We start from the raw sequence: 57671 nt of genomic DNA on the forward strand, positions 1-57671 counted from the left end.
CATCTTTGTCAGTTGGTTGATCTGAAGATGGATCAGACTCATCTTTATTTGGAATACCGTCGCTATCGTGGTCTTCGTCACCGTCACTTACGCCATTACCATCAGTATCAGGGTTGTTTGGATCAGTACCAATAAGTTTTTCGTCTTCGTTACTTACGCCGTCACCATCGATGTCATTGTCATCTTTATCTGTGATGCCATCGCCATCAGTATCCTTCGGAGTTGAGATATCAGGTTTACCGTCACCGTCTTTATCAGTAGGTGTATCAGATTTATGATCAGATTCATCTTTGTTCGGAACACCATCACTATCGTGGTCTTCGTCACCATCACTTACACCGTTACCGTCAGTATCAGGGTTGTTTGGATCAGTACCAATAAGTTTTTCATCTTCGTTACTTACACCATCACCATCGATGTCAGTGTCATCTTTGTCAGCAATTCCATCTCCATCAGTATCTTTGTCTGAATCAGAATCAGAGCTAGAATTTGAAGTACTGTTAGAGTCAGAGCTGCTATCAGTGTTGCTATCTGAAGTTGAGCCTGAATTACTGTCACTATCAGAAGAACTGTTGTCATCTGAAGTTGAGTTACTATCAGAGCTGCTGTCTGTAGCTGTATCAGAACCATTGTTAGTGTTAGAGTCAGTACTGCTGTCATTTGCTGAATTAGAATCTTTATCAGATTGACTGTCAGAACTACTATCAGTGTTAGAACCAGAATCGTTATTAGAATCAGAGTTCATGTCAGAGCCACTGTTTGAGTTAGAGTCTGAGTCAGAGCTACTGTCATTAGCTGAATTAGAATCTTTATCAGATTGACTGTCAGAGCTGCTGTCTGTGTTAGAACCTGAATTATTAGCGTCTGAATCAGAACTACTATCAGTGTTAGAACCTGAGTTGTTGTTTGAATCAGAGTTCATGTCAGATCCACTATTAGAGTTAGAGTCTGAGTTAGATGTACTATTGTCACCTGAAGTTGAGTTACTATCAGAGCTGCTGTCTGTAGCTAAATCAGAACCGCTATTTGAATTAGAGTCTGAGCTGCTGTCTGTGTTAGAACCTGAATTATTAGCGTCTGAATCAGAACCGCTATTTGAATTAGAGTCTGAGCCGCTGTCTGTATTAGAACCTGAGTTATTGTTAGAATCAGAGTTCATGTCAGAGCCACTGTTTGAGTTAGAGTCTGAGTCAGAGCTGCTGTCATTAGCTGAATTAGAATCTTTGTCAGATTGACTATCAGAACTACTATCAGTGTTAGAACCTGAGTCATTGTTAGAGTCAGAACTACTATCAGTAGCTGAGTTACTGTCAGTATCAGAGTTAGAATCTTTATCGGATTGACTATCAGAACCGCTGTTAGTGTTACTATCTGAGTTGCTATCTGTAGCAGAACTAGAACCATTATTTGAATCAGGATTTGCATCAGATCCAGTGTTGTCATTAGAGTCCGAACTGCTGTCATTAGCAGAGTTAGAATCTTTGTTAGAATGGTTTTCAGAACTGCTATCAGTGTTAGAATTTGAATTATTGTTAGCGTCAGAGCTTGTGTCAGAACCACTGTTTGAATTAGAGTCTGAATCAGAATTACTGTTAGCATCTGAAGTTGAGCTAGAATCAGAACCGCCATTAGCTTCAGAATCAGAAGAACTATCATTAGCTGAATTACTGTCTGCAGCAGAGTCAGAACCATTGTTCGAATCAGGATTTGCATCAGAACCTGAGTTGTTGTTAGAATCAGAGTTCATGTCAGAACCACTGTTAGAGTTAGAGTCTGAGTTGCTGTCATTAGCTGAGTTAGAATCTTTATCAGATTGACTGTCAGAACTGCTGTCTGTGTTAGAACCTGAATTATTAGCGTCTGAATCAGAAGAACTATCAATGTTAGAACCAGAATCGTTGTTAGAATCAGAGTTCATATCAGAGCCACTGTTTGAGTTAGAGTCTGAGTTGCTGTCTGCAGCAGAGTCAGAACCATTGTTCGAATCAGGGTTCGCATCAGAACCTCCGTTATCATCAGAGCTGTTATTGCTGTCGTCTACTATCACCTTCACAGGTATTAATTCAGAAGTACTATCTGGATACTTAACTAAAACTCCAAAATCTTGTACGGTTCCACTTGGTATATTTGTTGGAGATGTAACAGTTATAGCACCTGTTTCAGGATTAATTGTAGCAGTCCAACCATTAGGTACACTCTTTTCATCTATTTCAAATACACTACCTTTTGGCGCATCATTATCTTTTAGAGAAACCTCAGTAGCTGTACCGCGTTTGACTGGAATTGGTTCTTTTCCATAAGTTGGCTGGTAAGCTGTACTGTTAGGTATTGATAATTCAACTATAAATTCAGTTTCTTCAGAAGTACCATCTGGATATTTAACTAAAACAGTAATTCTTTCTGATTCATCTCCATTAGAATTAGCAGGAGGGGTAACAGTCGCTACACCAGTAATAGGATCAACTGTAGCAATCCAACCATCAGGAACACTATCTTCAGGAATTTCAAACTTAGTACCAGATGGTAACTTTTTATCTCCAGATTGTGATACCTCAAGAGTTTTACCAGGAATAGTAGTTTGATCTTCGTATCCTGGAGTATGATCTTCAGCTTGATTTGTAACTACTTTAATTGGAACAGTTGTATCGTCAGAAGAACCATCTGGATACTTAACTTTTACAGGAATATTAGCTGAATCTCCATTACTTGAGTAATCAGGAGGTGTAACAGTCACAACACCAGTATTAGGATCAACTGTAGCAGTCCAACCGTCAGGAATTTTAGCACCATCAGGAATTTCATAAGTTGTACCAGGAGGCAAAGTATTATCACCAGTTTGAGGCACATTTTTAGCTACACCAGGTTTTGTAGGAACCGGCTCATTACCGTAGTTTGGATTATTACCCTGAGCTTCGTTCGGAACTACTGTAACTTTAGCAGTAGCAGTATCTTTAGTACCATCAGGATAAGTCACTTCAACTGGAATATCAGCAGTAGTACCTGATGCTGCATCAGCTGGAGGTGTAGCTGTTACATTACCATTATCTGGGTTAATAGTAGCCGTCCAACCAGCTGGTACGCGGTCACTAGGAATACTGAATTTAGTACCAGCAGGTAACTCTGTATCATCATTTTGTGGTACATCAACAGCCTTACCAGGTTTAGTTTCTCTTGGTGTGTCACTGTATCCAGGAGTATTTAGGTCAGCATTTGTTCCAATACCACGCTTAACAATTTTTCTAGTTGGCTCTTTTGATATTTCTTCGTTAGTATTTGCTACTGTAGTTCTATTACCTGTTTCAGGATCAATATTATAAATAGTCGTAACAGTTTTCTTACCAGGAATACCTTCATCAGCGACTTCTTCAATGCCACTAGGTAAATTTGGATCATCTTCATATTCAACTGTAGGCTGAATATCTTCTGTTGTTACCTCTTTAGCCCCTACTTTAATAATTTTATCTTGCTTTTCTAAAAGAGTTTCTTCAGTTACAACAGGATTTGTTTGAGTACCATCTTCAGCTGTTTCAACAGTTTCAATTAACTCACCAGTTTCCTCATTCAATTTATATACAGTAGAAACTTTCTTTTTACCATTTATAGCTTCTTGGATTGTTTCATTTGGCTCAGTAGTCAATTTTATAGTATCAGCTTCATAAATTGTCTTGAATTCTATATCTTCTTCTGTTACTTCAAGTGTATTTACATCTACATGTTTTTCAATAGGTGTAATAGGATTTCCATTTTTATCTCTGATATATGAAGAAGTAACATAACCATTACCCTCGTTGTTTTTTAATCTTGTAGTATATTTTGTACGAAGTCCGTCACGTCCTTCTTGAGTAATATTATGTTCGCCTTTTTGCTTAGATTCATCTTGTATTGCTGTAAATACTGTGTTTCTCTCTTCAATTGAAGTTAATTCTACATCATGCCCAATTAAAACAAATCTAGTAATATCACCAGCATTCATGCTTGAAATATTTTTATGATTTGAAGTATTACGATCGATATTACTTAAAGGTGTATTTCTACTACTTGCATCTGGGTTTTTAGGATCACTTAGTGATTCTACAGTAAGTTCATGATTATATAATCTTGCTGTAAAATTATTAATATTGTTCCATACATGATCAGGGTTTGAAGTATCGCCATTAACTAAGTTTTCATAAGTTTTGTTTTTATCACTTAAGTGGTTAGTATTCCACGTCATTACACGGTGGTCACCTTTCCATGTAATAATAGCCTTACCATCACCATAAATCATTGCAGTATTTTTATTTGGATGACGTGTTGTAGCAGTACGTTGAATATTCACGTATTTTGCAGTACCTTCGATTTTTAAACTTGTATCATTAGAAGATAAATTTGGTAAAACTAATACTTCAGAGTGGTCAAAATCAGTATTATCAGTACGTAAATCAAAAGTAGCGTTATTTTTAAGTATAATTTCAGATGCTGCGCCTCTCCATCCTTCCATTACGAAAAGCGCATTATGACTATGAACCTTACCAGTATTTGCATTTCTTAAATGGTTAATTGCATCTAATTTAAAAGTAGCATCTTCTTTAATTATTAGGCGGCTAATTGCTTTGAATCTAACTAAAGTATTGTCACGAGGACTTGGACGTCCTTGATTAATCTTACCGTTTGAAGTAGCTAAAAATTGAGTTCCTCTTCCTAATTCAAAATCCGAATTATCATGCATATTTATAATTTGACCATTACCTCTTTGATCAACATTTACAGTGTTATTTTCTCCAAAGGAAACCATAGCGTATTCGGAATCAAAATTAAAAATATCTTGTCCTTTTAAAGTGATTTTATTATTATCACCAAAAGTTATACGTGAACCTTTGCCTTCAACATAAAAGATATCTTGTGAATTATTACCGTAGTCATAGAACTTAGGATCGTAAGCTTCTATATTAACTTTAGTATTATCTCCAAAAGCAAGTATACCTTTCAGCTTATCTCTTTCGTTAACTTCACGAGTTGTATAAAGTTTGAAGACTTTACCTTCACCTGTCATAGTCATGTTAATAGTACTACCGTTACTAATTCTTATTTCATTGGCTGCAATAGTTAAATTTTCATTAGCACCTAATTTCCCTGTCTGATGACTTGTAAATTCACCGGAAATATTAACTTTTAGATTTTCATCGTTTACTAATGTGACGCCAGTATGACTTATATCTCTAAAATTAATAATTTGGTCATGACTATTTGAACCGTATTGAATAAGTCCTCTTGGTCTTCTACCACTACCTGGTCGATTATCTTGTGTATTAATATGGCCATTACTAAATGTGATATTCCAACCTGGTTGGTTTTTACCATTCGTATCCATTTCAAAATAATTCTTGGCAGTATCAAATAAATGCTTATTTAAATCGATAGTAACTGCTCTAGCAGCATTTAGATTAAGTTTTTGAGAATCATTTTTTACGCCGAAAATATTTTTAGTTGGGTTAGGCATAGTAATATCATTATTAAATACAATTTTCCCTACATTTCTATCGTTGAGTGCAGCTAATAATTGGTTATAATTACTAACATTTCGCGTTTGTAACACTGCTGCTCTAAATACGCTGCTGTAATTTTCACCTGTTCTAGGTGCTTGTCTTGAAGGTTGTTCTAATGTTGTTGCTTCAACTTTGTCTTTGTTTTGGTTGTTAACGATATCTTCAAGTGATTTGGATGATACGCTGTTTGCATCTACATCAGAAATTGTATTTGTAACTGTTGCTTCAACTGTTGGTGTATCTACTGCAGGTGTTTCTTCAACACTTGATGGTTGTACTACATCTTCGGTATTACTTGTTGGAGCTGTAGTTTCTGCTGTTTCTTCAATACTTGTTTCTTCTTTAGCTACTTCGATTGATTCAGCTTTTGGTTGTTCTGCTTTTTCTACAGTTTCAACTTTAGCAGCTTCTGGTGCTACTGTATCAACTTGAGTTGCTTCTTCTGTTGATGCTGTTTCTGTAGTTGATTTATCTTCTGTTGTTGTTTCTTCGTTAGTTGTTGTATCTTGTGTTGTTTCATCAACTGTAGGTGCTTCGGTAATTGCTTCTTCTTTTGGTTGTTCTGCTGGTGTTTCAGCTGTACCGATTTCTTTAGTTCCTTCTACATTTGATGATTCTTCTATTGCAGATGCTTCATCAACTGGATCTGTTGAATTGTCTTCTGCTTTTTCTTCTTGTGCATGTTTTTGAATTACATTTTCCGATGCAAATGCATCATGAGTTGGTAAGCCTAAGAATATAAGCGTACCGATTAGTATCGAACACGTTCCTACTGTGTACTTACGGATACTAAATTTCTGTAATTTCCGTTGCTTATCCATTAGCAAGCCCCTTTACTATAAAATTTCATAAAAGGCAACTTTACTCATGGCTGAGTTCCCCCGTTACTATTTTGTCTCTATCTCATTAGTAATGTGTTCAGTATATATTCTATTAATGAATCTCAGATATATGAGTGAAGTGCACACTATTAATATGTGAATGGTCGTGCGTAATTAACTCTCCTTTCGTTATAATTATTCACACATAAGATATGAACAAAATTAAATTTCGTTCTGAAATAGTATATCACTTTTAATGTCAGTTTCAAATACTATTTATAATAAACTCTATAATTTTTATATACAATTTTTACAACTTACAATATTATGTACAATTTTGATGGAGAATTATTAAGTCGGAATGAAAAGTATTATAACCATTTATTGAAGTCTGTTTATCGTTCGTGTAAATTAGATGAGAAGGTAAATAATTTGAAAGAGTTGATTGAAATGCCGCAAATATATTTTGACGCCGCTTCTAAAGGCAATCCTGGAGAAAGTTGTTGTGCATGCGTCATTATTACGGATGATGCGAGACATCATTTCACATCTTATCTAGGTGAAATGGATAATCATCGTGCTGAATGGGAAGCATTAATCTTCTCTATTCAACATGCAATTGAATTAGAAGTTGGTAATGCATTGATTTATACAGATTCGAAATTAATAGCTGATAGTATTGATAAAGATTATGTCAAAAATCCTACGTTCAAACCCTACTTCGAGCTATTTAAAGAATTAGAACGTCAATTTGATTTAATATTTGTAAAGTGGATTCCACGAGCTCAAAATAAAGAAGCGAATCAATTGGCACAAACTGCCTTAAGAAAACAATTAAAACATAAATAAAAAGCATATCACGACGGCGCGTGATATGCTTTTTGCGTTTAATTATAAGAAGTTTGTTGTTAAATATTTACTTGATACGAATAATTCGTGTTCATTACAGATTTCGATTGATTGTTCGATTTCATGATGATATGTCATTTGATTCAGTAAATCTTCAGTTGCTAATGGTACATCTGTATGAATTTGTGCAAGTTGTTTCGACATAGCTAAGTCATCTCGATATGTGATGATTTTCTTTTGTTGACTTGCTGTTAATTCATTAATGTTTTCAAGAACATTTTCAACAGATTGATATTGTTGTATCAATTTAATCGCCGTTTTCTCACCGATACCTTTAACACCTGGATAACCATCAGCTGTGTCACCCATAAATGCTTTAACATCAACTAATTGATGAGGCTCTAAACCATATTCTTCTCTAAATTTATGAATATCATATTTATTGTAAATATTGAATCCTTTTTTCGTCAGCCATATATTCACATCTGTATTAATACATTGTAATAAGTCACGATCACCACTCACAACATATGTTTCGTGTCCTTTTTCTTGAGCGCGTTTACTAATTGTCCCGATAACATCATCCGCTTCATAATTCGTAATACCTAAATTGAGTAGTCCTAATTTCTCAGCGATTTCTTTCGCTCTATCAAATTGTGGAATCATTTCTTCAGGTGGTGCAACTCTATTTGATTTATATGCTTCAAACATATCATTTCTGAAAGTCTTAGATCCCATATCCCAACATACAGCAACATGTGTCGGTTTAATATCATTGATCACTGTATAAGAATGTCTAATAAATCCTTGTACAGCATTCGTCGGAATCCCTTTAGAATCTCTCATAAATTGTTTATGAATGCTTGTAGCATAAAAATGTCTAAATAATAAAGCCATACCATCTATTAATAATATTTTGTTACTCATATTGTGCTCCTTTATATCTCTTTTAAGACGTTTTCGATTTTTTCTATGACATCATTATCAATATTTACAGATAAGTAATCTTCAATAAGATGAATCGTCTCTTGATTATATTGATCGATGTACGACTCACCTATTGTATCATAATGTGCCAAATTTTTAGTTAACGCTTCATTAAACGTCACGATTGGATGGTCGATAAGCTTCATTGTATCATTTAAAATTGCATTTTGCGTTTCTTTTACTTTAGATGTCTTAATTAAATCTTTCTTACTCACTGAACTAATCGTTTGTTTCGCAATATCTTGAACTTGAATGCTAATCGGTTCTGGATTGATTTCATTTTCAAAGTCATGTTTAAACTTAGAGATTAAAATAGAAGCATCATTTAATTCAACAATTGTTGGTGTTAATAAATCATCAAATGTTCTCGCATAAAAATTCTTCAATCTTTCTACGATAAGCGAGCTTTCTAGACTTAATTTCTGATTTAAATCATCTACATAATATTTCGTACTCATTTGAAGAGATTGTTTAAATTGATCCGTTACAGTTGATGTATTGAAATGTTTTTTGACGATATCATTAAGTTGAATATTCAATCTGTCTTTCAAGTAATACAGTTGATCGTGAATTTCTTTTTCAAGTTGATGATGTGATTTAATCACAATTTGATTAGTGAAGTTCTGTTTATCTTTATAACTGAGTAAAGTTGATTTTCTCTTTTCAAGTTGTGCTTTATCTTGTCTATACGTATGCACCATTTGTTCTAATTCATTCGTCAGTTGTTTAATTCTAGATTCTACTTGCGACTTTAGAACTTGCTTACTTTCAACTTTAACAAAGTGGTCTAACGCGTCCATAAGTCGTTTGAACTCGTCATCATGTGATTTTAGTGCTTGTTTACTTGAAACTGGATAACACTCTGGCTTAATGTTCAATGCATCTAATGATGATTCTACATAAGATATAACAGCTTGTTTATCTTCTTCAGATTCTGCTAAATCAATGGCGTTAATAACAAATTTCAAACCTTGTGATTGTTGTAAATTATTCATATCACGCATGTAAGTTAAGAACTCACCGTCTTTATCAGTAAAGGCGTGATTATAATAACTTACATAAATAATTAAGTCACTTGATGCAATAATTTGTTCAGTCTCTCTCGTATGTCTTTGGTTATTTGAATTAAGTCCTGGTGAATCGATTATAATCTTGTCTTTTAACCATGCTTCTTCAAGTCTTAAATTAATTTTGTGTACAAATGCAGCATGTGTATCATCTGCTGTTAACTTTTCTAATTCTTCTATATCGAAGGTGACAGATTTGCCTTCTTTTAAGATATCATTGTAATGATTAAAGTTCGTCTCAATTGCTTCAAAGAATGCTAAATGATTACTAGATAATGAAGGATGTTGTTTAATATCTTTATCTTCAATAAACGATTCAATTGTTGAGTACTGTTTATTGGCGAACTCTGTTATATGATTAATTTCTTCTAATAATTGCTCATAAGTCTTAAACGTCACTTCTTGTTCAGTACCGTAACTAATTTCAGTAATACTTGCTGTCGTTGGATTCGGTGAACTTAGTAGCACGGGCTTTTGCAAGATAGCATTAATTAAACTACTCTTACCTGCACTAAATGTTCCGAATACAGCAATCTTTGTGATGTTATGCTCTATTCTTTCGACTTGACTTTCGATATTATGAACTTCACCTTCAAATAAAGGTAGTTTCTTTAAATGATTGATTTGTTCTTTAAGTTGTTGCAGATTATTTTCTCGATGTTCCGTTTGAACTTCTTTGAATTGTTGTTTCGTTTCTTTCTTATCTTCTAGGTCAAGGTCATTTATATGAATAAAATGTCTATCTATTAATTTATCGATAGATTCATCAAGATGAATATAATAATGTTGATAATTGTTTGTGATAAGTGATGTTTTTAAATTCTTAAATTCAACATATGTTTCATATTCATTTAATTGATTTGTTTCTTCATTAGACTCGTTATGCACTTCACTCGAATTAACGATTTCCTCTATTAATTGATTTGTTTCATTGCGTATTTTTCGATTAATCATTTCTGTAATGCCTTTAGAATAAATTAACACGTAATCATTTGTAATCGATGTTTGCTCTTGTACTTGACCACTTAATTCTTCTTTACTAATCGTATATTGCTGGTTGATGATTTTCTCGAATAAGTCTGCATCTTGAATGTATTTGTTTAAGTTCTCTAATGATTTAATCCAAACTTTCGTAATTTCATCATGAATTTTGATGTCTAAAGCTTCTTTCACTTGTTCAAGCGTTTCATCTTGAATCATCGCTTTCTTCTTATCTTTATTAAATAGCCCTTTCACTTTATAGTCTTTAGCAGTTGTTTCTAAATAATGTCGAATCGTTTCTCGCATTTCATAAGGCATCAAATAAGCGTTATCTAAAATCTCTTTGCGCTTTTCTTTTAAATTTGAAGTGAATTGATCTTTATCTTGAATTAATGATTGTTCACTTTGGACGTTGAATTTTTCTTTATAAGCTTGATAATCATCATCGAATGTTTCTTCAGTAGAATCAATATCAGAAAGAATCGTTTCCATATGTTGATTAATATATTTCAGCTGTTCTTGTTTAATGTAATTCGTTACACGGTCTATAAACACTTGGTGTTCCGTACGTTGTTGATCAAGCTGATGGATATATTGATTAAATAACTGCTTCTCATTGTTAGGCGTATCATATTTAGATACATAAAATATCTTCTCTAAATTCAATTTCCAATCTGTAACGGCTTTGTTGACACGATTTTTATAAGTATCAAACGAGATTTCATCTTCGTCATGTTTATCCACTTGGTTGACAACCAATATCACCGGAATATCCAGCTTGTTTAAGGATTTAATAAAATTAAAATTCATATCCGACTGCACATGGTTATAGTCGACTGTATAAAATACATAATTAGATGTCAGCAAATATTGAAAAGCACTTTCTCTATGATTGTCACTCATTGAATCGACACCAGGTGTATCTTGGAAAGTAAAGCCTTTATTGAATTTATCTGATGTAAATTCAATTTCAATAGATTCCACTTCTCTATCTTCAGTATTAAGCCTTTTAACATCTTCTTGATTATCTACGACTGTATATTGATTGTTGTTTAAATTAACGGAAATGCTGTTTTTGTCTGAAGAAATCAGTTGCGCTGTGTTACTGGTTGTAGGAACAGGAGAACTTGGTAATATATTTTGTCCGATAACATTGTTAATTAATGTAGATTTCCCTGCTGAAAAATGTCCGACAAAACTCACTGTATATTGTTCGTTATATATTTTTTTAATCATTTCATTGATTTGTTTAATTAATGGTTGGTTAGATGACTTTTCGATTTCTTTTTTTAATTTATAAAGTAAATCTAATGATGCTTGATTACGATCCATTTTAATTCCCCTTTATTTTTACACAAATAATTTAAATAGTGTGATTTACATCACATTAATTTTTTAATCTCTATTCTATTATAAATAATGAAGAGAATATAAGAAAGGATGAATAAAATGACAGTCCAAAATAATGACCTAAACAAGAAGACTGATGACCACTCTCATGATGATCTGGATTTAAGAGGCACACTGTATTCAGTCTTCACATTGGGAGGCATCTTTGCAGTATTATGGGTAATTTGTTTTATTTTATTTTTAGTAAGAATTTAAGGGGTGAAATCTGTGCATAAATACGAAAAGTTATGGCTAAAAGTCGGCATTAGCTCATTAGTCATTTTCTTAACAATTTTGATGATTACAGGTTTGCATAATGGACATACGCCAGCCGCTTCTGGTAGAGACTATGTTAATCCTGATAAAGTCGATCAAATCGAACCTTTCAACAAACCAGGTTTACACAAAGTTAGCGGCAAAGATTATGACTATGAATTAGTTATTCTTGCTTCAGCTTTCAATTATCAGCCGGGTAAAGTCGAAATTCCTAAAGGTTCAAAAGTAAAAATCATTGCGACAAGTAAAGATACTTTGCATGGATTTAGTTTACCAGGCACAAACGTCAACATGATGTTAGAACCTGGACATATTAGTGAATATTACAAGACATTCAATGAGAAACGCGAATATTTAATCATCTGTAATGAATATTGTGGTATCGGACATGCAGATATGAAGTCGATGATAAAGGTTGTGGATAAAAAATGATAACACGATTAAATAAGAATGATAGCAGACTTGTAATGGCGCATATGTATGTAGCTATTGGTTGTTTAGTCCTTGGGGGATTAGCAGGTTTGTTACAAACATTAGTAAGATCAGGATATTTACAATTACCTAAACAAATTTCTTATTATCAAATCTTAACAGTGCACGGTATCGTATTAGCATTGGTACTGACAACTTTCTTTATCTTAGGCTTTCAATTTTCTGCAGTAGCTAAGACATCTGGACATTTAACGTCTGTACAAAGAAAGTTCGGTTGGGTTGGATTTTGGGTAATGATTATTGGTACGCTCATGGCAGCAACAATGGTTCTATTAAACAAAGCCACTGTTTTATATACTTTTTATGCACCATTAAAAGCACATGCTATTTTCTATATTGGTATGGCGCTTGTTGTTGTAGGTAGCTGGATTTCTACAGTTGGACAAATTTTAAAATATGTAGAGTTTAAGAAGAAGAATCCAGGTAAGAAATCTCCCCTACTGAGCTACATGGTAGCAATTAACGGGGTAATGTGGATTGTATGTTCATTAGGTGTTGCTGCAACAGTACTTCTTCAATTAATTCCTTGGTCATTAGGTTTAGTTGAAAGAGTAGACGTAACATTAAGTAGAACATTATTTTGGTATTTTGGTCATGCACTTGTTTATTTTTGGTTATTACCAGCTTATATGTGTTGGTATGCAATTATCCCGAAAATTATTGGTGCAAAAGCATTCTCAGACAATTTAGCAAGAATGTCATTTATGCTATTCTTATTCTTCAGTATTCCTGTTGGGATACATCACCAATTAGTTGAACCAGGTATTGATGATACATGGAAATACTTACAAGTTGTATTAACGTTTATGGTTGTCATTCCTTCATTGATGACAGCATTTAGTTTGTTTGCAACATTTGAAAATTACGGTCGTTCTAAAGGCTATAAAGGATTGTTTACATGGTTTAAATCTTTACCATGGAATGACGCAAGATTCGTATTACCATTCTTAGGTATGTTAGCCTTTATCCCAGGTGGCGCAGGTGGATTAGTAAACGCATCTGCACAAATGAACGGATTAATTCACAATACAATTTGGGTAACTGGACACTTCCATTTAACAATCGCTTCAGCGGTCATCATGACATTCTTTGGAATTATGTACTGGTTAATACCTCATTGTACAGGTAGAAAACTAACTAAATTCACAAATAAATTAGCACTTATGCAAGGTTATACTTGGGCGATCGGTATGACAATTATGAGTGGCGCAATGCACTATGTTGGATTAGTAAAAGGTGCACCAAGAAGATCAACATATTCAGAATATGGCGGTGCTAAACAAGCTGCTGAATGGATACCATATCAAGTACTACAAGCAGTTGGGGGAACAATTTTATTTATTTCTATAATATTAGTCGTAATGGTGTTTATACACTTAGCCTTCTTATCACCTAAAGGCGAAGAAGAATATCCAGTATCAGAAGCATTGGACGAAGAACAACCAGTCATTAAATTTGTTGAGAACTGGAGATTCTTAATCATCGTGACAGTATTGCTTATCTTAATCGCATATACAGTCCCTATCGGACAAATGTTCACAGATCCAGCACCAGGAGCCAAAGGATTAGGAGAAGGCAAACTTTGGTAATACTAAATTAATATATTTAACTAAGAACTTTCATACAATGATGAATAATAGGAAGACTGGCAACAAATCTTTAGAAGATGCGTTGCCAGTCTTCTTTTGTGGGGGTTGGGTGGTGTTTGTAATGAATATCTCTAGTCTAATATGTTGGATAAGTATGGTGATTAGTCGAGAAATAGTACAAGTCATGGCTTAACGTCCATATTAAGCCAAGAGACAGCTCAAGTCATGGCTTAACGCTCTAATTAAGCCAAGAGATGAGCCAAGTCATGGCTTAATGTCCTAATAAAGCCAAGAGATGAGCCAAGTCATGGCTTAATGTCCTAATAAAGCCAAGAGATCGTCTAAGTCGTGGCTTAATGTCTGAATAAAGCCAAGAGATAACCCAAGTCATGGCTTAACGTCCAACTTAAGCCAAGAGATATTAAATCTAGTCCAAACCATACATCCCCACTATTCTCCAAACCAAAAAACCACCTGCTCTGCAGGTGGTTTCCTCTTTCTTACTATCTATTTATTTCGTTTGCCCCAATATTGATAGTACGTACATTCGATATAGCCGTTAAAGAGTTTTCTTCTTTTTGTGGCTTTCTTACCTACTAATGGTTCGAATTCTTTATAGCTTGTAAGCATATATAATGATGCTTGGTCGTTTTGTTTCATGATTTCGCCTAAGTGTTTGTACATTGCTTCTACTTCACTTCGTTCACCGATACGTTCGCCATATGGTGGGTTCCCAATTATTGAAACGGGTCCTTCTGGTACTTCTAGGTTATGAACATCTTGAACTTTAAATTGAATGATGTCCCCTAACCCAACTTCTGTTGCGTTGTCTTTCGCAACTTCAACCATTTTAGGATCGATATCGCTTGCTATGATATTAATTTCTTTATCATATAATGCCGCTTCATCTGCTTCTTGTCTTAATTGGTCATACAACCCTTCTGGTATGATATCCCAATCTTCACTCGCAAACTCACGGTTAAATCCTGGTGCAATATTTTGAGCGATGAGTGCTGCTTCTATTGCAAGTGTACCTGAACCACAGAATGGATCTATAAATGGTGTTTCACCGCTCCAATTTGTTAATCTAACAAGTGCTGCAGCTAATGTTTCTTTCATAGGTGCGTCACCTTGTGCTAAACGGTAACCTCTTTTATGAAGTCCTGAACCTGAAGTGTCGATTGTTAATAAAGCTTCGTCTTTCAGCAATGATACTTCAACTTGGTATTTGCTACCTGTTTCATCGATCCAACCTTTAATTTGATACGCATGTTTCAATCTCTCAACTATCGCTTTTTTAACGATTGCTTGACAGTCGGATACGCTGAATAATTTAGATTTAACACTTTTACCTTGAACTGGGAACATACCTTGAGCGCCAATTACATCTTCCCATGGTAATGATTTCGTCTTTTCGAATAATTCATCAAAAGTTGTTGCATGGAATCGTCCTACTACGATTTTGACTCTGTCAGCAGTTCTTAACCATAAATTTGATTTAACGATTGCTGTTTCATCACCTTCGAAAAGTACGCGACCGTTTTCTACTTTTGTTTCATATCCTAATTCTTGAACTTCTTTAGCAACAATTGATTCTAATCCCATTGGACTAGTAGCGAGTAATTGATACATGCATATACTCCTTTATATTTAAATTATCATTATTTACAAATAAAAAGCTCTCCTACTTGGGAGAGCGACACTAGTAAGTGATAAATCTGTAAGCCATGTTTTGTCCTTTAGTACTGCTAACGTGTACTAGTTACACTCGTACGCCAGTGATAATCATCTGTCTGTATGATTACATACCTTCTTATTCCGTTCATTTCCGTCAAAGAAGTGCTCCTACCAATTTTGGATTGCTCACTCGAGGGGTTTACCGCGTTCCACCTTTTACATTTCTGTAAAAGCTACGTCACTGTGGCACTTTCAAACTACTTTAACCATATTATTACTAACTTAGGTTATTTCATTGCCGTCAATTATTTGCCCTGGCTTATTGTTTCGCCAAGCACGAACACTACATTCATCTCAGAATGTGTGAGCATGGACTTTCCTCTACTTAACGTAGCGATTATCCGAAATACCACTCAACAAAGAATTATAGCATAAACAGCGTTAAATAACTATCATTTATTCGCCAAATACTGCTTTTTCAAGATTAGAAATTCGTTTCAAGATATCTACATTATTAGAATTGTATTGTTGAGAGCCTTGTGGTCTGCCTGACGCGACACGGATTCTTAACTGTTCGATTTCTTTTTTAAGTTTAGAATTTTCTTCTGTCAATTTGATGACTTCATTATTTAAATCAGCCATTTTTTGATAGTCTGAAATAATGTCATCTAAAAAAGCATCTACTTCTTCAGTTTTGAAACCTCTTAAACCTCTTTCGAATTCTTTTTCATAAATATCTTTTGCAGATAGCTTTAATGCTACATCAGCCATTTTTACACCTCATTTAATATGATTCGTTGTCATTATTATAATTAAATTCCATAAAGTCTTGTAAATCCATGAATGTAATAACATTATAAGTATAGTTTGTCTTTTCAGCAAAATCAACTAACTTACTTTTGAAGTATTTAGGTGATGCTTCTTGTTCATCATCATAAAATAATATTGTCTTATCGGTATTATCGAGTATAAATTCATTGGCTTGTTGAAATTGGAACCCACCTTGATACTCACTTTGATGAATCGCATTAACATAGTCTGCTTGTGCAACAATATTTTGATAAGCTTGCTGGTTTGTTTCGTTCCATTTATTATAGTGATTTAAAAATGGTGTCAATATCGCAAGTTTCAATTGAGGGAATTTATTTTTCATTTCAATTGTTACTTCTGCTACCCAAAGTTCAAATCCTAATTGTCCTGAAATAATGACCCACTCCATACCTTCTTCTATTTCTTGCTCAATGATTTCTTTAAGATATGCTTTGATGACTTTCACTTCTGGTTGATCATTTTTAAAAATATTCAGTTCAAACGGTTTGTATCCCGTAAAATATACAGACGTCATGATAAATCACCTATATGGGTATAAATATAATTTAAATCATGTTGTACGGCTTTATGCTTTTCAAAGAAGAGTTTCTTACTTGTACGTTTATAATGGCATTCTACAGACAACTCTTTATAGTTACTAATTAAGAGTTGGAATTTCTGTTCATTCATATATTGTAATTTCAATACGGCATCTTGATGAACAGCAAGTTTGTCTAGCAGAACATCGACTTGTTCTACAAATGGTACGACATCTTTATAAAAGTCGTATTCATGATCGTCTTTCGCGTGTTGAAATATATCTAACATGTTATTTAATTTATTTAAAAGTTCTTGTATCATCGCTACACCTACTATTAATGAAGTTTGTATTTTAAATGTGCTCACGATAAAATGATAACATAACTAGAAAAGTTCTAGAATATTTATGTATCATAAAAAACTTTTGTAACTTATAATGAAATAAGGTATAATATTTAGAGTTTTATGATATGAAGCTAGGTGATGAATTTGAATTATCCAAACGGAAAAAAAGTAACAAAAAATACTTCTAAAGTCTCAATCCAAGATGACCCTAAATATAGTAGAATACAATATGGTAAACGGGGTATGAGATTAGAGGAGGAAATTGATAAATCCAATGAATACTTCAGATTAGAAAATATAGCAGTTATTCATAAGAAACCGACACCTATTCAAATCGTTGATGTTGACTACCCTAAAAGACAAAAAGCTGTCATTAAAGAAGCGTATTTTAGAAAGCCTTCAACAACAGATTATAACGGTGTTTATAATGGATACTATATTGATTTTGAAGCTAAGGAAACGAAAAATAAAACAAGTTTCCCTTTAAATAATATCCACGATCACCAAGTATCACATATGGAACAAGTATTAAACCAAAAAGGTATATGTTTTTTGTTGATAAAATTTAGCTATCATGATAGCGTATTTTTATTGCCTTTTAGGAAGTTTATGGTATATTGGGACAGATATAAATCTGGAGGCAAGAAGTCCATCACGCTTAAAGAGATTGAAACTGATGGTTACTTAATACCAATCCAATTTAAACCAAGAATTAACTACATAACAATAGTTGATCAATTGATAAAAACAGAAAGTGAGGCGCTCAAATGAGTCAATCAAAAGCTTCTAATAGTAAAAATGGTAAAGAACAACCTAAGAAGAAGAGGAATATCAAAAGGACGATAATTAAGGTGTTCGGTATTCTCGTGCTAGCATTCTTAGCAATGGTAATCATAGGTGTTCTCGTATTTGCATATTATGCTTGGAAAGCTCCTGCTTTCAATGAAAGTGCGCTTAAAGACCAATTACCAACTAAAATTTATGACAAAAATAATAAACTTGTCACGACCCTCTATATGGGACAAAAGAGAGAACATGTTAAATTTGACGATGTTCCAGATCAGATGAAAGATGCTGTACTTGCAACTGAAGATAATCGCTTCTACGATCATGGTGCATTAGACTACAAACGTTTATCTGGAGCAGTTATGAAGAACTTTACAGGTGGCTTTGGTTCACAAGGTGCATCTACATTAACACAACAAGTTGTAAAACGTTCATTCTTAACAGATAAGAAATCCATCGAAAGAAAAGCACAAGAAGCTTACCTTTCATATAGATTAGAACAAGAATATTCTAAAGATGAAATCTTTGAAATGTACTTAAACAAAATCTATTACTCAGATGGTATTTACGGTTCTCAAACAGCAGCTAAATATTACTTCAATAAGAAATTAAAAGATTTAAACTTAGCTGAAACAGCTTACTTAGCAGGTTTACCACAAGTGCCAAACCAATATAACATTTATGATAATCCTGAAGCGGCTGAAAAACGTAAAGACACAGTTCTTTATTTAATGGAAAGACACGGTAGAATTACTAAGAAAGAAATGAAAGAAGCACAAGATACACCTATCGATAAGAACTTAGTTAAACGTACAGTTGAAGAAAGAAACGACGCAATGACTGATACACCTGACAATGAGTACGCTTCTTATATTAACTATGTTAAACAAGAAATTACTCAGAATAAAGCGTTCAAAGGTCAATCATTAAATGATATTATGACGAGCGGTCTTAAAATCTACACAAACATGGATAAAGATGTTCAAAAAACATTACAAGAGTCAGTTGATAACGGTACATTCTACAAGAATAAAGACCAAATTACTGGTTCATCTATAGTAGATACGAAGACTGGTAAATTAGTCGGTATTAGTGGTGGTAAAGATTACAAAGATGTAGTTGATAGAAACCAAGCAACAGACGTTCATCCTACTGGTTCGTCACTTAAACCGATATTAGCTTATGGACCAGCAATTGAGAATATGCAATATGCGACAAACCATAAGTTCCAGGATGAAAGTCAATATAATATCAATGGTAGTATTTTCAAGAACTATGATGGTCAAGGTCACGGTTCAGTTACAATGGCTGATGCATTAGCGAGATCATATAACATTCCAGCATTGAAATCTTGGCAAGAAACAAACCAAAACGCTGGCGAAAAAGCAGTTAAAGACTTTGCTTCTAAAGTGAATTTAAATTATAAAGATGAAATTGGACCTTCAGAAGTACTTGGTGGTTCACAATCAGAATTCTCCCCTACTCAATTAGCATCAGCATTTGCGACTATGGGTAATGGCGGAACATATAACGAAGCAAAATCAATTAGAAAAGTTGTCACTCAAGATGATGAAACAATCAAATTCTCAAGCGAAAGCCATAAAGCAATGGAAGACTACACAGCATACATGTTAACTGAAATGCTGAAAGGAACATTCCAAGCATACGGTTCAGCTTATGGATATGGCATTAACGGTGTGAACGTAGCAGCTAAAACGGGTACTGGTACTTATGGTGATGAAGTATATAGTGAATATCAATTACCTGAAAATGCAGCGAAAGACGTTTGGATTACAGGTTATACACCACAATACACTATGTCAGTATGGATGGGCTTCAACAAAGTTAAAGAATACGGTGAGAACTCATTCTTAGGACATGATGAACAAATTAAACCACAAATATTATTCAATGAAGTTATGTCAGAAATCTCTAATTATGACGGTGCAGACTTCGAAAGACCTGATTCAGTAACAGGAAGCGGTAAAAGCTTAAGTGTTGCAGGTAACGAAGACAATAATACAACATCAAGCTCAGCACCTAGCTCTGGTAATAGTCGTAATCAGCAAAATAATTATAACTTCTCAAACAATAATAATAATGTAACAACAAACGAACCACAGACAAATTCAAATACATCTAGAACGCAACAAAACAATACACAACAACAGTCATCTACAAATCAAAACGTAACAACTGAAGAACAAACGACAGAAACACCAACAACAGAAGAATCAGATTCAGACTCTGACAATAGTAGTTCAACCTCAGATGCAGCAAAACAAGCTGCCAAAGAAGAGAAAGATGACTAAGATATAGAAAAAGCATCACATCCCGCAAAGGATGTGATGCTTTTTTGATTATAATATTTTTTATTCTCCACTTTCACGTTGTGCGGCTCTTTTAAGTTGAATCTGATATCTCGCATTCATTCTAATTAATTCTTCTTTCAGTGTTACCATTTGTCTATATCCCATAAAGTGATATATTCTCTCGTTTATATAGTGGTATCGTTCTTCGAAATTCATTGGTATAACTGGATATTCTTCGATATGCCCTATATCAAATGTTTCTATTTGATTGATTTGTTCTATATAAGCGATGATCAAACTATAATATTGATCTAACAATTGATGTGCTTCACTTGTTTTAAGCTTTTTATTTTTTACAAGTGGCTCTATTTGTAGTTCAAGTTCTATGAAATCATTTTTTTGTATCATGCGCCTTCAACCTTTACTAACCCAGCTTTTAATCGTTTTTGCCCTTCTCTACAATCTGCAAATAATGGACATACTTCGCATTTCGGTTTACGTGCTACACAGTGATAGCGCCCAAAGAATATAAGCTGATGGTGACTTTTTGTCCATCTTTCTCTTGGAATGATGCTACATAAACGATCTTCAACTTGGCGCACATTGTCTTTAATTCTACATATTGCGAGACGTTTAGATACGCGCTCTACATGTGTGTCTACTGCTAATGATGGTTCCCCAAATGCTACACTCATTACAACATTCGCTGTTTTACGCCCTACACCAGCTAGTGATTCTAATTCTTGATGTGTACTTGGTACGACACCGTTAAAATTATCTAACAATGACTGACAAAGTTTTTGTATATTTTTAGCTTTATTACGGTATAAACCGATTGAGCGAATGTCATTTTGTAGTTCTTCTAAACTTACATTTAAATAGTCTTCAGGAGTTTTATACTTTACAAAAAGCGATTTCGTCACTTTGTTGACGAGTACGTCTGTACACTGTGCAGAAAGTAATACTGCGATTGTCAGTTCAAATGGATTGTCATGAACGAGTTCACATTCAGCATCTGGAAACATTTCGTCAATAACATCCATCATTTCTAATGCTTTCTTTTTACTTATCATAAGGATTCTCCCCATTTACCCAATCAAAAGTCGGGATTAAATTAACATTTTGTTTTACTTTTTTAGTTTGATTAAACTTTTCACTTTCTTCTTTGGAAGATTCAACAGTCGTGATGTTCTTCTTCTTCCAATTTAATAATATACGGTCGATATATTTGATGCTGAGTTTGTCTAAACTATGCGCTTCGTTAAGCGCGCTCATGATGAGTTCGTTTGAATGTTTATCAGTATCAATCCAGTGGTTTAATGTTTGTACTTCTAATGGTGTTAATGGTCGACCGAAAGTGGATTCGAATTCTTGGAATAATTTCTTGAATTTTAAGTTTTGATCTTCTACTGTACCTTGTTGCATTGCTTCATTTTTAATTAATGCGAGTTGTTCATACATAGGATCAAATGATATGAATTCATTATATTTATGCTGGTCATCTTTTTCAATTTTAATGTCTATAATTTTTAATTGAGAGAGTTGATTGATGATATGACTCACTTCTTGTATAGATAATGTCGTGCCACGTTGGATATCTTCTAATGGAGGCTGTAAGTTACGATCATTCTCTTGGTCCAGCAATTTAATAAGGATAACGAATTGTTTTTCATTTAATCCTAAATTGGCATAATGATCAAACAAAGCTCTTTGAACAACGACTGGCTTTTCTTTTAACATATCACTTGTATACATTTTTTCACCTACTTCATTATAAAAATATAGAGTCTGGGATCACTATTCAGCTCCCAGACTCGCATATTATTATGGATATAATCGATTTAATAAACGTGGGAATGGTGCAGTTTCTCTAACGTGTTCTACGCCACTTAACCATGCTACTGTTCTTTCAAGTCCTAAGCCAAATCCACTATGTGGTACACTTCCGTATTTTCTTAAGTCAGTGTAATAACTATATGCTTCAGGATCTAAACCATGTTCATTAATTCTTTGATTAATTAAATCTAAATCACTAATTCTTTCAGAACCACCAATGATTTCTCCGTAACCTTCTGGTGCGATTAAATCTGCACATAATACAGTGTCTGGATTTTCAGGGTTTGGTTCCATATAGAATGGTTTAATTTTTGTTGGATAATTAATGATAAATACTGGTTTATCATAATGGTTTGCAATTGCAGTTTCATGAGGAGAACCGAAATCGTCGCCCCATTCAATATCATCGAATCCTTCTTGATGTAAGAATTTAATGGCATCATCGTAAGTGATTCTTGGGAATGGTGTTGAAACTTGTTCTAACTTAGAAGTATCTCTTTCAAGAAGTTCTAATTCTAATTTACAATTTGCCAACACAGCTTTAACGATGTGATGAACGTAATTTTCTTGAACTTCTAAGCTTTGGTCATGTTTCATAAATGCCATTTCGCCTTCGATCATCCAGAATTCAATTAAATGTCTTCTTGTTTTTGATTTTTCAGCTCTGAAAGTTGGACCGAAACTAAATACTCTATTGTGCGCCATAGCTGCAGCTTCTAAGTATAATTGACCACTTTGAGATAAGAATGCATCTTCGTCGAAATATTTCGTATGGAACAATTCACTTGTACCTTCAGGAGCACTACCTGTTAAAATTGGTGGATCAATTTTAGTGAATCCACTTTCGTTAAAGAATTCATATGTCGCACGAATAATTTCGTTTCTAATTTTCATAACAGCATGCTGACGTTTAGAACGTAACCATAAATGTCTGTGATCCATTAAGAATTCTGTACCATGATTTTTTGGTGTGATTGGATAATCATGTGATTCTGAAATGACTTCTACACCACTTACTTGCATTTCATAGCCAAATTTAGAACGGTCATCTTCTGTAATTGTACCCGTAACATAAACAGATGTTTCTTGTGTTAATGATTTAGCTAATTGGAAGATGTCTTCTGATACTTCAGCTTTCACAACGACTCCTTGCATAAATCCTGTTCCATCTCTTAATTGTAAAAATGCTATTTTCCCACTTGATCGCTTGTTTGCAATCCAAGCACCGATTGTCACTTCTTGATTGACATAATCTTTAGCTTGTTTAATCGTAATATTCATTATTATTTCTCCTATTCAAATAAATTACCTATAGTTATTTTATCAAATTATGCATACAACTGCTATCTGTTTGGATATTTTCTTAGTTTATCTTGGAATTTATTTAAATCACCTTCGATAACAGGTATTTCACCTAAAGCATTTATGAAATATTTACTGTAATTACTATCTAATATTCTTCTATCAAAACAAATTAATAAACCTTGGTCATGCTTGTTTCGAATTAATCGACCAATGCCTTGTCTGAACTTAGTTACTGCGTCTGGTAAGACAAAGTCTTTAAAGGGATTGTCAAATTCATCTTTCATTAAATGGTATCGTGGATCATCCTGATGTATAAACGGTAATTTCGTCATCATGACACATTTAATACCTGAAGATTGATAATCAAATCCTTCAAAGAATGATAAAGTACCTAGTAAAATCGTTTTATCAAATTGGTTAAACTGTTGTACGAGTTTGTATACGTGTGAATGTTGTTGCTGCATTAAGACGACATAATCATCAAAGATTTCAAGTTCTTCCATGTATCGGTATGCTTGATACAACATCGCATAATTCGTAAACAGTACTAAACATTTTTGATTTGTTTCACTCACAAATGTAGATAAATAACTAACAATCGTTTCAATATAGTCATCTTGTTGATGATATTGATAAGTCGGCATATTTTCCGGTACAAAACATGTTGCTTGATTTTTCAAGTCGTAAATATCATTTAAATAATAAGTGTTAAATTGAATGTCTTCAGGAAACATAGATTTAAATGATGTAAATGAATGATTAACAGTTAATGTCCCTGAAATGAAAATATTGCTATTGAATTGCTCTATAAACACTTCATTCAGTAAATCTTTAACTTCTGCTTTTTTAACAAAAAGTGAAAGTGTAGATTTCTGAGATATTTTCTTAATGGATACGAATGGCACTTGACCAGACTTAATCATGTTATAAATTTTAGTATATTGATGATAAATATAAATTAACTCTTTTTTGAACGCTTTAACATGTGCGTGTGAGTATGATTTAAATCTAGATAATATTTGATTGATTGTACTAATTTGTCGTTTAAATATTTCAGATATATTTGCAACATCAATATCATAGAAGTAATGAATTTGTTTGTCATCTTCATGAGATTCTTGATGCTTATCTGAAATTTGAGCCATTAAATCATCAAATAATTGTTCGTTTTGTTCGTGCAGTAAATCAATATCACGTTTCAGTTGATATATATCAATTGGTTCGATTGGATATTGCTCAATGACTCTTCTATTTTCTAATTTATCTAATCGCTTAAATAATTTTTCTTGCTCATTTTTACCTAATAAACCGAGATGATATTTAATATGTTGATAACTTAAATCATCTGTCACTTGATTAAGTGCGTAATCTTGAATACGATGTGCTTCATCAACAATGATATGTTTGAACAATTGATATACGGTATCTTCGGTACTATGTTGTAATAAGTGTGCGTGGTTTGTTATACCAATCTCTACATGCTGCGCACTCTCTTTAATAAATTGATAGTAATGTATATCATTTTTATACGGAACGTAAGTCGTGCGTTTTTGTTCAAAGAAGACTTTTTGACCACCTTTAAGATGGAGCTCTTCAATGTCACCTGTTTCCGTTTCAAGAATCCATACAAGCAACTGCATTTTTAAAATTGTCGCTTCATAGTTATCTGTATCATCTTGTAAAATATTCAAGATTAAACCAAGCGAAATATAATGATCTTTACTTTTAATAATCATCGCTTTTAAATCTAAATCTAATGCATTTAAGACTTTATTAAATTCTTGTTCTAGAAGTTGATTTTGAAGTAACTTCGTATGTGTTGAAACGAGAATATGTTCACCAGTTTCTAAATAATACAATAATGCAGCGAGCACAAAGCTCATCGATTTCCCACTACCAAGTGGTGCTTCAATTAAAGCATTCTCATTATGCATTAATGAATCAAACAATTGTTGAACGAGTTGATATTGTTCTTTACGATAATCGAAGTTAAATGTTTTAAGAATTCTATCATAAGCTTCATCGAGTGTTATTGATGTACGGTCACTTGAATGACGTATAGGCATTTGCTTTAAATAATGGATGTTCTGGTACTTTTTAATATTGCGATTATGCGTTTCGGCACCTTGATGTGTTCTTACAATTTCAAATAGAACGTCCTTTAAATCATGCTTTAAAGATTTAGATAAATAATAAAGTTGTTTAATCGTATCAATCGGAAGACCATTTATTTTTTCAATGGCTTTGATAAACAATAGTGCAGTTGCTTTAGCATCCTCATAAGCACTATGCGCTTGGTTTAAATCAACTTGTAACGATTGACTCAATTCACTTAACTGATAACTTTCTTCGTTTGGAAATGCGATTTTAAACAATTCCATCGTATCAATTGTTAATTTAGGTTCAAATTGTATTTGATGCTTTTCGAAATGAGATTTGAGAAAGTTTAAATCAAATAGAACATTATGCGCGACAAATACACAATCTTTCAACAAGTTAAATAATGATTGACTGATTTCTTCAAAGTACGGAGCTTCTTCTAAGTCTAATTCATTAATATTGGTTAATGCTTGAATGAAAGATGGAATTTCCAAATCCGTTTTGACATATGAATGATATGTATCGGTAATTTGGTTATTTTCTATAAATGTTATCCCAATTTGAATGATTTCATCATATTGAATTTGGTTTCCGGTTGTTTCTAAATCTACAACAGCGTATCTTTGCGCCATATTATCTCTCCTATATTTCGATATCTGCACTCATAAATTGGTGTAATTGACCATCATCAGATATCACGGTTAAGAACCCATTATCTTGTATATCAATTGCTCGACCAAATACTTGCTTTTTACCTTCTGTATAAGTTAATTTTTTGTCCCAAATCATACTTTTACTTTTATATAAATCTTTAATGTCACTGAATGGTAATTCTAAAAATTGATCATATCTCAGTTCAATAGCTTCTATTAATAATTTCAAAAATCGATAAGGTTCTATAGATTGTTCATTTTCTATTTTTAAACTTGTCGCACGAGATTGACCAGCTTGATCGAAATCTTCTTGTGTTTGGTTTAGGTTAATTCCAATGCCACAAATAATCGCATTGACGCCATCAGTATCTGCAATCATTTCTGTTAAAAAGCCACAAACTTTTTTATCGCCTATATAAATATCATTTGGCCATTTAATTCTACTTTGAATGCCATAATGCTGTTCGATCACTTCTTGAATGGCAAGACTTATAAATAAATTAAATGTCGACATTCTTTGAATTGGAATATCTGGGCGTAATACAACTGACATCCAAAGCCCTTTACTTTTAAGAGATGACCATTCTCTTTGGAAACGCCCTCTCCCATTTGTTTGTTCATCACTCAAAACAATAAAGTCATGATCAATGTCATTAACACGAGATTTAGCTAACAATTGTGTTGAATCTACTTGTGTTTGAACAATTGCGTGATTCAATATTTTTTGATCTTGAAGTGTAATGTTCACAATGTCTTCTTGCCAAATTGAAGGGATTTCTGAGATTTTATACCCCTTATTTGAAATAGACTCAATTTCAAAGCCTTCTTTTCTCAATTGATCGATGACTTTTTTAACTGTTACACGTGAACAATGTAACGTTTCAGCAATATGTTGTCCTGACAAATATTCATTATTTTGATATAAATATTTAATAATTTCACGTTTATATTTTGACATTCTCTCGCACCCATTCTATTAAATCATTTTCTGTGTTATCCACTTTAAGGTTAATAACAGCTTGTTCAACTTTATTTAAAATATCTTTTATCCATGGTCCACCTTTTTTATTAAATGTAGACATCAATATTTGACCGTTAATTTGTAATTCTGATTTATCATATATAGGTAGTTTATCATATATTTCATCAATTACACGGTCATTCATAATTGTAGGATGGATAGAGATATTCAGTTGTGCATCATGCTCAGAAATAAAGTGAATGATTTCTTTCATTTTATCACGATGATACGTATATACGAGATGAATCATATCTTGCTTTGAAATATTATTTTCAGAAAGTGATATCAATAATTGAACGTATGATGAGATATCACGCTTTTCTTGATTACTGATTTTCAAACTGTTCAAGCTTGTTAAATCTAATTCGTATAAATAACATAATGCAGCCACCCATAAATTGAAATGGGCATGTTCCGGCATGAAGATACTAGTTTGATTAATTTCTTTGAAAAATGGAATATATTTAAATATTTCTAGTTCATGAGCGGTCGTTTTTGTATCATGAATATATTGACCTTGTATCATTTTTTTAAGTTCAACAACAATTCTTTCAATTGCGATGGCATTTAAAGAATGTGCTGTTTGATGCATGGCGTCTTTTGTATCGTGATCAAGTGCAAAGCCTGTCTGTGCTTGGAATCTGACACCTCTCATAATGCGTAATGCATCTTCTTCCATTCGATCAATAGGTGTTCCGACAGCTTTTATAATTTTGGATTGTATATCGTTTAACCCATTGAAATAATCATGGAGTTGATACGACTTATCCATAGCGATAGCATTCATTGTGAAATCTCTTCTCGCCACATCTTCATATAAATCCGTTACAAACTGAACAGATGTAGGTCTTCTATGATCAACATAATCCCCATCTTTTCTAAATGTAGTGACTTCAAACTGTTGATTTTCACCCATTACAATCATCGTGCCGTGCTCTTTGCCTATTGGTAAAGTCTTAACAAATAACTGTTCAACTTCATCAGGTACTGCACTCGTTGTAATATCAACGTCTGAAATTTCTTTATCCATTAAATAATCTCTTACTGAACCACCGACAAAATATGCTTGATGCCCATTACGTTCAAGTGTTTCAATTATCCATTTCGCATCTTCAAATACTTGATATTCACGCATATTATTCTCCTAACATATCGTTGTAACAAGATTCGTACTGATCAGCAATCACCTTAGATGAGAATCTTTCACGTACATCTTGAATCATAGCGTTTTGCATTTTGCGATAAAGTTCTGAATCTGTTAATAATTTGACCGCATATTCACTCGCTTTATCTGTATCACCGACGTCAACCGTATAACCAGTTTTACCGTTTTTAATGACTTCTTTAATACCACCTGCATTTGTACCAATCGGCACGACACCTGTAAGCATAGCTTCAAGCAATACAAGTCCAAAGCTTTCTTTTTCACTTAGTAACAACGTTAAATCAGACATTTGATAGAAGATATTCACTTCATCTTGTTTACCTAAAAATAGAACTTGGTCTTCTATATTAAGTTGTTTAATTTGTTCTCTGGCCACTTGTAATTCTGGACCATCACCGATGAGTAATAATTTAGATTTAATTTGTTTATTAATTTTGTAGAATGTATCGACGACATCAGGCACGCGCTTAACTTTTCTAAAATTTGATACAAACGTGATGACTTTTTCATCTTCTTCTATACCATATCGGCTTCTTAAATCCGTATTATAAATTTGTGGGAAACTTTCTTCCTGTACAAAATTGTATATAGTTTTGATTTCTTTATCAGGTTCTATAATGTCATATGTTTCTTGTTTAAGACTATCACTGACACTTGTTACAACGTCACTCTTTTCAATTCCGAATCGAATGGCACTTTGTAATGATGTATCATAACCTAATACTGTAATATCTGTTCCATGCAACGTCGTCATGATTTTAACATCTTTTCCGGATATTTGACGCGCTAAAATACCACAAATTGCATGCGGTACTGCATAGTGCATATGTAATATATCCAAGTCGTAATCGTTAATGACGTCAGCAATTTTAGCACTTAATGTAATATCATATGGTGGATATTGGAATACAGAATATTGATTTACGTCAACTTGATGAAATGTTACGTTTGGAACAGGCTCTCTCATTCTAAAAGGCATATTAGAAGTTATAAAGTGAATTTCATGACCTCTTTTCGCCATTTCCAAACCAAGCTCAGTTGCAACAATACCTGAGCCCCCCATTGATGGATAACAAGTTATACCGATTTTCATATTAATCCTCCATTATGACTTATTTACGTTCAAATCTATCTTTATCTCTTACATTGAATTTATTCATTGTATCTTGGAAACTTTTATTTAAATCTATATCTAAAGAATTCGCTAAACAAATTAAGACGAATAAATTATCGCCTAATTCAGCTTCAATTGTATTGTCTTCTTCTGTTGGTTTCTTTTTCTTTTCACCATGACTATGATTAATTTCTCTAGCTAGTTCTCCAACTTCTTCTGTTAATCTCGCTAAATTTGCTAAAGGCGAAAAATAACCTGCTTTAAACTGAGAAATATATTGATCAACTTCATGTTGCATCTCTTTCATGTCCATAGAAACTCCTCCTCACCTATCTTTTATATCTTTATATAAAAGAACTCACATAATAAAATTATATATGATAATCATGCATAATGACAACGTAATAAGCTTATATCTACAAACCTCATAAATATTTATAAAATAAAAAATACCAACAAAGTCAAAAGACTTTATTGGTATTAAAATGATTTCATTAATTATTACGTGCCATTAGAATAAATCTTGCTAATTCAGCTACGGCTACAGCTGTTGCTGCAACGTATGTCATAGCAGCTGCAGATAATACTTTTTTAGCATGTCTATATTCTTGTTGGTTAACGATATTTAATTTTTCAATTTGTCGCATTGCCCGTTTACTTGCATCGAATTCAACTGGTAATGTGATGATTGAGAATAATACAGCGAATGACATAAATACGATACCAACCCATAATAATGTTGTACCGAATGTACTACTCATTGCTGTTAATACGATACCAGCTAAAATGATAATGTATGATAACGAACTTCCTAAATTAGCAAGCGGTAAAAGCGCTGATCTAAATTTAAGGAATCCATATCCTTGAGCATGTTGAATAGCATGTCCTACTTCATGTGCTGCAATTGCTGTACCCGCAACACTTGGTTGTTGATAGTTTGCCGGTGATAATACAACACGTTTCTTAGTTGGATCAAAATGATCTGATAAGAATCCTTCACCTTGTAACACTTCTACATCATGAATTCCATTTGCAGCTAAAATTTCTTCTGCAACTTGTTTACCCGTCTTCCCACTTGTTGAACGTACTCTTGAGTATTTATTGTATGTTGATTTTACTCTAAATTGGAAGTACATAGGGACAATCATAATGATAATAAAATATATGATATATGAAAACAAATAACTTCCTCCTTTTTATCCCTGTTATTTATTATATTACGGAGTGACGGCTCTTACGTCAAATATTTTGAACGTAATTTGATGTTTTTTTGGAAATATAGTAATAACAGAAAAGCGATAACGCTTAGCCAAAAAGCAAAGTATCCTATATGTGACTCATACTGACTTAACATACTATATACGGGATATTGATGATACACATAATCAATAACATCATTGTGAAATACCCAAATCATTGTTACAACAATATGCCACTTTTTAATATTGAATAAAGGATAGAACATCAATGCTTGAATAGCCATAATGCCGTGTGAAGTCATCAGCATAATTGCCATTGGAACAAGTTGATCGTAATGAATCATTACAAATATATTCATAACAACCGCCCATACACCATATTTAATTAATGTAATAAATGCTAAACATTCAAACAATCCTAAATGTTTATTGAAAATGATTGCAGCTATCGCAATCACTAAGAATAATGTTGCTGTTGGACTGTCGGGTATAAATGGCCAAAAGTACCATTTGCTATCAAGTAATTGACTGCCATACCATATGTATCCATAAATGGTGCCGAGAAGATTTGCGATAAATAGCGTAATGAGAATAGATTTCTGCCCCATTACATATCTCCAAAATTCCATTTTATTACTCCTTTGAAAAGAGCCCAGGGCACGCATATGCCCCAGGCTCAAATTTAATTATTTTTTCAATTCTTTACCGTTTGCATCTGTTTCATGTAAATCTGCAACGTATTTAGCAACTTTGTCAATTTCATCTTTAGAAAGTGTGTCTTTGAAGCTAGGCATTTTACCTGCACCATTTTCTACGAATCCTTTAACGCCCTCTTTAGGTAATTTCGATTCAACTAAGTTTGGACCTTGTCCACCCGTTAACTCACCACCGTGACAACTTGTACAGTTTGACTTGATGATGTCTGTATAAACAGGGTCTGATTTGTCTAAGTTAGAGAAGACGATTTCACCTTGTTTAGCTTGTTGCTTCCAATCATGGTAATAACTTGATTCCCATGTTGTATAGAATAAAATTGCAATTGCGATTAACATAAATCCAGAAGCAAATGGTCTCTTTGTCCATTTACGTTCAGGGCCTCTATCTAACCAAGGCGCTAATAATAAAGCACCGAATGCGATACCTGGTAAGATAATTGCTCCGAATGTGTTATAAGGACCAGATGCGAATGAATATTTAAGTATTTGATATAAGAATAAGAAATACCAGTCTGGTAATGGTGTATAACCAGTATCAGATGGATCTGCCACACGTTCAAGTGGCGATGGATGAGCGACTGTTAAACATAAGTACGCGATTAAGAATACCGCACCAGTCATCCATTCTTTTAGTAGAAAGTCAGGCCAGAAACTTTCTGTACGACCTGGAAATTCTGAATAATCTCGATTTAATTTCGGTTTGTCGTATGACTTTATTCTTGAATCACCAACAAACTTCATCCCTTTACCGCGATGCATGTCGCATGACCTCCTTTTTCATTTATTCACGTTAATTTTATAGTGGACCTGAAATACCTTGTTTTCTGATCATTATAAAGTGTGCTGCTAATAACGCGAATAGTGCAGCTGGTAGGAAGAATACATGTATCGCAAAGAAACGAGTTAGAGTTTGTGCACCAACTATCTCTGCATCCCCTGCTAGTAATGTCTTAACCCACGGCCCAATGATAGGAACAGATTCTGCAATTTGTAAACCTACTTTTGTTGCGAATAGTGCTTTCATATCCCATGGTAATAAATAACCAGTAAAACTTAATCCAAGCATTACGAAGAATATTAATACACCGACAACCCAGTTTAATTCTCTAGGTTGTTTATAAGATCCTGTAAAGAATACACGAAGTGTATGTAAAAACATCATTACTACTACTAAACTTGCTCCCCAATGGTGCATACCACGTACGATAACACCAGCAGCTACATCGTGTTGTAGATAGTAAACTGATTTCCATGCATTAACGATATCTGGAACATAGTACATCGTTAAAAACATACCTGATAAAACTTGTATTACTGTAATGAAAAACGTTAGACCACCAAAACAATAAACGAAAGCTGAAAAGTGATAAGCAGGGTTAACATGCTCTGGCACCTCATGATCAGCAATATCTCGCCAAATTGGTGTAATATCAAGTCTGTCATCGACCCAATCATAGATTTTATCTATCATTGTTAATCCCTCCTTATTTAGCTAATTCGTTCTCGTGCTTTTTACCGATTTGAATAATGCCACCTTTAACTTTTACTTCGTATTGATCAAGTGGTGCTAATGGCGGCGTACCTGGAATATTCTTACCGTTCTTTTCATAACGACCGTTATGACATGGACAATAGAATTGATTTGGATTTGATTTATCGCCATTCCACTGTACTGTACATCCTAAATGTTTACAGACCGGTGATAATGCTACGATTTCATTTCCATCTTTGTACACCCAAGCAAATTCTGTAACTTCACTTGTGTACCAAGCATCTTCTTGCTCGAATTTAAAGTCCACTTTAATAGGCTCTTTACCAAGTTCTGACTCCTTTACGCCTGTAGCAATCAAATCGCCTTGTGCATCAGCTTTGAATACAGGATCAAGCGCAAATCTACCCATAGGTAAAATCATACCAGCAGCCATAAATGACCCAACACCCATCAATGAATAGTTTAAAAATTGGCGTCGTGTGACACGTTGGCTCATTTAGATTCCCCCCTCTATTAATCGTTCTTTTATAACTAGGACAACTTAATTTTAGCCTATTATTTCAAGACGGTCAACGCTTTGTCACAATTTAAATGTTTATTTATTAACCTTTTATCTAGGAATTTTTAAAAAAATGAAAAGGCTTTATTATAAAGGCGGAAATATTGATAAAAAACTGTGAAAACAACCCTATTTTCCACATAGAAAGGACAATTGTATTTTGGAAATAAAAAACCGCAACAAATCTTAACCCAATAAGATTTGTTGCGGTTGTTATGATGTGAAGTTATCTAGAAGTTGGTTATTATCGCACGAAGACTTTGAGATATCGTGCGCTAAGGTATAAAATCAGGGTGTAACGCACGAAGACTTTGAGATATCGTGCGCTAAGGTACAAAATCAGGGCGTATCGCACGAAGACTCCGAGATATCGTGCGCTAAGGTACAAAATCAGGGCGTATCGCACGAAGACTCCAAGATATGGTGCGCTAAGGTACAAAATCAGGGCGTATCGCACGAAGACTCTGAGATAATATTCATCTATCTACTATTTATTCCATGTTCTAATGATAAACTTCATAAATTGTTTGAGGCAATTAATCCATATTTTTTCATTATTCTATAGACACGTTTATGATTAACCTGGAATTTAGTATGTTCCCTCAAATACTTATGCATTCTTCTAGATCCATATTTCCCATCGTGTTCATGATAAATTTTGAATATCAAATCTTTTAATTCATTATTGAATCTCTCGGATTCTGATTCTTCTCTGTTTTTCCATTTATAATAACTTGCCCTTGATATTTCAAGAATGGTACACATTTGATTCGTCGGATATTTATCTATTAATGATTCAATTGTCTGATATGCTACTATTTGTCTGACTTTCGATTCATCAACTGCCTCTCTATTTCTTCCTGCTTTTTAATACCTCATTCTCCATTTGAAGAATTTTATTTTTTTGTTCAAGTGCTTTTATTTTTAATTTGAGTTCTTCTTCAATAGTTAATGCTTCAACTGGTTTTCCTTTACCTCTACCATCTACTAAACCAATATCACCATGTTCTTCATACTTTTTCACCCAATTATAGACTTGTGAATAGCTAACTTGGTACTTTTCAGCTGTCTTATTAAAGTCTCTATTATTTTCAATACAATATTTAGCTATTTCTACTCTTTTTTCAAAAGATGTTTTTCTAGTATTCATAGTGTCTACCTCCAGGTATGGAAAACAAGATTTATTTTCCTTTCTTACAGTATACTTTATCACTCAATTTTTTAAAGTATCGTGATGTGAAATGATTTATTAAGCCCCTACATCTGAATAAATTTATTTAAAGTTATTGTAGATACCTTGATTAAGTTCGACAGGTAGTCTAGCTTTATACATAAAAATATCCCTATAGAGTTTTAGTTTTTAAATACTTACTCTATAGGGATAATACACTATAAGATATAGTGCATCTACCTACTATTTATTCCATGTTCTAATGATAAACTTCATAAATTGTTTGACTTCGTCTTCGATGAGTGTGCGTTTCATATCATCGTCTAAGTCACCCATTGGAATCGTGTTTACTTTATACAATTCGTGATCGACATTCAGTTCTACTTGATCACTGCTTAAAATAATTATATTGTTCAAGCCATATTCTTTTAAACTTTGTATAAAAGATACGACGTGATCGTATTGATTACCACTTGTGAAAAATGTTGGTGTAAGTAGTAATCTACCTTTAAATTGTTTTTCTGCTAACATGCCAACAAGTTGAACTGTTTCATTTTGGTCGCATGATGTTAATAATTGATGATTCATATCAATATTAGATACAGGTATGATGGCTGTATCGATATATTCTAAGTTGTTTTTTAATTCTTTTAAGTCAACATGATTAAATAACATTATCGATGTTCCTCCAACTCATTAATGAATTGTAATATTTTAGACATTTCTATAAACATGTCTTGATCATTATTATCTAAAGATTTATCTATTTCATTAGTGATGAGTTTACGCCAATGTCCTAGACCGTGTGTATTGTTATTATTTAAAGCACGAATATCTTTGTCATCTCCATAATAATCAACAAGCATTTGTAACAACAGCAACTTATTCAGTCGATCATCATTTCTGTTCAAATATAAAAGTACATTTAAATGTGTATTATCGAGTCGAATATCGTGGAAGATTTGTCGACCATCTTCTATACAGAACCGATCTTTACAATAAAGTAAAGGCAGTTGTTTAGATTGTTCAGTACTAATGGACAGTATGCGTTCATCTGAAAATTCATTGACAAATGAAATGTTAGATAAATATTTAGGGCTACTTTTTAATAAATTTAATATCCATACACTTTCAGCAATTTTAAAATCGTATTGATATAGAATATATTCAATAAATCGCTGTTTTTCATAGTTTAACCATGTATGATTCATAATTAACCCTACTTATAATAATCTTTCGTATTCTTGGTCCCAATATGGATTTTCAGGATCAAGTTTGCGAACAGATTCTAATATATTTTTAGCGTTATCGACATGACCGATCTCAATTAAGTAATGGTAATAGTCGTTTAAGAAATCAATATTTTGTGTTAAATCTGGATATGCTAATTCATAGAAGTGTTGAGCTTCTTTATCTCTTTCTTCTTCACCGAATGCATATGCAACGTGCCAAGCTACTACAGGGTCTATATCTTCATGATCAACATATGTTAATAAATTAATAAGACCTGTTATATTATCTTTTTCGCGATAATAATCAGCAAGTATAATGGCAGCTTCAGTATAAGAAGGATCAACTGTTAATGCATCTTGTAACAGAATTGCACCATGTTCATCGTTAGTTGTTAACATTAATCTAGCAGTATCTGTCATCAATTCTTTATAATATGCGTTTAATCGAAGCCCTTCTTTACCAATTTCAATTGCTTTTTCATAATCTTTTTCTGATTCATAAATTTGCAATAAGTAATGGTAAGCTTGCATAAAGTCTGGGTCTTTTTGTAATAACTTTTCAAGTTGCTTAATTGCTTCTCTTGTTAAGTCATTTTTTTGATAACTAATTGCTTGTTTGAAATAATCTTCAGCTGTCATATCCATTTCTGATACATTTTCATAATATTTAATTGCTTCTTCGTATGCACCACTTTGTAAACTTGCGTCTGCCATTCGTGCATAAATCGAAATACCATTAATAATATCTTCACCAGTTTGCGTGATTGTTTCATAGTTAGAAATTGCTTTTAAATATTGACCATCATAATAGTACATTTCAGCTAAAGCGAATGTAATCACAATATCATCTGGTTCCATTTCTTTTGCTTCAAGTAATTTCTCTATACCTACTTCGAATAAGCCTTGTTGTTGGTATAAATCAGCCTCAAGCATTAATTTCTCTGTAGAATGTGGGCTGTTGTACAATACTTCATGCGCTTTATCTAAGTCGTTTTGGTCAATTAGCCCTTCTATATAATAAACAAGCAATTCATTTTCATCAGGATAAAGTAAATAAAGTTCTTCGAATATTTTAACGCCTTTATCGACAATACCATATTTATATAATGTTTCACCTAACATAAATAAAGCGTCGTGATCGTCAGATTGTAGAACTCTGTTTACTTTCTCATCTAAATGTTCAATATTCTTCATGTGAATATCGTCAATTACTTTATATACATCTTCCATGTTAAAGGACTCCTTCTATTCATTTATTAGAGATTTAAGTTCTTTAAATGCATCTAATACTTCTTCTTTAGAAACGGATTCAATTGTAAATGAAGCTTCACCATTTTGTAAAACCATTTGAATCGTTTGTCCAATATTCTTTTTGTCTTTTTTCATATATTCAAAAATTTGTTCAATATCAGCATGATTTAAGACGTTTAATGGGTAACCTAATTCTTTTAAATAATTAATGAACAGATGCACACTTGATGTGTTATCGTACATATTTCTATTTTTATTTATCACTTTCTGGAAAAGAATACCGATCATCACAGCTTCACCGTGAGCAATTTTTGTTAAGTATTCTAGTCCATGTCCAAAAGTGTGTCCTAAATTTAAATGTTTACGTACGCCACCTTCAAATTCATCTTCAATCACAATTTTTAATTTCGTTTCGATGCCCATTTTTAAATAATCTTCTATATTTTTCAATTGCGCTAATTCTTTTATAGAAGGATAAACATCCATTAAATGAAGTGTGTCAGATTCACTATTTAATATGGCATGTTTAAATATTTCACCATAACCACTACGTATTTCAATATGTGGCAATGTTTCTAGGAAATTTATATCATATATAACAGCGCGTGGTCTATGAAATGCACCGATTAAATTTTTACCAACCGATGCATTAATGCCCACTTTTCCACCGATTGCTGAATCGTGTGCCAAAAGTGTTGTAGGAACTTGTATAAAATCAATGCCACGTAACAAAGTTGCAGCTAGAAAACCAACAAAGTCTCCAGTTGCGCCGCCACCGATAGCGATGAGTTGAGATTGTCTTGTGATATTCATTGATAATAGCTTTTCGCTGAGCGATTCAAAATATGACATTTGCTTACAAGATTCACCACTCATAACCGTTAAAAATTTAATATCTTGGTCTTGAAGATGCGACTTAATATAGTCTTTATGAAATCTATAGACATCTTGGTCAATTAATACAATATTTTGTTCATCTGCTTTAAGATATTGATTAAGTTCAGCTAGTGCGTTCTGCTTTAATATTATCGGATAGTTGTTGTTAGTATATGTTGTTTCAAAAATCATTTCATCACCTAGAAGTTTAAGTTCCAATTACGATGATTCTTAATAGCTTCTTGTAATTGGTCAATGTGATTAGATTGGTATTCTTCAGTTAATGCTTTTGCAATTTCAAATGCGATAACATTTTCACAAACAACACTTGCAGCAGGAACAGCACAACTATCTGATCTTTCAATTGTCGCTTTAAAGCTATCTTTAGAATCAATATCTACAGAGTTTAATGGTTTATATAATGTTGGTATTGGCTTCATAACACCATTGATGACGATTGGCATACCATTTGACATACCGCCTTCAAGTCCACCTAAGTGATTTGATAAACGATGGTAGCCGATTTCGCTATCGTAAGCAATTTCGTCTTGTATTTCACTACCTGGTTTTTCAGCAGCTTTAAAGCCTTCACCGAAACTAACACCTTTAAATGCGTTTATACTTACGACTGCTTGAGCTAAACGTCCGTCAAGTTTACGGTCATAATGAACATAACTTCCAATTCCTGCAGGCATATTTTCAACGACTACTTCTACGATACCACCGATTGAATCACCATCTTTTTTAGCTTCATCAATACGATTTCTCATTTTCTCAGCTACGTCATCATTAATACAACGTACGTCATTATGATCAATATTTTGTTTCACTTCTTCAAGTGTATATTCATAATCGTCTTTAACGCCACCGATTTCAATAACTCTTGAATAAATTTCAATATCTAAAGATTTTAATAAAATTTTAGAAACTGCACCAACAGCAACTCTTGCAGCTGTTTCACGTGCAGAAGAACGTTCAAGTACATTTCTTAAATCTCTATGATTATATTTCATACCACCAACAAGATCGGCATGGCCAGGTCTCGGTTTAGTGATAACTCTTTTCATATTTTCTAATTCTTCTTCAGTTAATGGGTCAGCACCCATAATTTTTCTCCAATGTTTAAAATCATCATTCTTAACGATGAGTGTAATAGGGCTACCTAATGTATAACCATGTCTCACACCTGAAACGATTTCTACAGAATCTTTTTCAATTTGCATACGACGACCGCGTCCATATCCACCTTGACGTTTAAACATTTCTTCATTAATCTCGTTTACGTCAATTTTCAAGTTTGCTGGTACACCTTCTATAATGACAGTTAGTTGTGGTCCATGTGATTCACCAGATGTTAAGTAACGCATATTATCTCTCCCTACTGTTAATTAAATATAAAATTAATCATATCATATTTAGCGCGTTAAATTAACAAAAACAGACGAATAGTTTAACAAAGTTTTAGATTTTTTGATTTTAAATAAGTGTGAATTATATGTTGTTCAGAGCATGTCGGATGTGAGGTGGAAATACTGGTGTTGTTATAAGTTTGTTGGTAATACTGGGTTCGTTATTAGCAAGTTTGGCAAGAAGTGCAAATACTGGGGTTGTTATTAGCAGTTTTGGCTAGAAGTGCAAATACTGGGTGTGTTATTAGCAAGTTTGGTGAGAAGTGCAAATACTGGGTGCGTTATTAGCAAGTTTGGTGAGAAGTGCAAATAAGGAGACCAGTAATTACAATTCTCAGTAGTTTTGTAATTAAGGTGGTCCATAGTAACACTTGAGCCGAGTTTTGTAACTAAGGCTGTCCATAGTAACACTTGAGCCGAGTTTTGTAATTAACGCCCTCGTTATGAACGAGTTTGGGCAGAAGTGTTCACAACGCCAGCAAATTCCAGTCACCGACCCGAGAATACTCGTAAACACTACCGTCAACTCCCCACTTCCGCCTCTTAACAAAAAAGTAGTTCAACAATTTCTTGTTGAACTACTTCTCTATTGTATTTATTTTTCGTAAACCCAATTTTCATTGTTTAATTTATAATCATTTAGTTCTGATTGATTAAACCAGAGACCAATTTCACGTTCTGCTGATTCGTTTGAATCTGATCCATGAATAATGTTTCTGCCTAAATCGATACCATAATCCCCTCTTATCGTACCTGGCGCTGCTTTAGTAGGGTTTGTTTCACCAACAAGTGTTCTTGTTACTTCTACTACATTCTTACCTTCTACTACCATTGCAAATACTGGTCCTGATGTAATAAAGCTTACTAAATCGTTGAAGAAAGGTTTCTCAACGTGTTCAGCATAATGTTCTTTAGCTAATTCTTCACTAGCTTGGAATAATTTAGCTGCAACTAATTTTAAGCCTTTTCTTTCTAATCGTGAAACGACTTCACCGATTAAGTTTCTTTGTACTGCATCAGGTTTAATCATTAAAAAAGTTCTTTCCATTGCGTAATCCCTACCTTTGTTTTATGTAAATCCAAGATAAGTTTATCATTGACTACGTATACTTGCAAGCGCTTTCTAATGGTTTCTATCTCTTATTTTCACAATTATTTCCAATAGCATTTTTTTCCCTGATTCATTATTTAATGTATCAATTAAATTTTCTGCTTTTTGTAAATAATGGTTACTCACTTCTTTAGATTTTTGTAATTCTGGTGATTTGATAATTTCTTGAACTAATCTGTCAAATACTTCTGAAGGACTATCTGGTTGTAGTTCATTGATGCTTGCTTTAAAATCTTTAGAATTTTTCATTCTTAATAAGACTGGTAAAGTTAAATGTCCATTTCTTAAATCAGATCCAACTGGTTTACCGAGTTTCTTTTCAGTACTTGTAAAATCTAAGATGTCATCTACTATTTGATAACTCATACCAATGTAATATCCAATTTTAGTTAACTTCTTCACAGTTTCATCATCTGCACGTGAAGCGTACGCACCTAATTCTGTAGATAATGAAATAAGCAATGCGGTCTTACGTTTAATTCTGCGTAGATAATTTGTTATCGATTGATTTGAAACGAATTGATCTTCAAATTGGAATAGTTCACCACGACATACTTCGATTATTCCATTTGCTAATTGTTCATGAAGCTTAGGATGTTCTATTTGGCTTACTGCATTTAAAGATTGTGATAATAAATAGTTACCCGTAATAACTGCAGTTTGCACATCCCACTTCTTTGCTATAGTTGGCTTACCTCTTCTTTTGTCACTTTTATCAATGACATCATCATGAACTAAACTGGCCATATGTATAAGTTCTAATGTAGTTGCTACAGTGATTACATCTCTTGAATAATGCTCGCCAAATTGACTTGCAATTAAAGTGAATAATGGTCGTATACGTTTACCACCAGAAGTTAATAAATATTGGCAAGCTTCGTTGATAGTGTTTTGATCACTATTTATATAACTATTCAATTGTTTTTCTATTTCTTTTACTTCTTTATTTATATGAATTTTAGTTTTGTCATACATGTAATCACCTTGTTATTTAGGTTTGTAAGCTAAATGCATTGCTGAAACGCCGCCAGTGAAGCTTTTCACTTTAATTCTTTCGTAACCAACATCAGCAAACATTTCTGCTAATTCTTTTTTGCCAGGGAAGTTTCCAGCAGATTCTTGTAACCAGTTGTATTCTTTTAAAGATTTCGCAAAAATTTTACCGAATAGTGGCATGATATTTTTGAAATAGAATCTATATAATTGTTTGAATACTGGCATTGTCGGTTGACTTGTTTCTAAACATACAACCATACCGCCTGGTTTAACGACTCTTTTAAGTTCGCTTAAGACATGTTTATAATCGGGTACGTTTCGTAAGCCGAATCCGATTGTTACATAATCAAATTCATTATCTTCGAATGGTAAGTTCATAGCATCCCCATGAATTAAATGAATATTTGCCATGTTATCTGTTTTTTTCTTACCGACTTCTAGCATATTCTCACTAAAGTCGATACCAACTACTTCACCATATGGTCCCACAGCGTGACTTAATTGAATTGTCCAATCTGCAGTTCCACAGCAAACATCTAAAGCTTTAGAACCTGGTTTAACATTCATTTGTTTCATTGTATATTTACGCCATCTTTTATGTTGCTCGAAGCTAATGATATTATTTAATGTATCATATTTACCTGATATATTTTGGAAAACTTCATGTACGTGTTCTGATTTCGATTTATTATCCACTAGTTATTCATTCCTTTAAGTTTAAAAATGTAGTTATTCATTAATAATAATATGCATAAATTTGATCTTTCAAAGTTTCTTTATCCATATTAATTTTGTAGTAATCAATCACTGTTGTAATAAAGATTGATTCTATTTCTTTTATAATAGCTGTATCTTGATTTATTTTATCATGAGCCAACGTTTGTTTTAATTCATTTTGTTTACTAATTGCTTGAGTCATAATATCTAAAAATACGAGGTCTTTATTTAATGTAGCACATTTATAAAAATATGCACTAACAAGATCTCCTATTAAGATATCTTGATTAGAAACATTTGGCTCACCTATTCTATTTAAAAAGCGCATTGAGGCATCAATAGATAATGTAGCTAACTTAGCATTAGTATCGATGTTCATTTCATCTAATACGTCAGCTATGATTGGATTAACTACAGGTACATTACTATTCTCTACACCTTTTAACAAATTAGAAATATCTTTTTTATAAATTTTTTCAATTTTATCCATCTTATCACCTCAACAATATCACCTATATATCTTAACACTAAGTTAAATGAATTGAAAATGCATATATTCATTTCATATAAAGAAATAAGACAAATAAAAAAAGCCCTTAAAAAGGGCTTTGATACAATCAATTATTTAACTGCATCTTTTAATGCTTTACCTGCTTTAAAAGCTGGAACTTTGCTTGCAGGGATATCAATTTCTTTACCAGTTTGTGGGTTACGTCCTTTACGAGCAGCTCTTTCGCGTACTTCAAAGTTACCGAAACCAATTAATTGTACTTTTTCACCGTCAGATAAAGATTTTTGAATTGATTCGAACACTGCATCTACAGCAAGACCAGCTTCTTTTTTAGTTAAATTAGCTTTTTCACTTACTGAGTTGATTAATTCTGTTTTGTTCATTTCAATTTCACCTCCCAAAAGGTTATCTAATGATATGTATAAATACCATTATGATAAGACTTTAACACAACAACCAGTGCCACTGCAACGATTTACAAGCTATAAATGCATAATTTCTATATTTTTATTAATATTTTTTCACTTTTGATTTAAAAACAGGCTCATTTTTACTATTTATTGTAAATTCAGGCGAATATGCCGGTAATATCGGTGAATCTTTGTATAATAAATATCGAATATCTTCACCTGGTTTAGGAAGTGATTTTTCTTTATTAATTGCTTTTGCTAAATCTAATCTATAATCAATAACAAAATCATTTCCGCCATTCATATAGACAGGTAATCTTTCATTACTATATGGACTTGGAACAGTCGGCTGTTTCTTGAAACCATACTTTTTGTATTCAAGTTCATATACATTAGGTGCAACTTTTTTACCTAATTGCAATGGTTTACCTGATGCATCTATTCGAATTCGTATATCTTTTAAAACTTCTGATGTCCTTAAATCGATTAAATGCACTTTAGGGTCTTTGTCGACATCCATGATTACATATTGATAAATACCGCCGTTCTCAAATGAATTACCTGGTAATTGTGATAAGAACTTCGGCTTTAATTTATTAAAGTCAACTGGGTGTTTTAAGTATAATGAATAACTATCATCTCTATCTTTGATAGGTAATAATCCACCACTTGCCTTTTTATATTCATCTACTGCTGTTTGAACCATACTTAATTGGTCTTTCGCTGGCACTTGGTTTTCTGCTTTCTCTTTATTAGGAAAAGCGCATGCTGACAAAATTAAAGTACTCAATATTAATAAGATCGATATTTTTTTGTAATTATGCATGGCTCGATCCACCTAATACAACAATCATAAATATACCAGCAATAATAAGAGAAATGACTGCTAAAAACATTGTTATACTACTGATGATTTTATTTTTTAATTTAAATCTTGATAAATATACGAGTATAATTGCCAAAATCATAAAACCAATAGAATAAAATGACACCCACATTAAATCCATTCTTGATATATCAAACATTTAAATACCCCTCTTGCTTAAATATTCTCTGACTTTTTGTCACGTTCCATAAGATCTTTAACACCTTCAGAAACTGGATAATCTTCGAATAACACTTTATACAAACCTGATGTTATTGGCATTTCAACATCATATTCTTTTGCTAAGTTGTAAGCAGCTTCTGTTGTTCTTACACCTTCGACGACCATATTCATTTCTTCTAATGCTTCGTCTAATGTAGCCCCTTTACCAAGCATATTTCCGCATTTCCAGTTTCGTGAATGTACAGATGTACAAGTAACGATTAAATCACCGATACCACCAAGTCCTAAGAATGTCATAGGGTCAGCGCCCATTTTAACACCTAAACGTGTAATTTCAGCTAAACCTCTCGTCATAAGTGCTGCTTTAGCGTTGTCACCATATCCAATTCCGTCAGTAATGCCTGCAGCAAGTGCAATGATATTTTTTAACGCGCCACCTATTTCAATACCGACAAGATCATTGTTCGTATATACACGGAAGTAATCCGTCATAAATAAATCTTGAGCTAAACGAGCAACTTCTTCGTTTTCTGATGATACTGAAACTGTAGTTGGATGTTTTATCGCAACTTCTTCTGCATGACTTGGTCCTGATAATACAGCAATACCGCCATTTATTTTGCTGTCGATTGATTCATCAATCATTTCAGAAATACGTTTAAAAGTGCCAGGTTCGATACCTTTAGACACATGGATGAATACTTTTTTACCATAAGCGATTTCATTAATATTTTCACATACTTCGCGAATGGCTTTTGTAGGAACAGCAATAATAAAGATAGATGCATGATGGACAGCATCCTTTAAATCAGTTGTTGCTTTAATATTTTTATTTAAAATATTTTCATTTAAATACTTTGTATTCTTATGTTCTTTGTTGATTTCGTTAATTGTTGTTTCAGTCTTACCCCACATTAATACATTATGTTGGTTGTCTGCTAATACATTTGCTAAAGCAGTTCCCCAACTACCTGTACCAAACACAGTTATATTTGTCATAGTTATCAATCCTTTAATATTAGTTTCTTTTTCTTGAGATTAAATGAACTGGTGTACCTTCATACCCGAATGCATCTCTTATACGATTTTCTAAGAAACGTTTGTATGAGAAATGCATTAATTCAACATCGTTAACAAATATTACAAATGTTGGTGGTTGAATCGCTACTTGTGTTGCATAGAAAATATTTAACCTTCTACCATTATCAGTAGGCGTTGGATTCATCGCTACTGCATCTGTAATAACTTCATTAAGTGTAGAACTTTGTACACGTTTACGGTGGTTTTCATCTGCCATTGTAATTAATGGGAATAATGTTTTTAAGCGTGATTTTTCTAAAGCTGATACGAACGCAATTGGTGCATAGTCTAAGAATTGGAAGTTATCTCTAACTTTTTCTTCAAACTTTTTCATTGTTTTCGAATCTTTTTCAACTGTATCCCATTTATTAACAACAATAACAATTGCTTTACCAGCTTCATGCGCATATCCAGCAACTTTTTTGTCTTGTTCAATAATGCCTTCTTCAGCATCAATCACAACAAGTACGACATTAGAACGTTCGATAGCTTTTAAAGCACGTAACACTGAATATTTTTCAGTACTTTCGTATACTTTACCTTTCTTTCTCATACCTGCAGTATCAATTAATACATATTCTTGATCATCATATGTGTATATTGTATCAATCGCATCTCTTGTTGTACCAGCAATTGGTGAAACAATAACACGTTCTTCTCCAAGAATAGCGTTGATTAAACTTGATTTTCCTACGTTTGGTCGACCGATAAGTGAAAGTCTAATTGTTTCATCATCATAATCTGGTTCGTCATCTTCAGGAAAATGTTTAGCCGCTTCATCTAATAAGTCACCTAAACCTAGACCGTGTGAACCTGAAATTGGGAATGGTTCACCAAATCCTAATGAATAAAAGTCATAAATTTCACTACGCATTTCTGGATTATCAATTTTATTGACTGCTAATACGACAGGTTTATTTGATTTGTATAATATTTTAGCGACCATTTCATCAGCTTGTGTTACACCTTCACGGCCATTAACCATAAAGATGATAACATCCGCTTCATCGATTGCAACTTCTGCTTGTGCTCTAATTTGTTGTTGGAAAGGTTCATCACCTAAATCTATTCCGCCTGTATCTATTAAGTTGAAGTCATGTGTTAACCATTCTCCACTTGAATATATTCTATCTCTTGTTATACCAGGTGTATCTTCAACGATAGATACCCTCTCGCCTATAATTCTATTAAAAATTGTAGATTTCCCTACATTTGGTTTACCTACAATTGCTATAATGGGTTTCGTCATAAACCTACTTCCTCTCTTTCATAATCCTTTCTATTTTAACATATGATGACTATTTAGCCTATCGAATTAAAAAACTAAAAAAGACTGAAACATTTCATTATGTTCCAGTCTCTTATATACACACATATTATAATTTAAAATCTTTTAATTTATCTCCGAAGACATCTCCTAAAGTAGGATTGTCATCATCTGTATCTTGTTGGTTTAAATATGATTCATCAAAATCAGTTTCTTGTTCGATTGTATCTTTAATAGATAAAGAAATTCTTTCTTCATCTTTATCGACAGCAAGAATTTTCACTTGTACATCTTGTCCTTTTTCTAATACTTCATCAGGATTACCAATGTGCTCGTGACTAATTTGAGAAATATGAACTAAACCTTGTAAGCCAGGTGCGATTTCTACAAATGCTCCGAATTGAGCTAAACGCACGACTTTACCTGGTACGATATCACCAACAGTGAATTGTGAATCGATTTGTTCAAATGGGCTTGGTAACGTGTCTTTAATAGATAAAGAAATTCTTTCTGCTTCTCTATCGACAGCACGTACTTTAACTTTAACCGTATCGCCAACTTTTACAACTTCGTCAGGTGATTTAACATGATCGTGAGATAACTCAGATACATGTACAAGTCCATCTACGCCACCTAAGTCAATAAATGCACCAAAGTTCGCAATTCTAGCGACAGTACCTTCTAATACATCGCCTTGTGAAATATTATTGAGTAAGTCTTCTTTTTTAGAACTTAATGCTTCTTGTTCAACTTTCTTGTGACTTAAAATGACTCTGTTATTTGTTTGATCTAATTCTTCAACTTTAAGTGTTAATACTTTACCTAAATAGTCAGAGAAATCATCAATATAGTTTACAGAGATTAATGAAGCTGGAATAAAGCCTCTAATACCAGCATCAACAACTAATCCGCCTTTCACAACTTCAGTTACTTCAGCTTCGATTGTTGCGTCATCTTCTAAAATCTTTTGTAACTTTTCGTATGAAAGATTTTCATCTAATTTTCGTTTCGATAATATATAATGTCCACTTTCATCATTTTGTTCGATTTTAGTTACGAATGCTTCGATTTCATCACCAATATTGACGACTTCGTTAGCTGTTTCGATGTGTTGAGTTGACAGTTGGCTAATTGGAATGATGCCATCAAATTTACCACCCACTATATGCACAACTACGTGTTTATCTTCTACTTGTTGTACAGTACCCTTAACTTTGTCACCTTCTTGCACTTCATTTATCATGGATTCGTTGAATTCTTCCGTCATCAAAATTGCCTCCTTTAAATAAATATCATAATAATAACTTCTTATAAAGCGGCTAAATTGTCAAGAAATTCGAACTATTTAGACCATTTTACTTTTTGCAAGTTCGACTATCTTATTTGTCACTTCTTCAATTGACAATCCAGTCGTATCGATACTAATAGCATCTTCTGCTTTCACTAAAGGTGAGATTTCACGATTCATATCATATTGGTCACGACGTTCAATATCAATCTTTAATGATTCGATATCAGATTCGATGCCACGTAATTCATTATCTTTAAATCTTCTAATAGCACGTTCTTCAACTGATGCTATCATGTAAACTTTTAATTCTGCATCAGGCAATACTGTTGTACCAACATCTCTACCATCCATTACGACATTTTTCTCATCTGCTAATCTTTGTTGTTCTTCTACTAAAAATGTTCTTACAGGTTCTTTAGAGGCCACATATGAAACTTTTTCGGTTACATCATTTTCTCTGATTCTTTCTGAAACATCTTTACCGTTTAAAATAACACGTTGCCCGTTATCTAATACGATTTTCAAATCAATTTCTTTAACAAGATGGTCAAAGTCTTCTGATTCTTGCTCAATATAATAAAGTGTAATCGCTCTATACATAGCGCCTGTATCCACATATATCATATTAAAATGTTGTGCTACGAGTTTAGCGATTGTACTTTTACCAGCTGCTGCTGGACCATCTATTGCTATATTTATTTTTTTCATTTGTATAACCTCTCTTGTTCTTTAATCTTATATATTTTATCATAAATTATAATCATATGAATAGGAGGAAAGAAATGAAGAGAATATTAGTTATACATACTGGTGGAACAATTAGTATGTCTGAAGATAAAGATACAGGTAAAGTAGAAACAAATACTGAACATCCGATGCATAGACATCAAGCATTTATACAATCTCTAGGTGATATTACAGAAATAAATCCATTCCAAGTACCTTCCCCACATATGAATAATCAATATATTAATCAATTGAAAGATATTATTACAGAATCAATTGATAAAGATGAATATGATGCGTTTGTGATTACTCATGGAACAGATACTTTAGAAGAAACGGCGTATTTATTAGATTTAACAATAGATACGAAGTTACCTATTATTTTAACAGGTGCCATGAGATCTTCAAATGAAATAGGTTCAGATGGTCTATACAATTATGTTTCAGCTTTAAAAGTAGCATCTACAGATGATGCGCAAAATAAAGGGGTTATGGTTGTATTTAATGATGAAATTCATACAGCTAAAAATGTAACAAAAACACATACGTCAAACACAAGTACTTTCCAAAGTCCAAACTACGGACCAATTGGCAGTGTTACAAAGACGCATGTCATATTCCATCATCAACCTTTTCCATATAAAAAATATCCAAACATCAATCCAAATATCAAAATAGGTATTGTAAAAGCTCATATGGATCTATCAAGCGATTTATTAGATTTCTTTGTAGAAAAACAATATGATGGTCTAATTATAGAAGCCCTTGGTCAAGGCAACATGCCACCAACTGCATTACAAGGAATTCAGAACTTGCTCGATGCTGATATTCCAGTTGTAATGGTTTCACGTTCATTCAATGGAATTGTAGGCGGTATTTACGCATATGAAGGTGGCGGATACCAACTTCAACAAATGGGCATTATTTTATCAAACGGATTAAATGGACAAAAAGCACGTCTTAAACTACTTGTTGGTTTAAGTAATCATTTATCTAAAGAAGATTTAGTTGAATATTTCGCATAAAAAATAACCATGTTACTGGCTAATTGTCCAATAACATGGTTGTTTTTATGATTCTAAAGGTGTTTGCTTTTTTCTTTCAATATCTTGTGCAATTGTGCCACCGTGGAATTTACCATTTTCGATAAATATCGTGTTAGCATCGTTACCAGCAGCTATAACACCAGCGATATATAAATTCTCAACATTTGATTCCATTGTATCTCTGTTATATGAAGGTGCAGTTCCAAATTCATTTGTAATTGTTTCTACACCACAAGATTCTAGGAATTTGTAATCAGGGTGATAACCGATCATTGCAAAGACGAAGTCATTTTTAATTGTATATGACTTACCTTCTTTATTAAATGTAAGTGTGTCTTCATCGATACGTTCTACTTCACTGTTAAAATGCATCGTGATTTTTTCGTGTTTTGCTAATGATTCAAAGTTAGGTAATATCCATGGTTTAATACTTTTAGAGTATTCTGATCCACGGTATAATACTGTTACATTTGCACCAGCTTTTTCTAATTCAATTGCTGCATCGACAGCTGAATTTTTCCCGCCAATAATCACAACGTCTTGATTAAAGTATGGATGTGCTTCTTTGAAATAATGCATTACTTTACTTAACTCTTGACCTTGCACTTCTAATTCGTTTGGCTGACCATAGTAACCAGTAGCAATTGTTAAGAATCTCACTTTATACGTTTGTTTAGTTGTTGATACTAAAAATCTATTATCAACCTTTTTAACAGCTAATACTTCTTCAAAAGTTCTTACATCAAGTTGGTGATGTTTCACGACTTCTCTATAATAAACGAGTGCTTGATTTCTTTTAGGCTTTAAGTCTTCAACGATAAATGGTACATCACCAATACCAAGTTTATCACTAGAAGAAAAGAATGTTTGATGAGTAGGATAATGATAAATAGCATCTACGACATTACCTTTTTCAATCACGACAGCATTAATACCTTTTCTCTTCTGTTCGATTGCTGCACTCAATCCACAAGGGCCACCACCGATTATTAAGCTTTCATATTCTTGCATGTACTTTCACTCCTTATAATATCCTCAATCATTATATCAATAATGCGAGATTAGTAAAATAAAATGAAACTGAATATATGAAAAGATTGGGATTGTAGCGTGGCTAGGCGTTATTAGCAAGTTTGGTTAGAAGTGCAAATAAGGAGGTCGTTATTAGCAGTTTTGGTGAGAAGTGTTCATAACAGCTGCCACTTCACCATATTCAACACTATTAAAATGAAAAGAACCTGAACACATTACGTGTTCAGGTTCTTGCTTTATTTATTCTTCTGATACATCAAGTACTTTGAATCCATTTTTGCCTAAATACTTAATGAATTTTTCTAAGTTGTTTGTTTTCTCAACTTTGATGATCATTCTGCGATACATTTTATCTGTTTCATCAAATGTTACAAATGATATTGTATTAAGTTTGAATTTAGCAATGATACTTGATAAACGTTTAATTCTGCCTTCAGCTTCCACAGAAGTAATCGCAATACGGATTCCTTTTTGTTTCATGCCGAATGCTGATTTAAATTGTTCCATTACATCATATCTTGTTACGATACCAAGAAAATCTTTTTCGTCATTTACAACTGCTAATATTGGAAAGTCTTGCAAGTTAAGTAGTGATTCTTCTACTACTTGGTTTGCATTTAATGAGTGTAAATCTAACGTTAAGATTTCTTCAATTTTAGTACTTTCAATAAATTCATCCCTTGAGACATTTTCTTTTTTGAAGAAGTAATGTCTAAAAATACTATATCTCGTGATCATGCCAATATACTTTCCATCAGCAACTACTGGTAACCCATCAATACCATGATGTTCTAATTTATCAAGTGCTGAGTGAATTGTATCTTTCGGATTCGCGATATAACATTTTTCCTTTGGTATCATAATATTCGTTAAATACATAAAGCCATCCCCTTTTGTTTATGTCTATGGTATTACTAAATTCTGACCTTGAGATATTTCATTGCCAGAAATACCATTTGCTTGTCTAATTTTTTCTACATTTTCTGGTGATCCACTACCATAATATTGAATCGCAATACGGTATAAGTTTTCTTTACCAGTTACAGTATGTGATTCTTGAGACTGATTTTGGTTTTGATTACTTTGTGTATTTTGATTTGTTTGGTTGTTAGCTGCATCATCAGCTGCATTTTGTACATCTTCATTACTTGCGCTATCACTATATTGATTTACGCTATCGTCACTGTTTTGATCTTGGTTGCTTTGGCTATCTTCATTGCTATTTGCATTTGAGTCTGAATCTGAATTACTTTCGTCTGAGCTATTTTCAGAAGCGTTATTTGAGTCGCTGTTTTTGTCAGAGTCTTCATTTGATTCTTTAGCTTTGTCATTTGCTTTATCTTCGTCTTCTTTTTTAGCTCTATCTTTTTCAGCTTGTTCATCAGCTTTTTTCTTAGCGTCACTATTTGTTTGCTCTGTTTTTTCAGCAATTTCTTTACCGTTATCTTTATTTGCGCCATTTAAGTACATACCTAAGAATAAGGCAAGTGCACCAAGTATAAGAATTGCAGCTATTATAGGAACAAGTGCTTTCTTGAATTTATTTGAGTTGCCATCATCGCCGTTTTGTCCACTGCTACCATTACTTGGTGGTGTACCTCCACCGGCTGAACCGCCTCCTGCAGCACCTGCTGCGCCAGCGCCAACTGCTCCGGCACCCGCTGCTGCGGCTGCACCTTTTTTGTTTTTAGATTGGTTGTCTTTGTTATCTTTGTTGTTCGATTCTTGTTTATTGTTTTTATTTGATGAAGCAGATGCTGCTACACCAGCACCAACTGCGCCAGCTCCGGCAGCGGCTGCTGCACCTTTTTTACCTTTTGACTTGTCTTTTTTGTTTTGATCTTTAGCATTATTCTGATTTGCAGAATTACTTGCGGCACTAGCGCCTGCGCCAGTAGCAGCGGCAGCACCTACAGATTTTTTATGATCATTTTGACCTTTAGGTTGTTGATCCTTAGTTTCAGGTTTGTCTGTTAAAGATCTTTTTTGTTTTGGTTTATTATTTTGAGAGTTTTTATTGGCGTTAACTGCACTTGCACCTGCAGCTCCGGCACCAATTGCTCCACCTTTTTTAGAAGACTTATCTTCGTTATTTGGTGTTTCTGAAGCTTTAGGAGTTTCTCGTTTATGTTGTTCTTCTTTTGCTTTCTGTTTATTAGCTTCTTCTTTTCTACGTTGTCTTCTTAGTGCGCCTCTTGGTGGATATTGTTGTTCTTGTTTACTTTGTTGTTTTTCTTCTTTTTTGTTGTCTGTTTCTTTTCGATTTGGCTGACTTTTATCGTTTACCTCTTCGTTGTTGTTTTCTACTTCTTGTGTCTTGTCTTCAGGTCGTTCTATCTTTTGACGACTTTTTTCGAATTCGTCTTTAAAATTATCTTTAGACAATAAACTCACCTCATCATTATCTTTTTGTATATATTGAATTATACTTTATTATATCCTTGTTGAACTTATCAAGTAAAGCAATCCTATTAAAATATTGCATTTAATCTATTTTTATAAGAAGTTTTGAATTTGACTTCTTTTATATTTGGTAATTTTAATAAATTTGCATTCTTACAATTGTCACAACAATGATTATCTTGTGTAACATGTTCATTAAAATAATTCATTAAATACGTACGTCTACATGTATCGATTTGAATATAATTTCTCATAAAACTAAATGCATATTGTTTTTGATTCTGCTCAGCTTGAATTTTCTCTTTTAATTGTTTAAGTGGATATAATTCAAGAAGATACTGGATATTTTTAGATATCTCCTCATTTAGTTGATACCCTTGTTCGAATAAATTAAGCATATCAATATCAATTCCATGTTCATTAGCTAAATGGCTTAAAATATGAATATCACTTGCAGTAAATAAACTAATTGCTTGAGAGGATTCACCATCACGTCCTGCTCGGCCAACTTCTTGTACATATTTAGAAGGTGACGTAGGTAAATGGTAATGAATCACTGTTCTTACATCTTGTTTATTAATACCCATTCCAAAAGCACTTGTAGCGACAATGATTTTAATATCGTTATTGATAAACTGTGTTTGAACAGTTGTTCTTTCTTGATAATTTAAATCCCCATGATAAATCCCTGTTAAAAAGCCTTCTTTATAAATCATTTCTGCTAATTCATGACATTTCTTCTTAGATGACACATAAATAATAGTTGGTCCTGAGTCTTTTATGGTGTCTAATAGGTAATGATCTTTTTCTTCTTCGCTATCAAAATTAACATGATGATACATAATATTTGAACGATTGAGTCCTTCTTTATGTATTTTAAAATGGCGCTTTGTAATCACTTCTATATCTTCCATCATTTTATTTGTCAATGTTGCTGACAGTGCGATAACTTGTGCTTGTTTAAAGTATTGTGTGACTTTTGAAATCAGTGCATAATGCGGTCTAAAATCAAATCCCCATTCACTTAAACAGTGTGCTTCATCTAAGACAATATATTTAAAACCAATAGATTTAAAGCGTTTAAAATTATGTTCTTCATATATAAATTCTGGGCTACAAAATATAAATTGATAGTTCGATAAATTTCTAAATATATCTGACCTTTCATTTGGATCAATAGCAGAATGGATTGCAACAGCATTCTTCTCGCCATTTAATTTCATCTGAACAACTTGATCATCCATTAAAGAAATAAGTGGAGAAATTATGAGCACTCTGCCACCAGTTATATATGCTGGCAATTGGTAACATAAACTTTTTCCAGCGCCGGTTGAAAGGATGCTCAACACATCATGGCCGTCTAATATGTTTTGGACTGTTTCCTCTTGCCCACTTCTAAAATGATCATATCCAAAATACTTTTTAAGTTCTTGTTGTAGCATTTAATCCCTCCATTGCATAGCAAACATACATGAGTTTGATTTCGAAATACGTAAAATCATTTAACGCTTCATAATAAAATTTCAAATTTTGATTAGGTGTTTGTTGAATCACTTCTACAAATCTTGCGTATTGGTCATCACTAACGTATAAATTCTTATCCTTTAAATAACCTTTAATATACATTTCAATAATATGGTCATGAATCGTATGCGTCTTAACACGTTTAATATTCGCTAGTTGATCCATATCATAAGTACGATTTAATAATTCATATGTTGTGAATGTTTGTTGGTTTAACAAAGGTTGATATTTAATCTGAGATAATATTGGATAACGTTCTTTATTTTGTATCGCAACTTGGATAAATTGATATTCTTCTACTAAATGTTCTCTTAAATCCATTATACCAATATCTTCAATCATTGAAATTTGTTCAATTGTATAAGGCGTTTCTCGAAAACCTGCTAATAAATAATGCATATATATTGTTTGAAAGTATGTATTCATATCTTCAAATAGCTGATATATTTCTTCTATAAATTTATCTTCGCCTACTTCTTTAATGTGTACGTAAATTTCTTTAGCTTTAAATTGTATCTCTTTATCATTGATGATTGGTTGATATGTTAAATGGTTATGCTTTTTTTGACTTATCATCTGAGTTAATAATAAGATTGTATTAACAGATTGAATGGCCTGACTATAGAAAAAGTCGCCTATGATAGGTTCATTAATATGTTCCACTGATTCGTTAATGATTTGTTCGAATTGTTCAAATTTTAAATTTGGCAAACAACCATAATACAATTTCAAATGTTCAATCGTTGCATCAAAATATGTTTGATGAGTCTTTTTACCGATTAAAATGTTATAAATACTTTTATCAGTTTTGTTGTCATGCTTCATGGAAAGGGTTTTCAGTATAATCTGTTTCAAATAAGTCACCTCAAATAACATAAAAATGTTGAAATCTCTAAGTGTTATCACTAAAATAAGTATGTATAATAAGTGTAGCATGTTTTTTAAAGGAGGCGAAAATTTTGGCTAAATACACAATAGTAGATATGGATACATGTATAGCATGTGGCGCATGTGGAGCAGCTGCCCCTGATATATACGATTATGATGATGAGGGAATCGCCTACGTAATACTAGACGACAATAAGGGAATCGAAGCTGTCCCAGAAGAATTATTAGAAGATATGGGAGATGCTTTCGAAGGTTGTCCGACAGATTCAATTAAAATAGCAGATGAATCATTCGACGGAGACGCACTTAAATTCGAATAATATATATGAGAAAGGCTAGGACGTGAGGTCCTAGCCTTTCTTTATTTTATAATAGACTTAAGTTTATCAAATATTAAAATGTATATGACAGAAATGACAATACCTTTAATTAAATTAAATGGAATAATACCGGCAGATACGATTAATTTTAAATTATTTGCAATATCTGCAAGATTCATAATTTGTCCGTATAAAGGTAATAGAACAAAGTAATTCATTAAACTCATGAGAATTGTCATTAAGATTGTACCAACTGCTAATCCATATCCCATAAATAATTTTGATTTTTTCATGCGATAGAAATAATAAGTTGGAATGACGAGACATATTGACGCTAAAAAGTTAGCCGTATTTCCAATTGGTTCGTGTGACACAATTAAGAAATTCAATACGTTTTTAAATAATGCGACTAATATACCTGAAACTGGACCGAACGCAAATGTTGCGACAAGTACAGGAATATCACTGAAATCCATTGTTAAATATGGTGGTAAAAATGGCAATGGAAATTTCAAAAACATTAAAATAAAGCTGATTGCGATGAGCATACTTACAGTGAGTAAGCGTTTTGTTTTGTTATCGTTAGACATATAAACTCCTCCTATTCATCTCGTAAGAATAGGAGGAAAAATTATCGCAAAATAAACCTAGTCAAGACTAGATTTTTTCCTCCATCTTCTCCCATCCAGACTTTAACTGTCGGCCTTAGAATTTCACTAAGTCAGCCAATATACATACATATATTGGGTCGCGGGCTTTAACCGCCGGTATGGAATTACACCAAACCCCGAAGATGAATTTTTTTATTTAGTTTTAATTACAAAATATATATTAGCACATTGGTCAGGTATTTTCATCTAAATAACTCAACAATTTAAACTTTTGGTAAAGTTATTGTAAATTGAGTGCCTTCACCCTCTTTACTATCAACTTTAATCGTACCATGATGTGCATCTATAATTTTTTGAACGATAAAGAGACCAAGTCCTGTTCCGTGTTTACCTCTTGTGCGAGAAGCGTCAACTTTATAGAAACGATCAAATATTTGATCTAAATGTTCCTTAGCGATACCTACGCCACTATCTTGAACTGTTATAACAAAGTCTTCTTCATTTGTATCATCAAAGACAACATTAATAGTATCATTTTGATGTGTGTATCTTATCGCGTTATCGATTAAATTCGTTAAAATTTGCTCAACTCGATCACTATCACCATACCAATTCGTAAGACTCCCAATATGTTTAACGGATAAATTCAATCCATTTTCTCTCGCTTGTGGTAAGAATTTAGTATCAATTTTGTTCATTAATGTAGAAATGTTAAAGTCATCTAAATGAACTTTAATGCCTTCAGCGTCCATTTTGGCAACTTCTAATAATTCATTAATTAATCTACTTAATCTCTTTGACTCATCTAAAATAATATATAAGAAATCATCAACGTCTTTCTTCTCAGTTACAATACCGTCAACAATTGCTTCAGTATAACCTTGTAACATAGAAATTGGTGTTCTTAATTCGTGTGAAACACTTGCGATAAAGTCTTTTTTCATTTGGTCCATATGGTGTTCATCGGTCATATCACGAATGATTACAACAATACCTGATGAACCATCATTTTGAATGCTATCGATATACGTTGATATAACGACATAATATTTATGTCCCAATTCGTATTCGAAAAACTGCGTATTCTTTTCTTTAAATGTGTCGTTTCTTTGTGTAGATATATCAACATGATCAAATTCTCTTAC

53 protein-coding genes, 1 other RNA gene and 1 riboswitch (1 of these 55 running past the window's edge) are annotated in these 57671 nt (G+C 33.0%); of the genes, 7 read left to right on the plus strand and 47 right to left on the minus strand.

Annotated elements, in window-relative coordinates; all coding sequences use genetic code 11:
• Positions 1-6346: YPDG domain-containing protein (locus LQ673_RS05895; RefSeq protein WP_239745021.1), on the minus strand; the 6346-nt coding region annotated here is incomplete at its 3' end.
• A gap of 450 nt (positions 6347-6796) precedes the next feature.
• On the opposite strand from LQ673_RS05895, the gene LQ673_RS05900 reads away from it, so the two are divergent.
• Entirely contained in the window at positions 6797-7195 is a 399-nt protein-coding gene (locus LQ673_RS05900) for a ribonuclease HI family protein (protein WP_037588660.1), read from the plus strand.
• A 42-nt stretch (positions 7196-7237) separates the two neighbouring features.
• On the opposite strand, the gene LQ673_RS05905 is transcribed toward LQ673_RS05900, so the two are convergent.
• Together LQ673_RS05905 and LQ673_RS05910 are read right to left on the minus strand one after the other, a co-directional pair.
• Positions 7238-8122 (minus strand): 5'-3' exonuclease, encoded by an 885-nt coding sequence (locus tag LQ673_RS05905; RefSeq protein WP_037588125.1) that lies wholly within the window; start codon positions 8120-8122, stop codon positions 7238-7240.
• An 11-nt stretch (positions 8123-8133) separates the two neighbouring features.
• Positions 8134-11562 (minus strand): dynamin family protein, encoded by a 3429-nt coding sequence (locus LQ673_RS05910; protein ID WP_191835576.1) that lies wholly within the window; start codon positions 11560-11562, stop codon positions 8134-8136.
• Between the two features lie 285 nt (positions 11563-11847).
• Here LQ673_RS05910 and LQ673_RS05915 point away from each other — a divergent pair, with 285 nt between their 5' ends.
• Positions 11848-12327, plus strand: a complete 480-nt coding sequence (locus LQ673_RS05915; protein ID WP_025905838.1) for a cytochrome c oxidase subunit II — start codon at positions 11848-11850, stop codon at positions 12325-12327.
• Entirely contained in the window at positions 12324-13976 is a 1653-nt protein-coding gene (locus LQ673_RS05920; protein ID WP_126477460.1) for a b(o/a)3-type cytochrome-c oxidase subunit 1, read from the plus strand. Before LQ673_RS05915 ends, LQ673_RS05920 begins: the two co-directional genes overlap by 4 nt.
• A gap of 507 nt (positions 13977-14483) precedes the next feature.
• Here the strand turns inward: LQ673_RS05920 and LQ673_RS05925 are convergent.
• The 5 genes from LQ673_RS05925 to LQ673_RS05945 all read right to left on the minus strand — a co-directional run bounded on the left by LQ673_RS05925 (position 14484) and on the right by LQ673_RS05945 (position 17324).
• On the minus strand, positions 14484-15608 hold the full coding sequence (locus LQ673_RS05925; RefSeq protein WP_239705334.1) for a THUMP domain-containing class I SAM-dependent RNA methyltransferase: 1125 nt from the start codon (positions 15606-15608) through the stop codon (positions 14484-14486).
• An 84-nt stretch (positions 15609-15692) separates the two neighbouring features.
• An RNA gene (rnpB, locus tag LQ673_RS05930) (RNase P RNA component class B) lies at positions 15693-16062 on the minus strand.
• Positions 16063-16109: 47 nt separating this feature from the next.
• The gene (gpsB, locus tag LQ673_RS05935; RefSeq protein ID WP_037588130.1) at positions 16110-16424 is read right to left on the minus strand and encodes a cell division regulator GpsB; all 315 of its coding nucleotides are present in this window, start codon (positions 16422-16424) and stop codon (positions 16110-16112) included.
• A gap of 13 nt (positions 16425-16437) precedes the next feature.
• The gene (locus LQ673_RS05940; protein WP_037588131.1) at positions 16438-17001 is read right to left on the minus strand and encodes an SLOG family protein; all 564 of its coding nucleotides are present in this window, start codon (positions 16999-17001) and stop codon (positions 16438-16440) included.
• On the minus strand, positions 16995-17324 hold the full coding sequence (locus LQ673_RS05945; RefSeq protein WP_126477463.1) for a DUF1798 family protein: 330 nt from the start codon (positions 17322-17324) through the stop codon (positions 16995-16997). The genes LQ673_RS05940 and LQ673_RS05945 overlap by 7 nt, the downstream gene beginning before the upstream one ends.
• A 168-nt stretch (positions 17325-17492) precedes the next feature.
• Here LQ673_RS05945 and recU point away from each other — a divergent pair, with 168 nt between their 5' ends.
• Both recU and LQ673_RS05955 read left to right on the plus strand, forming a co-directional pair.
• A complete protein-coding gene (gene recU, locus LQ673_RS05950) occupies positions 17493-18119 on the plus strand; it encodes a Holliday junction resolvase RecU (protein ID WP_037588134.1) in 627 nt (208 codons plus the stop codon).
• The gene (locus tag LQ673_RS05955) at positions 18116-20446 is read left to right on the plus strand and encodes a transglycosylase domain-containing protein (protein WP_037588136.1); all 2331 of its coding nucleotides are present in this window, start codon (positions 18116-18118) and stop codon (positions 20444-20446) included. The genes recU and LQ673_RS05955 overlap by 4 nt, the downstream gene beginning before the upstream one ends.
• A gap of 60 nt (positions 20447-20506) precedes the next feature.
• Here LQ673_RS05955 and LQ673_RS05960 read toward each other — a convergent pair whose 3' ends face one another.
• The 32 genes from LQ673_RS05960 to cmk form a co-directional block, all read right to left on the minus strand.
• Positions 20507-20854, minus strand: coding sequence for a YpoC family protein (locus tag LQ673_RS05960; RefSeq protein ID WP_191835578.1), 348 nt, complete (start codon positions 20852-20854; stop codon positions 20507-20509).
• Positions 20851-21519, minus strand: coding sequence for an endonuclease III (gene nth / locus LQ673_RS05965; RefSeq protein ID WP_191835579.1), 669 nt, complete (start codon positions 21517-21519; stop codon positions 20851-20853). Before nth ends, LQ673_RS05960 begins: the two co-directional genes overlap by 4 nt.
• A complete protein-coding gene (locus tag LQ673_RS05970; protein ID WP_191835580.1) occupies positions 21509-22201 on the minus strand; it encodes a DnaD domain-containing protein in 693 nt (230 codons plus the stop codon). The genes nth and LQ673_RS05970 overlap by 11 nt, the downstream gene beginning before the upstream one ends.
• A gap of 69 nt (positions 22202-22270) precedes the next feature.
• Positions 22271-23563 carry an asparagine--tRNA ligase gene (gene asnS / locus LQ673_RS05975; RefSeq protein ID WP_025905487.1) on the minus strand — a complete coding sequence of 431 codons (1293 nt, stop codon included), beginning with the start codon at positions 23561-23563 and terminating at the stop codon, positions 22271-22273.
• A 62-nt stretch (positions 23564-23625) separates the two neighbouring features.
• Complete coding sequence (locus tag LQ673_RS05980) at positions 23626-26319, minus strand: helicase C-terminal domain-containing protein (RefSeq protein WP_191835581.1); 2694 nt, start codon at positions 26317-26319, stop codon at positions 23626-23628.
• A 10-nt stretch (positions 26320-26329) separates the two neighbouring features.
• Complete coding sequence (locus LQ673_RS05985; protein ID WP_191835582.1) at positions 26330-27298, minus strand: biotin--[acetyl-CoA-carboxylase] ligase; 969 nt, start codon at positions 27296-27298, stop codon at positions 26330-26332.
• Positions 27285-28496, minus strand: coding sequence for a CCA tRNA nucleotidyltransferase (locus tag LQ673_RS05990; RefSeq protein WP_191835583.1), 1212 nt, complete (start codon positions 28494-28496; stop codon positions 27285-27287). The genes LQ673_RS05985 and LQ673_RS05990 overlap by 14 nt, the downstream gene beginning before the upstream one ends.
• A gap of 1 nt (position 28497) precedes the next feature.
• Complete coding sequence (gene bshA, locus LQ673_RS05995) at positions 28498-29619, minus strand: N-acetyl-alpha-D-glucosaminyl L-malate synthase BshA (RefSeq protein WP_191835584.1); 1122 nt, start codon at positions 29617-29619, stop codon at positions 28498-28500.
• Between the two features lie 19 nt (positions 29620-29638).
• Entirely contained in the window at positions 29639-29953 is a 315-nt protein-coding gene (locus LQ673_RS06000) for a nucleotide pyrophosphohydrolase (protein WP_025905482.1), read from the minus strand.
• A gap of 181 nt (positions 29954-30134) precedes the next feature.
• Positions 30135-30821 (minus strand): zinc metallopeptidase, encoded by a 687-nt coding sequence (locus LQ673_RS06005; RefSeq protein ID WP_037588148.1) that lies wholly within the window; start codon positions 30819-30821, stop codon positions 30135-30137.
• A gap of 53 nt (positions 30822-30874) precedes the next feature.
• Positions 30875-31468, minus strand: coding sequence for a DUF1405 domain-containing protein (locus tag LQ673_RS06010; RefSeq protein WP_126477470.1), 594 nt, complete (start codon positions 31466-31468; stop codon positions 30875-30877).
• Positions 31469-31525: 57 nt separating this feature from the next.
• Entirely contained in the window at positions 31526-32314 is a 789-nt protein-coding gene (locus LQ673_RS06015; RefSeq protein WP_037588151.1) for a menaquinol-cytochrome c reductase cytochrome b/c subunit, read from the minus strand.
• A gap of 37 nt (positions 32315-32351) precedes the next feature.
• Positions 32352-33026: a menaquinol-cytochrome c reductase cytochrome b subunit gene (gene qcrB / locus LQ673_RS06020; protein ID WP_016912349.1), complete on the minus strand. Its 675-nt coding sequence runs from the start codon at positions 33024-33026 to the stop codon at positions 32352-32354.
• A gap of 13 nt (positions 33027-33039) precedes the next feature.
• Positions 33040-33543, minus strand: coding sequence for a Rieske (2Fe-2S) protein (locus LQ673_RS06025; protein ID WP_037588153.1), 504 nt, complete (start codon positions 33541-33543; stop codon positions 33040-33042).
• Between the two features lie 579 nt (positions 33544-34122).
• Entirely contained in the window at positions 34123-34371 is a 249-nt protein-coding gene (locus LQ673_RS14875; RefSeq protein WP_191835586.1) for an IS3 family transposase, read from the minus strand.
• Positions 34372-34456: 85 nt separating this feature from the next.
• On the minus strand, positions 34457-34756 hold the full coding sequence (locus LQ673_RS06035) for a helix-turn-helix domain-containing protein (RefSeq protein ID WP_191835587.1): 300 nt from the start codon (positions 34754-34756) through the stop codon (positions 34457-34459).
• A 264-nt stretch (positions 34757-35020) separates the two neighbouring features.
• A complete protein-coding gene (locus tag LQ673_RS06040) occupies positions 35021-35452 on the minus strand; it encodes a DUF2487 family protein (RefSeq protein ID WP_025905476.1) in 432 nt (143 codons plus the stop codon).
• Entirely contained in the window at positions 35452-35988 is a 537-nt protein-coding gene (locus LQ673_RS06045; protein WP_191835588.1) for a YpiB family protein, read from the minus strand. The genes LQ673_RS06040 and LQ673_RS06045 overlap by 1 nt, the downstream gene beginning before the upstream one ends.
• Before the next feature lie 12 nt (positions 35989-36000).
• A complete protein-coding gene (locus LQ673_RS06050; RefSeq protein ID WP_239705332.1) occupies positions 36001-37239 on the minus strand; it encodes a tetratricopeptide repeat protein in 1239 nt (412 codons plus the stop codon).
• A 15-nt stretch (positions 37240-37254) separates the two neighbouring features.
• Complete coding sequence (aroB, locus tag LQ673_RS06055) at positions 37255-38328, minus strand: 3-dehydroquinate synthase (protein ID WP_191835686.1); 1074 nt, start codon at positions 38326-38328, stop codon at positions 37255-37257.
• Between the two features lie 8 nt (positions 38329-38336).
• Positions 38337-39503: a chorismate synthase gene (aroC, locus tag LQ673_RS06060; RefSeq protein WP_204252633.1), complete on the minus strand. Its 1167-nt coding sequence runs from the start codon at positions 39501-39503 to the stop codon at positions 38337-38339.
• 637 nt (positions 39504-40140) lie between these two features.
• On the minus strand, positions 40141-40593 hold the full coding sequence (gene ndk / locus LQ673_RS06065) for a nucleoside-diphosphate kinase (RefSeq protein WP_037588159.1): 453 nt from the start codon (positions 40591-40593) through the stop codon (positions 40141-40143).
• A 75-nt stretch (positions 40594-40668) separates the two neighbouring features.
• On the minus strand, positions 40669-41631 hold the full coding sequence (locus LQ673_RS06070; protein WP_191835591.1) for a polyprenyl synthetase family protein: 963 nt from the start codon (positions 41629-41631) through the stop codon (positions 40669-40671).
• A gap of 12 nt (positions 41632-41643) precedes the next feature.
• Positions 41644-42348 (minus strand): demethylmenaquinone methyltransferase, encoded by a 705-nt coding sequence (locus LQ673_RS06075; protein WP_191835592.1) that lies wholly within the window; start codon positions 42346-42348, stop codon positions 41644-41646.
• Between the two features lie 40 nt (positions 42349-42388).
• Entirely contained in the window at positions 42389-42859 is a 471-nt protein-coding gene (locus tag LQ673_RS06080; protein WP_025907097.1) for a hypothetical protein, read from the minus strand.
• A gap of 131 nt (positions 42860-42990) precedes the next feature.
• The gene (locus LQ673_RS06085) at positions 42991-43263 is read right to left on the minus strand and encodes an HU family DNA-binding protein (protein ID WP_016912122.1); all 273 of its coding nucleotides are present in this window, start codon (positions 43261-43263) and stop codon (positions 42991-42993) included.
• 127 nt (positions 43264-43390) lie between these two features.
• Positions 43391-44116 (minus strand): hypothetical protein, encoded by a 726-nt coding sequence (locus LQ673_RS06090; protein WP_191835593.1) that lies wholly within the window; start codon positions 44114-44116, stop codon positions 43391-43393.
• A complete protein-coding gene (locus LQ673_RS06095) occupies positions 44109-44315 on the minus strand; it encodes a DUF2768 domain-containing protein (protein ID WP_025907089.1) in 207 nt (68 codons plus the stop codon). Before LQ673_RS06095 ends, LQ673_RS06090 begins: the two co-directional genes overlap by 8 nt.
• A 17-nt stretch (positions 44316-44332) precedes the next feature.
• A complete protein-coding gene (locus LQ673_RS06100; protein WP_126477478.1) occupies positions 44333-45337 on the minus strand; it encodes an NAD(P)H-dependent glycerol-3-phosphate dehydrogenase in 1005 nt (334 codons plus the stop codon).
• A 19-nt stretch (positions 45338-45356) separates the two neighbouring features.
• Entirely contained in the window at positions 45357-46667 is a 1311-nt protein-coding gene (gene der / locus LQ673_RS06105; RefSeq protein ID WP_025907085.1) for a ribosome biogenesis GTPase Der, read from the minus strand.
• Positions 46668-46794: 127 nt separating this feature from the next.
• Positions 46795-47952: a 30S ribosomal protein S1 gene (gene rpsA, locus LQ673_RS06110; protein ID WP_037588164.1), complete on the minus strand. Its 1158-nt coding sequence runs from the start codon at positions 47950-47952 to the stop codon at positions 46795-46797.
• A 78-nt stretch (positions 47953-48030) separates the two neighbouring features.
• A complete protein-coding gene (gene cmk / locus LQ673_RS06115) occupies positions 48031-48684 on the minus strand; it encodes a (d)CMP kinase (protein ID WP_058611250.1) in 654 nt (217 codons plus the stop codon).
• A gap of 74 nt (positions 48685-48758) precedes the next feature.
• On the opposite strand from cmk, the gene LQ673_RS06120 reads away from it, so the two are divergent.
• Positions 48759-49727, plus strand: coding sequence for an asparaginase (locus tag LQ673_RS06120; RefSeq protein ID WP_119594078.1), 969 nt, complete (start codon positions 48759-48761; stop codon positions 49725-49727).
• 45 nt (positions 49728-49772) lie between these two features.
• On the opposite strand, the gene LQ673_RS06125 is transcribed toward LQ673_RS06120, so the two are convergent.
• The 5 genes from LQ673_RS06125 to LQ673_RS06145 form a co-directional block, all read right to left on the minus strand.
• Entirely contained in the window at positions 49773-50759 is a 987-nt protein-coding gene (locus LQ673_RS06125; protein WP_025907077.1) for a YpdA family putative bacillithiol disulfide reductase, read from the minus strand.
• A 261-nt stretch (positions 50760-51020) separates the two neighbouring features.
• On the minus strand, positions 51021-51659 hold the full coding sequence (locus tag LQ673_RS06130; protein ID WP_037588166.1) for a CBS domain-containing protein: 639 nt from the start codon (positions 51657-51659) through the stop codon (positions 51021-51023).
• 24 nt (positions 51660-51683) lie between these two features.
• The gene (locus LQ673_RS06135; RefSeq protein ID WP_185805822.1) at positions 51684-53165 is read right to left on the minus strand and encodes a LysM peptidoglycan-binding domain-containing protein; all 1482 of its coding nucleotides are present in this window, start codon (positions 53163-53165) and stop codon (positions 51684-51686) included.
• Between the two features lie 86 nt (positions 53166-53251).
• Positions 53252-54625 (minus strand): RecQ family ATP-dependent DNA helicase, encoded by a 1374-nt coding sequence (locus LQ673_RS06140; protein WP_126477480.1) that lies wholly within the window; start codon positions 54623-54625, stop codon positions 53252-53254.
• Complete coding sequence (locus LQ673_RS06145; protein WP_126477481.1) at positions 54606-55562, minus strand: helix-turn-helix domain-containing protein; 957 nt, start codon at positions 55560-55562, stop codon at positions 54606-54608. The genes LQ673_RS06140 and LQ673_RS06145 overlap by 20 nt, the downstream gene beginning before the upstream one ends.
• Positions 55563-55666: 104 nt before the next feature.
• On the opposite strand from LQ673_RS06145, the gene LQ673_RS06150 reads away from it, so the two are divergent.
• Positions 55667-55915 carry a ferredoxin gene (locus LQ673_RS06150; protein WP_239705312.1) on the plus strand — a complete coding sequence of 83 codons (249 nt, stop codon included), beginning with the start codon at positions 55667-55669 and terminating at the stop codon, positions 55913-55915.
• A 41-nt stretch (positions 55916-55956) separates the two neighbouring features.
• On the opposite strand, the gene LQ673_RS06155 is transcribed toward LQ673_RS06150, so the two are convergent.
• Positions 55957-56505: an ECF transporter S component gene (locus LQ673_RS06155; RefSeq protein ID WP_025907065.1), complete on the minus strand. Its 549-nt coding sequence runs from the start codon at positions 56503-56505 to the stop codon at positions 55957-55959.
• Between the two features lie 79 nt (positions 56506-56584).
• Positions 56585-56714, minus strand: a riboswitch (FMN riboswitch).
• Positions 56715-56789: 75 nt separating this feature from the next.
• On the minus strand, positions 56790-57671 hold the 3' portion of the coding sequence (locus LQ673_RS06160) for an ATP-binding protein (protein WP_126477483.1). Its footprint extends 861 nt past the window's final position; the window shows 882 of its 1743 coding nt (coding positions 862-1743); the start codon falls outside the window, past its right edge — the gene reads right to left on this strand; its stop codon occupies positions 56790-56792.

Source organism: Mammaliicoccus sp. O-M54 (assembly GCF_022386035.1).
Lineage (GTDB): Bacteria > Bacillota > Bacilli > Staphylococcales > Staphylococcaceae > Mammaliicoccus > Mammaliicoccus sciuri_A.

What these genes read in the sequence shown, in the direction of transcription:
- LQ673_RS05900 (WP_037588660.1), top strand. Translation starts at nt 6,797, where the DNA reads ATGCCGCAAATATATTTTGACGCCGCTTCTAAAGGCAATCCTGGAGAA.
- LQ673_RS05905 (WP_037588125.1), bottom strand. Translation starts at nt 8,122, where the DNA reads ATGAGTAACAAAATATTATTAATAGATGGTATGGCTTTATTATTTAGA.
- LQ673_RS05910 (WP_191835576.1), bottom strand. Translation starts at nt 11,562, where the DNA reads ATGGATCGTAATCAAGCATCATTAGATTTACTTTATAAATTAAAAAAA.
- LQ673_RS05920 (WP_126477460.1), top strand. Translation starts at nt 12,324, where the DNA reads ATGATAACACGATTAAATAAGAATGATAGCAGACTTGTAATGGCGCAT.
- LQ673_RS05925 (WP_239705334.1), bottom strand. Translation starts at nt 15,608, where the DNA reads ATGTATCAATTACTCGCTACTAGTCCAATGGGATTAGAATCAATTGTT.
- gpsB (WP_037588130.1), bottom strand. Translation starts at nt 16,424, where the DNA reads ATGGCTGATGTAGCATTAAAGCTATCTGCAAAAGATATTTATGAAAAA.
- LQ673_RS05945 (WP_126477463.1), bottom strand. Translation starts at nt 17,324, where the DNA reads ATGATACAAGAACTTTTAAATAAATTAAATAACATGTTAGATATATTT.
- LQ673_RS05955 (WP_037588136.1), top strand. Translation starts at nt 18,116, where the DNA reads ATGAGTCAATCAAAAGCTTCTAATAGTAAAAATGGTAAAGAACAACCT.
- LQ673_RS05960 (WP_191835578.1), bottom strand. Translation starts at nt 20,854, where the DNA reads ATGATACAAAAAAATGATTTCATAGAACTTGAACTACAAATAGAGCCA.
- nth (WP_191835579.1), bottom strand. Translation starts at nt 21,519, where the DNA reads ATGATAAGTAAAAAGAAAGCATTAGAAATGATGGATGTTATTGACGAA.
- LQ673_RS05970 (WP_191835580.1), bottom strand. Translation starts at nt 22,201, where the DNA reads ATGTATACAAGTGATATGTTAAAAGAAAAGCCAGTCGTTGTTCAAAGA.
- asnS (WP_025905487.1), bottom strand. Translation starts at nt 23,563, where the DNA reads ATGAATATTACGATTAAACAAGCTAAAGATTATGTCAATCAAGAAGTG.
- LQ673_RS05980 (WP_191835581.1), bottom strand. Translation starts at nt 26,319, where the DNA reads ATGGCGCAAAGATACGCTGTTGTAGATTTAGAAACAACCGGAAACCAA.
- LQ673_RS05985 (WP_191835582.1), bottom strand. Translation starts at nt 27,298, where the DNA reads ATGTCAAAATATAAACGTGAAATTATTAAATATTTATATCAAAATAAT.
- LQ673_RS05990 (WP_191835583.1), bottom strand. Translation starts at nt 28,496, where the DNA reads ATGCGTGAATATCAAGTATTTGAAGATGCGAAATGGATAATTGAAACA.
- bshA (WP_191835584.1), bottom strand. Translation starts at nt 29,619, where the DNA reads ATGAAAATCGGTATAACTTGTTATCCATCAATGGGGGGCTCAGGTATT.
- LQ673_RS06000 (WP_025905482.1), bottom strand. Translation starts at nt 29,953, where the DNA reads ATGGACATGAAAGAGATGCAACATGAAGTTGATCAATATATTTCTCAG.
- LQ673_RS06010 (WP_126477470.1), bottom strand. Translation starts at nt 31,468, where the DNA reads ATGGAATTTTGGAGATATGTAATGGGGCAGAAATCTATTCTCATTACG.
- LQ673_RS06015 (WP_037588151.1), bottom strand. Translation starts at nt 32,314, where the DNA reads ATGCATCGCGGTAAAGGGATGAAGTTTGTTGGTGATTCAAGAATAAAG.
- qcrB (WP_016912349.1), bottom strand. Translation starts at nt 33,026, where the DNA reads ATGATAGATAAAATCTATGATTGGGTCGATGACAGACTTGATATTACA.
- LQ673_RS06025 (WP_037588153.1), bottom strand. Translation starts at nt 33,543, where the DNA reads ATGAGCCAACGTGTCACACGACGCCAATTTTTAAACTATTCATTGATG.
- LQ673_RS14875 (WP_191835586.1), bottom strand. Translation starts at nt 34,371, where the DNA reads ATGTGTACCATTCTTGAAATATCAAGGGCAAGTTATTATAAATGGAAA.
- LQ673_RS06035 (WP_191835587.1), bottom strand. Translation starts at nt 34,756, where the DNA reads ATGAATACTAGAAAAACATCTTTTGAAAAAAGAGTAGAAATAGCTAAA.
- LQ673_RS06040 (WP_025905476.1), bottom strand. Translation starts at nt 35,452, where the DNA reads ATGTTATTTAATCATGTTGACTTAAAAGAATTAAAAAACAACTTAGAA.
- LQ673_RS06045 (WP_191835588.1), bottom strand. Translation starts at nt 35,988, where the DNA reads ATGAATCATACATGGTTAAACTATGAAAAACAGCGATTTATTGAATAT.
- LQ673_RS06050 (WP_239705332.1), bottom strand. Translation starts at nt 37,239, where the DNA reads ATGGAAGATGTATATAAAGTAATTGACGATATTCACATGAAGAATATT.
- aroB (WP_191835686.1), bottom strand. Translation starts at nt 38,328, where the DNA reads ATGATTTTTGAAACAACATATACTAACAACAACTATCCGATAATATTA.
- aroC (WP_204252633.1), bottom strand. Translation starts at nt 39,503, where the DNA reads ATGCGTTACTTAACATCTGGTGAATCACATGGACCACAACTAACTGTC.
- ndk (WP_037588159.1), bottom strand. Translation starts at nt 40,593, where the DNA reads ATGGAAAGAACTTTTTTAATGATTAAACCTGATGCAGTACAAAGAAAC.
- LQ673_RS06070 (WP_191835591.1), bottom strand. Translation starts at nt 41,631, where the DNA reads ATGTATGACAAAACTAAAATTCATATAAATAAAGAAGTAAAAGAAATA.
- LQ673_RS06080 (WP_025907097.1), bottom strand. Translation starts at nt 42,859, where the DNA reads ATGGATAAAATTGAAAAAATTTATAAAAAAGATATTTCTAATTTGTTA.
- LQ673_RS06085 (WP_016912122.1), bottom strand. Translation starts at nt 43,263, where the DNA reads ATGAACAAAACAGAATTAATCAACTCAGTAAGTGAAAAAGCTAATTTA.
- LQ673_RS06090 (WP_191835593.1), bottom strand. Translation starts at nt 44,116, where the DNA reads ATGCATAATTACAAAAAAATATCGATCTTATTAATATTGAGTACTTTA.
- LQ673_RS06095 (WP_025907089.1), bottom strand. Translation starts at nt 44,315, where the DNA reads ATGTTTGATATATCAAGAATGGATTTAATGTGGGTGTCATTTTATTCT.
- LQ673_RS06100 (WP_126477478.1), bottom strand. Translation starts at nt 45,337, where the DNA reads ATGACAAATATAACTGTGTTTGGTACAGGTAGTTGGGGAACTGCTTTA.
- der (WP_025907085.1), bottom strand. Translation starts at nt 46,667, where the DNA reads ATGACGAAACCCATTATAGCAATTGTAGGTAAACCAAATGTAGGGAAA.
- rpsA (WP_037588164.1), bottom strand. Translation starts at nt 47,952, where the DNA reads ATGACGGAAGAATTCAACGAATCCATGATAAATGAAGTGCAAGAAGGT.
- cmk (WP_058611250.1), bottom strand. Translation starts at nt 48,684, where the DNA reads ATGAAAAAAATAAATATAGCAATAGATGGTCCAGCAGCAGCTGGTAAA.
- LQ673_RS06120 (WP_119594078.1), top strand. Translation starts at nt 48,759, where the DNA reads ATGAAGAGAATATTAGTTATACATACTGGTGGAACAATTAGTATGTCT.
- LQ673_RS06125 (WP_025907077.1), bottom strand. Translation starts at nt 50,759, where the DNA reads ATGCAAGAATATGAAAGCTTAATAATCGGTGGTGGCCCTTGTGGATTG.
- LQ673_RS06130 (WP_037588166.1), bottom strand. Translation starts at nt 51,659, where the DNA reads ATGTATTTAACGAATATTATGATACCAAAGGAAAAATGTTATATCGCG.
- LQ673_RS06140 (WP_126477480.1), bottom strand. Translation starts at nt 54,625, where the DNA reads ATGCTACAACAAGAACTTAAAAAGTATTTTGGATATGATCATTTTAGA.
- LQ673_RS06155 (WP_025907065.1), bottom strand. Translation starts at nt 56,505, where the DNA reads ATGTCTAACGATAACAAAACAAAACGCTTACTCACTGTAAGTATGCTC.